34 protein-coding genes and 4 pseudogenes (2 of these 38 running past the window's edge) are annotated in these 57,671 nt (G+C 69.3%); 19 read left to right on the top strand and 19 right to left on the bottom strand.

The window, feature by feature from the left end:
- The 9 genes from AS594_RS08860 to kynU all read left to right on the top strand — a co-directional run.
- A protein-coding gene (locus AS594_RS08860; protein ID WP_069933190.1) for an ABC transporter permease crosses the window boundary here: on the top strand, positions 1 to 596 show its 3' portion. 223 nt of this gene lie to the left of the window's left edge; 596 of the gene's 819 nt are visible here — the last part of the coding sequence; its start codon lies off the left edge, out of view; its stop codon occupies positions 594 to 596.
- A gap of 74 nt (positions 597 to 670) precedes the next feature.
- Positions 671 to 1,384, top strand: a complete 714-nt coding sequence (locus AS594_RS08855) for a class I SAM-dependent methyltransferase (protein ID WP_167368007.1) — start codon at positions 671 to 673, stop codon at positions 1,382 to 1,384.
- A 40-nt stretch (positions 1,385 to 1,424) separates the two neighbouring features.
- Positions 1,425 to 2,807 (top strand): hypothetical protein, encoded by a 1,383-nt coding sequence (locus AS594_RS08850; RefSeq protein ID WP_079144717.1) that lies wholly within the window; start codon positions 1,425 to 1,427, stop codon positions 2,805 to 2,807.
- A 65-nt stretch (positions 2,808 to 2,872) separates the two neighbouring features.
- Positions 2,873 to 4,258, top strand: a complete 1,386-nt coding sequence (locus tag AS594_RS08845) for an FAD-binding oxidoreductase (protein ID WP_069926448.1) — start codon at positions 2,873 to 2,875, stop codon at positions 4,256 to 4,258.
- Positions 4,259 to 4,386: 128 nt separating this feature from the next.
- The gene (locus AS594_RS08840; RefSeq protein WP_079148247.1) at positions 4,387 to 6,156 is read left to right on the top strand and encodes a non-ribosomal peptide synthetase; all 1,770 of its coding nucleotides are present in this window, start codon (positions 4,387 to 4,389) and stop codon (positions 6,154 to 6,156) included.
- A 199-nt stretch (positions 6,157 to 6,355) separates the two neighbouring features.
- Positions 6,356 to 7,279, top strand: a complete 924-nt coding sequence (locus AS594_RS08835; RefSeq protein WP_240508971.1) for a tryptophan 2,3-dioxygenase — start codon at positions 6,356 to 6,358, stop codon at positions 7,277 to 7,279.
- 31 nt (positions 7,280 to 7,310) lie between these two features.
- Positions 7,311 to 8,240: an alpha/beta hydrolase gene (locus AS594_RS08830; RefSeq protein ID WP_069926447.1), complete on the top strand. Its 930-nt coding sequence runs from the start codon at positions 7,311 to 7,313 to the stop codon at positions 8,238 to 8,240.
- Entirely contained in the window at positions 8,237 to 9,829 is a 1,593-nt protein-coding gene (locus tag AS594_RS08825) for a tryptophan halogenase family protein (RefSeq protein ID WP_069926446.1), read from the top strand. Before AS594_RS08830 ends, AS594_RS08825 begins: the two co-directional genes overlap by 4 nt.
- Positions 9,830 to 9,902: 73 nt before the next feature.
- The gene (kynU, locus tag AS594_RS08820) at positions 9,903 to 11,096 is read left to right on the top strand and encodes a kynureninase (RefSeq protein ID WP_069930374.1); all 1,194 of its coding nucleotides are present in this window, start codon (positions 9,903 to 9,905) and stop codon (positions 11,094 to 11,096) included.
- 164 nt (positions 11,097 to 11,260) lie between these two features.
- Here kynU and AS594_RS08815 read toward each other — a convergent pair whose 3' ends face one another.
- The 8 genes and pseudogenes from AS594_RS08815 to AS594_RS48370 form a co-directional block, all read right to left on the bottom strand.
- Positions 11,261 to 12,526, bottom strand: coding sequence for an IS701 family transposase (locus AS594_RS08815; RefSeq protein ID WP_069933191.1), 1,266 nt, complete (start codon positions 12,524 to 12,526; stop codon positions 11,261 to 11,263).
- Positions 12,527 to 12,591: 65 nt separating this feature from the next.
- The gene (locus AS594_RS08810) at positions 12,592 to 13,821 is read right to left on the bottom strand and encodes a cytochrome P450 (protein WP_107357958.1); all 1,230 of its coding nucleotides are present in this window, start codon (positions 13,819 to 13,821) and stop codon (positions 12,592 to 12,594) included.
- Entirely contained in the window at positions 13,814 to 14,563 is a 750-nt protein-coding gene (locus AS594_RS08805) for a hypothetical protein (protein WP_240508970.1), read from the bottom strand. The genes AS594_RS08810 and AS594_RS08805 overlap by 8 nt, the downstream gene beginning before the upstream one ends.
- A 1-nt stretch (position 14,564) precedes the next feature.
- The gene (locus AS594_RS08800; protein ID WP_206281709.1) at positions 14,565 to 15,311 is read right to left on the bottom strand and encodes a thioesterase II family protein; all 747 of its coding nucleotides are present in this window, start codon (positions 15,309 to 15,311) and stop codon (positions 14,565 to 14,567) included.
- Positions 15,308 to 20,733 (bottom strand): annotated as a pseudogene (locus AS594_RS46060) (non-ribosomal peptide synthetase); the annotation flags it as partial. The pseudogene AS594_RS46060 and the gene AS594_RS08800, both read right to left, overlap by 4 nt.
- Positions 20,670 to 22,630 (bottom strand): annotated as a pseudogene (locus AS594_RS48375) (condensation domain-containing protein); the annotation flags it as partial. The pseudogenes AS594_RS48375 and AS594_RS46060, both read right to left, overlap by 64 nt.
- Before the next feature lie 102 nt (positions 22,631 to 22,732).
- A pseudogene (locus AS594_RS47540) lies at positions 22,733 to 30,430 on the bottom strand (amino acid adenylation domain-containing protein); the annotation flags it as partial.
- A gap of 106 nt (positions 30,431 to 30,536) precedes the next feature.
- Positions 30,537 to 31,874, bottom strand: a pseudogene (locus AS594_RS48370) (condensation domain-containing protein); the annotation flags it as partial.
- Positions 31,875 to 32,202: 328 nt separating this feature from the next.
- Between AS594_RS48370 and AS594_RS08760 the strand changes: the two are divergent.
- On the top strand, positions 32,203 to 33,462 hold the full coding sequence (locus AS594_RS08760) for a lysine N(6)-hydroxylase/L-ornithine N(5)-oxygenase family protein (RefSeq protein ID WP_069926438.1): 1,260 nt from the start codon (positions 32,203 to 32,205) through the stop codon (positions 33,460 to 33,462).
- Positions 33,463 to 33,470: 8 nt separating this feature from the next.
- On the opposite strand, the gene AS594_RS08755 is transcribed toward AS594_RS08760, so the two are convergent.
- Both AS594_RS08755 and AS594_RS08750 read right to left on the bottom strand, forming a co-directional pair.
- Positions 33,471 to 34,136 carry an FMN-binding negative transcriptional regulator gene (locus tag AS594_RS08755; RefSeq protein WP_069930371.1) on the bottom strand — a complete coding sequence of 222 codons (666 nt, stop codon included), beginning with the start codon at positions 34,134 to 34,136 and terminating at the stop codon, positions 33,471 to 33,473.
- Positions 34,137 to 34,183: 47 nt separating this feature from the next.
- Entirely contained in the window at positions 34,184 to 35,761 is a 1,578-nt protein-coding gene (locus tag AS594_RS08750; RefSeq protein WP_069930370.1) for a (2,3-dihydroxybenzoyl)adenylate synthase, read from the bottom strand.
- Between the two features lie 238 nt (positions 35,762 to 35,999).
- On the opposite strand from AS594_RS08750, the gene AS594_RS08745 reads away from it, so the two are divergent.
- Entirely contained in the window at positions 36,000 to 42,215 is a 6,216-nt protein-coding gene (locus AS594_RS08745) for a non-ribosomal peptide synthetase (RefSeq protein ID WP_069935059.1), read from the top strand.
- A gap of 149 nt (positions 42,216 to 42,364) precedes the next feature.
- On the opposite strand, the gene AS594_RS08740 is transcribed toward AS594_RS08745, so the two are convergent.
- Genes AS594_RS08740 through AS594_RS08730 form a run of 3 tightly spaced genes read right to left on the bottom strand, consistent with a single transcriptional unit; the run spans position 42,365 to position 44,974 of the window.
- The gene (locus AS594_RS08740; protein WP_069926436.1) at positions 42,365 to 43,096 is read right to left on the bottom strand and encodes a PIG-L deacetylase family protein; all 732 of its coding nucleotides are present in this window, start codon (positions 43,094 to 43,096) and stop codon (positions 42,365 to 42,367) included.
- The gene (locus tag AS594_RS08735; RefSeq protein ID WP_069933196.1) at positions 43,089 to 43,628 is read right to left on the bottom strand and encodes a DUF6879 family protein; all 540 of its coding nucleotides are present in this window, start codon (positions 43,626 to 43,628) and stop codon (positions 43,089 to 43,091) included. Before AS594_RS08735 ends, AS594_RS08740 begins: the two co-directional genes overlap by 8 nt.
- A 59-nt stretch (positions 43,629 to 43,687) precedes the next feature.
- Positions 43,688 to 44,974, bottom strand: a complete 1,287-nt coding sequence (locus AS594_RS08730) for an MFS transporter (protein ID WP_069926434.1) — start codon at positions 44,972 to 44,974, stop codon at positions 43,688 to 43,690.
- Positions 44,975 to 45,066: 92 nt separating this feature from the next.
- Between AS594_RS08730 and AS594_RS08725 the strand changes: the two genes are divergently transcribed.
- Positions 45,067 to 45,519: an SAM-dependent methyltransferase gene (locus tag AS594_RS08725; protein ID WP_240508969.1), complete on the top strand. Its 453-nt coding sequence runs from the start codon at positions 45,067 to 45,069 to the stop codon at positions 45,517 to 45,519.
- Positions 45,520 to 45,548: 29 nt separating this feature from the next.
- Here the strand turns inward: AS594_RS08725 and AS594_RS08720 are convergent, their stop codons facing one another.
- The 6 genes from AS594_RS08720 to AS594_RS08695 form a co-directional block, all read right to left on the bottom strand.
- Entirely contained in the window at positions 45,549 to 47,312 is a 1,764-nt protein-coding gene (locus tag AS594_RS08720; RefSeq protein WP_069926432.1) for an FAD-dependent monooxygenase, read from the bottom strand.
- Complete coding sequence (locus tag AS594_RS08715; protein ID WP_069926431.1) at positions 47,309 to 47,833, bottom strand: truncated hemoglobin; 525 nt, start codon at positions 47,831 to 47,833, stop codon at positions 47,309 to 47,311. The genes AS594_RS08720 and AS594_RS08715 overlap by 4 nt, the downstream gene beginning before the upstream one ends.
- Positions 47,834 to 47,846: 13 nt before the next feature.
- On the bottom strand, positions 47,847 to 48,944 hold the full coding sequence (locus AS594_RS08710; protein WP_069926430.1) for a GNAT family N-acetyltransferase: 1,098 nt from the start codon (positions 48,942 to 48,944) through the stop codon (positions 47,847 to 47,849).
- Positions 48,945 to 49,050: 106 nt separating this feature from the next.
- Entirely contained in the window at positions 49,051 to 49,410 is a 360-nt protein-coding gene (locus tag AS594_RS08705; RefSeq protein ID WP_069933198.1) for a hypothetical protein, read from the bottom strand.
- A gap of 342 nt (positions 49,411 to 49,752) precedes the next feature.
- Positions 49,753 to 50,379 carry a hypothetical protein gene (locus tag AS594_RS08700; protein WP_069926428.1) on the bottom strand — a complete coding sequence of 209 codons (627 nt, stop codon included), beginning with the start codon at positions 50,377 to 50,379 and terminating at the stop codon, positions 49,753 to 49,755.
- Between the two features lie 102 nt (positions 50,380 to 50,481).
- Complete coding sequence (locus tag AS594_RS08695) at positions 50,482 to 51,678, bottom strand: MFS transporter (RefSeq protein WP_069926427.1); 1,197 nt, start codon at positions 51,676 to 51,678, stop codon at positions 50,482 to 50,484.
- Positions 51,679 to 51,735: 57 nt separating this feature from the next.
- Between AS594_RS08695 and AS594_RS08690 the strand changes: the two genes are divergently transcribed.
- The 7 genes from AS594_RS08690 to mmuM all read left to right on the top strand — a co-directional run.
- Entirely contained in the window at positions 51,736 to 52,728 is a 993-nt protein-coding gene (locus AS594_RS08690) for an ArsR/SmtB family transcription factor (RefSeq protein ID WP_069926426.1), read from the top strand.
- A gap of 322 nt (positions 52,729 to 53,050) precedes the next feature.
- Positions 53,051 to 53,440, top strand: a complete 390-nt coding sequence (locus tag AS594_RS08685; protein ID WP_069926425.1) for a cell division protein SepF — start codon at positions 53,051 to 53,053, stop codon at positions 53,438 to 53,440.
- Between the two features lie 56 nt (positions 53,441 to 53,496).
- A complete protein-coding gene (locus AS594_RS08680; protein WP_069933199.1) occupies positions 53,497 to 54,663 on the top strand; it encodes an AAA family ATPase in 1,167 nt (388 codons plus the stop codon).
- A complete protein-coding gene (locus AS594_RS08675; protein ID WP_069926423.1) occupies positions 54,660 to 55,010 on the top strand; it encodes a nucleotide pyrophosphohydrolase in 351 nt (116 codons plus the stop codon). Before AS594_RS08680 ends, AS594_RS08675 begins: the two co-directional genes overlap by 4 nt.
- A gap of 139 nt (positions 55,011 to 55,149) precedes the next feature.
- A complete protein-coding gene (locus AS594_RS08670; RefSeq protein ID WP_069926422.1) occupies positions 55,150 to 55,662 on the top strand; it encodes a DUF6099 family protein in 513 nt (170 codons plus the stop codon).
- Between the two features lie 154 nt (positions 55,663 to 55,816).
- Positions 55,817 to 56,740, top strand: a complete 924-nt coding sequence (locus tag AS594_RS08665; RefSeq protein ID WP_069935058.1) for an LLM class F420-dependent oxidoreductase — start codon at positions 55,817 to 55,819, stop codon at positions 56,738 to 56,740.
- A 31-nt stretch (positions 56,741 to 56,771) separates the two neighbouring features.
- On the top strand, positions 56,772 to 57,671 hold the 5' portion of the coding sequence (gene mmuM / locus AS594_RS08660) for a homocysteine S-methyltransferase (RefSeq protein WP_069926420.1). It continues 18 nt past the right edge of the window; the window shows 900 of its 918 coding nt (coding positions 1–900); the start codon lies at positions 56,772 to 56,774; its stop codon lies off the right edge, out of view.

The raw sequence follows: 57,671 nt of genomic DNA, 5'->3' as shown, positions 1-57,671 counted from the left end.
ACGCCCAGTTCCTGCTGCCGGGCGTCCTCGTCCAGATGGCGCTCTACGGCTCCGCCGCCGGCACGACCATCGGGGTCGCCGCCGAGATGCGCGAGGGCCTCATGGACCGCTTCCGCTCGATGCCGATGAGCCGTACCGCCGTGCTCATCGGACGCACGCTGTCGGAGATCTTCCGCAACGTCGGCGTGGCCTGTGTGACCGTGGGAGTCGGCGTGCTGGTCGGCTTCCGGTTCCACAACGGCCTCCTGCCCGCGCTGGCCGGCCTGCTGCTGTTGCTGCTGTTCGGCTACGCGGTGTCGTGGTTCGCCGCCTACCTCGGGCTGTCGGTGCGCAACGCGGAAGCCGCCCAGGCGGTCGGCGGCGTGTGGATCTTCCCGTTCACCCTGATCTCCTCGGCGTTCGTACCGACCGACACGATGCCGGGCTGGCTCCAGGCGTACGCTGCCCACAGCCCCATGACGGTGGCCGTGAACGCCCTGCGCGCACTGTTCACCGGGGGCCCGGCGACGAGCTACGTCCTCCAGACCGTGGCCTGGTCGATCGGCCTGATCGCGGTGTTCGCCCCGCTCGCGGTCCGCAAGTACGGCTCACGCTGACGGCGGGGTGCCTCCCTGACAGAAGTCCGCAAGAGACCGGGGACGCACCGGGGGGCGACGCAATCATGGCAGCCATGACTGAACCTGTCGCCGCCCCCGACGGACCCGCCCCGATGACCGAAGTGTTCGACGCCGTCTACCGCGGGGAGAGCCCCTTCGGCAAACGCCCGCCGTGGGACATCGGGGCGCCCCAGCCCGCCTACGTCGCCCTGGAGGAAGCGGGACTCATCGGTGGCGCGGTCCTCGACGCGGGCTGCGGCACCGGTGAGGACGCCCTCCACCTGGCGGGCAAGGGGTACGCGGTGACAGGGCTGGACCTGTCCCCGACGGCGATCTCCCTCGCCCGCGACAAGGCCGGGGCACGCGGACTCGACGCCGTCTTCGAAGTCGCCGACGCCCTCGACCTCAAGGGCTGGGAAGGGTGCTTCGACACTGTGATCGACTCCGGCCTCGCCCACACCTTCGAGGGCGACACTCTGCGTTCCTACGCGGCGGCCCTGCACCGGGCCTGCCGCCCGGGGGCGGTGGCGCACATCCTCTCGATCAGCGACCGGGGGTCCGCGGAGATGCAGGCGCGGCTCGCCGAGGCCATCGAGGAAATACCGGCGCCGCTTCCGGACAACGACGAGCCGCCCTGCCTCAAGCGCTCCGCCGACCACTTGCGCCACGGCTTCGCCGAGGGCTGGACGGTGGAGTCGATCGACGAGACCCACATACGCGGCATCATCCCGACCACGTCCGAACTCCTCGACGTACACGCCTGGCTCGGACGTTTCCGCCGTAGCTGACCGCGACCACCGAAGACGGCCCTTGCGAAGGTGATGAACGATGAAGGTGCGAGTAGGCAAGTGGCTGCGGACCGTCGCGTCCTCACCGGCCGGCCGGGCGGCCCGACGGGTGGTCCCGTCGGCCGGCGCCTCCCCGGCCCCGCCTCCCCGGACCGGGGCCGCCCGCGCCGCCTACCGGTTCGGTTTCGCCTACGCCGGCCTGTACTGCCTGACCTCCCCTCAGGTCTATCTGGCTCTGCGCGGGGGCGGCATGGGACGTCTCCAGGAAGCGGCCGACTCCTGGGCGAAGCTCTGGGAGGTACGCCCGGTGCGGAACTGGATGTCCGTCCGGGTCCTCGGCAAGGAGCTGGGTGACCGCTTCGACGGCGGCGACGACCCGCACACCTGGGCGGGGCAGCTCTGCTGGCTCGCGGGCGCCGCCGCGGCCACCCCGGTCTGGTCCGTGCTGGACCGGAACCGGACGGACCGCGCGGCGCTGGACAAGTGGGTCCGCCTGGCCGCCCGTTTCTGCCTCGCGGGGCAGATGTTCTCCTACGGCGCGGCCAAGGCCGTCCCGCTCCAGTTCCAGCTGCCGCCGTCCAAGCTCGTCGAGCCGCTCGGCGACCTCAGCCCGATGGGCCTGCTGTGGGCGCAGACGGGGTCCTCGAAGCCGTACCAGATGCTGCTCGGCTGCGCGGAGATCGCGGGCGGGCTGCTGCTCATCGTTCCGCGCACGGCGTCGCTGGGCGCGCTGGTGTCGGCCGCGGAGATGGCCCAGGTGCTCCTCCTCAACATGACCTTCGACGTCCCCGTCAAGGTCCACTCCTTCCACCTCCTCCTGCTCAGCCTGCTTCTGCTGGCCCCGCACACGCCTCGCCTGGCCGGAGCCCTGCTCACGGACCGCCCGGTCCCCGCGGCCGTCCCCACGGACCTCTTCCGCTCCCGCCGGGCGAACCGGATCGCCACCGCCCTACAGGCCGGGGCGGGGCTCTGGCTGCTCGGCGCACAGCTGCGCAACGACTGGTCGTTCTGGAAGAACCACGGGGGCGGACGGGAAAAGCCCGAGTTGTACGGCGTCTGGGACGTCACCGACTTCTCCATCGACGGCGAGCGGCACCCGCCCATGACGACCGACGGCCAGCGCTGGCGCCGAGTCGTCGTGGACTCCGTCGACGCCGTGGCCATCCAGCACATGGACGACTCGCTCGACCCCTGCATGGCGGCGATCGACATGAACGCCCGTTCGGTCGCGCTGACCAAGATGGCCGACCCCAAGTGGCAGGTGACGTTCACCTTCGAGCGCCCGGCCGACGACCGCCTGATCCTGGAGGGCGACGCCGACGGCTACCACCTCCGCCTGCATCTGCGCCGCCGCGACCTCGGCACCTTCCCGCTGGTCGGCCGTGGCTTCCACTGGGTGCAGGACAACTCGTACCTGAGGTAGCGGACCAGTCGACCGAGCGGCACACACGGGACGGCGGCCCGCCGTCCACGGGAGGAGAACAACGGATGAGCGCGGACGTGGAGACGCTGGCCGCGGAGGTGCGAGGACCCGTCCTGCTGCCCGGCAGCGGAGGGTACGACGAGGAACGGACCGGATTCCAGACCGGCTTCCGGCACCGGCCCGCCGTCGTCGTCGGCGCCACCCGCCCCGAGGACGTGCGCGCCGCGGTCCGCTTCGCCGCCGAGCGGAGGCTGCCCGTCGCCGTGCAGTCCACCGGACACGGCATCGTCACGGCCCTGGACGGTGAGGGCGTACTCATCACCACCCGCCGGATGAAGGCCGTCCTGGTGGACGCGGAGGGCGGAACCGCCAGCGCCCAGGCCGGCGTGCTGTGGGGAGAGGTCATCGAGCGGGCCGCCCCGCACGGTCTGGCCCCCGTCAACGGCTCAGCTCCGCACATCGGCGTCGTCGGCTACCTCCTCGGCGGCGGCGTCGGCCTGCTCGGCCGCCGGACCGGTTACGCCAGCGACTACGTCCGCGCCATCGACATCGTCACCGCCGACGGCGCGCTGCGCCACGTCACGGCCGGCTCCGACCCCGACCTGTTCTGGGCGCTGCGCGGTGGCGGCGGCAACTTCGGCGCCGTCACCGCCATCGAGACCGCCCTCGTGCCGGTGACCAGGCTCTACGGCGGCGGCCTCCACTTCGCCGCGGACCATCCCGTCGACCTGCTGCACGCCTACCGCGCGTGGACCCTCACGCTGCCCGAGGAACTCACCTCCTCGATCGGCCTCATGACCTTCCCATCGTTGCCGTCCGTCCCCGAGCCGCTGCGCGGACGCTACGTCGCACACGTCCGGATCGCCTTCACGGGCTCCGCCGAGGAGGGCGAACGGCTCGTGGCGCCCCTGCGCGCGCTCGGCCCGCGTCTGATCGACACCGTCCGGGAGATGCCGTACACGGAGGTCGGCACCATCTACCAGGACCCGCACGTCCCGCACGCCTACTTCGGCGGGAACGTCCTGCTGAGCGAGCTCGATCCCACGGCCCTGCGGACCGTCGTGGACGTGGCCGGACCCGATGCGGCCGTCCCCTGCATCGTCGACATCCGTCACCTCGGCGGGGCCTTCGCCCGCCGGCCCACCGACCCGGGCGCGGTCGGGGGCCGTGACGCCGCGTACATGCTGCGAGTGATGACCGGCGGTACGGCCGCGCCGTCCACCGCAGCCCGGCCGGTCCACCAGCGCGTCTACGACGCCCTGAAGCAGTGGACCGTCGGCCGCAGCCTCAACTCCGTCTACAACGACGGCGCCCCGGTCCGCCAGGAGCAGGTGCGGGAACTCTTCGCGGCCGAGGACTTCGAGCGGCTGCGACGCGTAAAGACGCTGCACGATCCGCACAACCTGTTCCGGTTCAACCACAACATCCGACCGACAGCGGCGACTGACTGAGCTTTCGCGCTCTCCTGGTCTCCGGCCGGCCCGGTGGCGGCCGTCACCAAGAAGGGGCCCGCCGGCTGCCTCCCCGCCCGCGCCGGCCAGCGTCTCGCGGAGTACGTCGTACGAGAAAGGGATTCTGGATGTCCGGCACAGCGGCATCTGTCGTCGAGGTCTTCGAGCAGCAGGCGGCGAAGCGTCCGGAGGCGATCGCGGTCCGCGGCGCCGGCGGCGAGCTCACCTATGCCGAGCTGGACCGCCGGGCGAATCAGCTGGCTCACGAACTGCGCGCCCGAGGGGTGGACGTCGAGGTCCCGGTGGCGCTGCTGATGCGCCGCTCGACCGATCTGATCGTCACCCTGGTGGCCGTTCTCAAGGCGGGCGGTGTCTACCTGGCGCTGGACCACCGCCTGCCGGCGGAGCGCCGGGCGACAGTTCTACTCGACGCCCGTCCGGCGCTGGTCATCACCGACGAGAGGGAGCCGTCCGCCACGGACGGGGGTCCGCCGTGGTGTCCGCTGCCGGAACTGTCGGCGTGCGCTTCGCTCCGGCCGACGACGCGCCCGGTGACCCGTACTTCACCGGAGAGCACGGCCTACATCGCGTACACCTCCGGATCGGCCGGGAAGCCGAAGGGCGTCATGGTGCCGCACCGGGCTATCGAACGGCTGGTCGTCGGAGCCGGCTATCTGCCGATCGGGCCCGACGACGTCTTCCTGCAACTGGCCCCCGTCGCCTTCGACGCCTCGACCCTGGAGATCTGGGGGCCCCTGCTCAACGGCGGCAAGATGGTGGTCGCGCCGGAAGGCCAACTCCCCCTGGGAGCACTTGCCGACCTGGTGCGCGGCGAGGGCGTGACGATCCTGTGGCTGACCGCCGGGTTGTTCCACCACCTGGTCGCGTCAGGGCTCGTGGCGCGGCTTCGCGGCCTCAGGTTCCTGCTCGCCGGCGGCGACGTGCTGTCGGTGGAGTCGGTCAACGCCGCCATGGCGGAACTCACCGGCACGACGCTGATCAACGGCTACGGCCCCACCGAGAACACCACGTTCACCTGCTGCGCACCCCTGACCGAACCGGTCACGGCGCCGCGAGTGCCGATCGGACCGGCGATCGACGGCACCTCGGTCTACGTGCTCGACGACGCCGTCGGGACAGCGCCGGACGGGCAGGCGGGCCGCATCCACGCGGCCGGCGCCGGTCTGGCGCACGGCTATCTCAACGATCCGGCGCTGACCGCTCAGCGGTTCGTGGCGAACCCGTTCTCCGGGGTACCGGGGGATCGCATGTACCGCACCGGGGATCTCGGATCTCGCGGCGAGGACGGTGCGCTCGACTTCCACGGACGGGAGGACGGGCAGGTCAAGATCCGCGGTTTCCGGATCGAACCGGGCGACGTGGAACACGCGCTGCGCGCGCACCCGGACGTGGCGGACGCCGCGATCGTCGCCACGTCGTCGGGAGACGAGCGCTCCCTCGTCGGGTTCTACGTCGCCGACGAACCGCTGGTCTCCGAGCACCTGCGCAAGCACATGGAAACCCTTGTCCCCCCGTACATGATCCCGGCTGTCCTGGTGTGGCTCGATGCCCTGCCCCTGACCGCCAACGGCAAGGTCGACCGGGACGCGCTGACCGCGTACGCGCCGCCGGGCCGGGGGGACCTGAGCTCGGACTACCGTGGCCCCGGCAGTCCCCTGGAACAGTGGCTCGCCGAGATGTGGGGCGATCTCACCCAGACGTCCCCCGTCGGCGTCGACGACGACTTCTTCGAGCTCGGCGGTCATTCGCTGATGGCCGTCCGGATCATCGTGGAGATCAGCGACCGCACGGGCGTCGAGATCGACCCGCAGGATTTCTACGCTTGTCCGACGATCTCCGAGCTTGCCGCGCTGATAGCCGCCGGCGCCCCCGAATAGGCGGTAAGAGGCGTGGGAAAGACCGGTAGTTCGCCCATGCATCAGCCCATGAATGAGAACCGAAAGATTGCTGATCAGTATCCGCGTCAGCGTGCGATGCTCCGGCCATGGCCCTCGGATGCCGTCCGCGTTCAGTTCCTGCTGCGGCCTTGTCCCTCTCGCCTGCCCTTCGAGCTCCGGCACTGCCGGGTGCCACCTGATGGGAGTTGATGTCGCAATGGAGCTGGAGCGTACGGCCCCGCTCTCCTACACCCCGCTGACCGAGGAAGAACGACGGCGGCGGGCGGAGAGCACCGGCGGCGAGCCGATGCTCGATTTCGATGTCACGAACGGCTCCGAGAGCACGGCCTACATCGGGTACCACCACGTGGACGTCCTGCTCGGTCTCCAGCACCCGCGCACCGACGAACCCGCCGAGCTGTCGTTCTACATCACCGGCCAGATCCAGGAACTGCTCTTCAAACTGCTGTTCACCGAGGTCAACCGGATACGAGACCTGTTGTTCGCGGACGACCTCGACGAGGCTCTTCGGTATCTACGACGCGCCGGGCACGTCCAGCGGGTGCTCACGACGACGTGGGAGCCGGTGAGCACCATCACGCCGGCGGAGTTCGCGGCCTTCCGCGACGAGCTGGGTTCGGCGTCGGGCATGCAGTCCTACATGTACCGGCAACTCGAGTTCGCGCTCGGCAACAAGGCTCCCCGGATGGCAGAACCGTACCGGCCGGTGGGCTGGGTGTACGAGCAGGTCATGGCCGCGCTGCGGGCACCGAGCCTGTACGACGCGGCGCTCGGTGTGCTCCGGCGCCGCGGCCTGGGCGTCCCGGCCCACTGCGTCGAGCGGGACTTCGCCGAGCCGTACCAGCCGCACGCCGCGGTTGAACAGGCATGGGCGCGGGTCTACCGGTCGCACCGCGAGCATCCGGACGTTCACGCCCTGGCCGAAGCACTGTGTGACCTCAACCATCAGCACGCGCAATGGCGCTACACCCATCTGCTGACCGTGGAACGCATACTCGGCCACAAGCCAGGCACCGGCGGAACCTCCGGCGTCAGCTGGCTGCGCAAGGTGGCCGAACACCGTTTCTTCCCGGAGCTGTTGGGCGCCCGCACCGCCATCTGATGCCTATCTCCCGGTGATATGGGGACGATCATTGAGTTTCCTCGTTTACGGCCGGTACAACCAGACCGAGCTTGACCGTCAGTATTCTCCGAGCTCCTGTGTGGACGACCTGTCCGCCTTCCTCACCTCGTACACGACGCGGAGCGCGCGAACGAGGACCGAGCTGCCGGTGAAGGCCGACATCCCGTACGGCTCACTTCCCTGCGAAAGCCTCGACTTCTTTCCGGCGCGCGGCCCACAGGCGCCGCTACTGGTGTTCGTGCACGGCGGCTACTGGCGGGAACTCGGCAAGGAGGACTCCTCCTTTCCCGCGCGCCGGCTCGTGCCGGCGGGCGCCGCGTTCGCGGCCATCGGCTACGGGCTGGCTCCGCGGTACCGGCTCGACGAGATCGTCGATCAGGTACGACGGGCCGTCTGGTGGCTCGTGGAGCACGCCCGGGACCTCGGGGTCGACAGCGAGCGGATCGTGCTCGCCGGAAGCAGCGCCGGCGCTCATCTGGCGCTGATGGCGCTGCTCGACGGCTGGATGCCCGAAGGCACCCGTCCGGCGGACGTGATCGCTGGAGCGGTCCTGCTCAGCGGCGTGTACGACCTCGAGCCGGTCCGCCTCACCTACGTCAACGAACCGCTGGGGCTCGACGCCGAGGCGGCGGCCCGGCTCAGCCCGATCCGCCGCCTCCCGGACCGGCTGCCGCCGCTGGTCGTGGCGCGCGGCGGCGCCGAGACCGCCGAGTTCGCGCGTCAGCACCGCGAGCTCGTCGAGGCCGCCACGCCCCGTTCGGCCGCCGTCCACGATCTGGTGATCACGCACCGGAACCACTTCGACATCACCTTCGATCTCGACGATCCCGCCAGTGACCTGGGCGCCGCGGTGCTCCGTCAGCTGGGGCTGCCCCGGCGGGCATCCAGCAGAACGGCAGGCGACTCCGTTCGATCCCACCGAGACATTGGACGCACATGAGCGACAACCTGATCAAGAAGATACTCGTGCTCGGAGGCGGCACTGCAGGCTGGATGACTGCTTCCTACCTCGGCAAAGCGCTCGGCTCGACCGTCCGGATCACCGTGCTGGAAGCGCCGGCCATCCCGAAGATCGGCGTCGGCGAGGCCACGATCCCCAATCTCCAGCGGGTGTTCTTCGACTACCTAGGCCTGACCGAAGAGGAGTGGATGCCGGAGTGCAACGCCAGTTACAAGATGGGCATCAGATTCATCAACTGGCGCACTCCGGGCACCGGTACGGCCCGCCCACGGCCCTACGGGCAGTACGGGGATCAGTTCGACCACCTCTTCGGCCTGCTTCCCAACCACGACAACCTGCCGCTGTCGCACTACTGGACGTACCAGAAGCTCAACGGACTGACCGATGAGCCGTTCGACCGCGCCTGCTACCCGCAGCCGGCGCTCTTCGACCGGAAGCTGTCCCCCCGCTTCCCGGACGGCCGCCGCGTGGCGAGTTACGCCTGGCATTTCGACGCCGACCTCGTCGCGGACTTCCTGCGCAGGTTCGCCACCGCCAGGCAGGGGGCGACACACATCGAGGACAAGTTCATCGCGGCTGAGACCGACCAGCGCGGCCACCTCGTCGCCGTCACCACCGAATCAGGACGAAGGCTGGAGGCGGATCTGTTCATCGACTGCTCCGGTTTCCGCAGCCTCCTGATCAACCAGGTGATGAAGGAGCCGTTCCTGGACATGAGCGACCACCTGCTCAACGACCGGGCCGTGGCGACCAGGCTGGAACATGACGACGAAGAGCACGGCGTCGAGCCGTACACCTCCGCGATAGCGATGAGCTCCGGCTGGGCCTGGAAGATACCGATGCTCGGCCGTTTCGGCACCGGGTATGTGTACTCCAGCCGGTTCACCTCGCAGGAGGAGGCCACCCGGGAGTTCTGCCAGATGTGGGGCATCTCCCCGGACACGCATCCGATGAACCACGTCCGGTTCCGCGTCGGCCGGAACCGGCGGGCATGGGTGAAGAACTGTGTGGGAATCGGTCTTTCGTCGTGCTTCCTGGAACCGCTGGAGTCCACCGGGATCTACTTCACCTACGCCGCTCTCTACCAGCTGGTGAAGCACTTCCCGGACAAGCGCTTCGACCCGATGCTGACGAAAAGCTTCAACAGCGAGATCGAGGCGATGTTCGACGACACGAGAGACTTCATCCAGGGCCATTTCAGCTTCGCGCCGCGCGACGACACGCCGTTCTGGCGGGCGTGCAAGGAGCTAGAGCTGGCGCCGGAGTTCGTCCGCAAGGTCGAGATGTACAAGGCCGGCCTCGGGGTGGACCTACCGGTGACCGACGAGAGCACCTACTACGGGAACTTCGAGGCCGAGTTCCGGAACTTCTGGAGCAACGCCAACTACTACTGCGTGTTCGCGGGGCTCGGCATGATGCCGGAACACGACCCCACGCCGCTCGACTACCGGCCGGAGTCCGTCAAATCCGCCGAAGCGGTGTTCGCGCAGGTCCAAAGGCGACGGGACGAGCTGCTCGACACCCTGCCCCCGATGCACACGTACCTGCGTCGGCTACACGGGAAGTGACCGCTTCCCGGCGACGCCGGGACAGTGCCCGGACACCGGGAGACCCGTCACGGAGACTTGGATGGAGACAGCCATGCCCACCCCCAGCCGGGAAACCGCCGAACGGCTCGACCGGACCGATCCCCTGGCCGCGGTGCGTACGAGGTATTCATTGCCGGAGGGCGTGGTGTACCTGGACGGCAATTCCCTCGGCGCCCTGTCCGTGGGCGTGCCGGCGGCGGTCCAGACGGCCGTCGTCGAGAACTGGGGCCGGCACCTCATCAACGTCTGGACCGACGACGGCTGGTGGGACGCGCCGCTGCGGGTCGGCGACCGCGTCGGGCGCCTGCTCGGTGCGCGGGCCGGCCAGACCCTCGTGGGTGATTCGACCTCGGTACATCTGTTCAACGTGCTGACGGCCGCCGCCCGGTTGCGTCCGGATCGCCGACTGCTCCTGGTCGAAGAAGGCGGTTTCCCCACCAACCACTACCTGGCCACTTCGGTCGCCCGCATTCTCGGACTGGAGGTCCGCCGGGTACCCATGCCCGACATGGCATCCACCCTCCGCCGGCTGGGTGAGCGGGTCGCGGTCGCCACAGCGGGGGCCGTCGACTTCCGCACCGGCGAACTCTGGGACGTCCGTGCGGTCACGGACGCGGCGCACGACGTCGGCGCGCTCGTCGTCTGGGACCTCTGTCACGCCGTCGGCGCCCTCCCACTGACCCTCGACGCGGACGGCGTGGACTTCGCGGTGGGGTGCTCCTACAAATTCCTGTCGGGCGGCCCCGGCGCCCCGGGGTTCGTCTACGCCGCCCGCCGCCATCACGGTGACATCGATCAGCCACTGTGCGGCTGGCACGGACACGCCGAACCGTTCGCGATGGTCCCCGACTACGAGCCCACGACCGGAATCGGACGGCTGCGGGTCGGCTCTCCGAACATCTTGTCCATGCTGGCACTGGACGCGGCACTCGACGTCTTCGACGACGTGGAGATGGCAGCGGTCCGCGAGAAGAACGTGGCGCTCGGGGACTTCTTCATCGAGGCGGTCGACGCCCACCTGGCCGGGCGCGGCTTCGAACTGGTCACGCCGCGCCGTGGCGATCAGCGCGGAAGCCAGGTGACGCTGTGCCATCCGGAGGCGGAGCGGATCATGCGGGCCTTGAACAAGCACGGGATCATCGGCGACGTGCGTCCTCCGGAGCTGCTGCGGTTCGGGTTCAACAGCCTCTACATCTCCTACACCGACATCTTCGCAGTCGTAGAGGCACTGCGTTCGTGCACGTGATGCACGTGATGCACGTGAAGCGCCGTCCGAGGACCTTGTTCACGCGCCACTAGTAGGGCTTGGTCAGGTTGGGGTGGGTGTGGGTATGCCGCGGTGACAGGTTGGGCAGGCGCCGGCCCAGGTGGCGAGGAGGGTCTGTAGCTCGCGGACGATCCGGTAGAGGCTCAGGCCGGCGCCGTGTCTTTTGGGGCTCTGGCCAGTCGTTGCAGGGTGCAGAAGGCGTGTGCCACGGAGACGAGGGTGACGTGGTGGTGCCACCCGTTCCAGGTGCGGCCCTCGAAGTGGGCCAGGCCCAGGGCCTGTTTCATCTCGCGGTAGTCGTGTTCGATGCGCCAGCGGAGCTTGGCCAGGCGGACCAGGGTGGTCAGCGGGGTGTCGGCGGGCAGGTCGGACAGCCAGAACTGGACGGGTTCGGCCTGGTCGGCGGGCCACTCGGCGATGAGCCAGCACTCGGGCAGTTCCGGACTGTCGGCCGCTTGGCGGACCTCGCGTCCGGCGGGCCGGATCCGTAACGTCATGAACCGCGAGTACATCCGTTTGAAGCCGCTGCGGCCGGTGCCGGGCCGGGAGCCCTCACGCCACTGGACCGGCTTCGCCGCCTTCCGGCCTGCCGCGATGACCAGCTGTTTCACCGACTGCGGCTTGTCGGGGTACTTCGCCACCGGCCGGCGTCCGGTTCCGGAGTACGGCTCGGTCACGGGCACGGCTTCGCCGGGCTGAGCCGACAAGGTCGTGGAGATCCCCACGACGTAGTTCAGGCCGCGGGCTTGGAGGCCGTGCCGGAAGGCCGCCGCGTCGCCGTATCCGGCGTCCGCGACGGCCACCGGCACCTCGATGCCCCACGAGCGGGTCTCATCGAGCATGTCGAGTGCGAGCTGCCACTTCTCCACATGCCCCATGTCCTCGGGAATGCCGCAGGCGGTGCGGCGGGTGACCTTGGCAGGATCGGCCTTCGCGGACCCGGGCGCCCAGGTCTCGGGCAGGAACAGCCTCCAGTTGACCGCCGCCGACGCGTGGTCGGACGCCAGGTGCAGGGATACACCGACCTGGCAGTTGGTGACCTTGCCGGCGGTGCCGGTGTACTGCCGCGACACACACGCCGAGGCATTGCCGTCTTTGAGGAACCCGGTGTCGTCGAAGACCAGCACGGTGGGCCGGACCGCCTTTTCCATCCTCCACGCCAGCCGGGCCCGCACATGCGCGGGGTCCCACGGGCTGGTGGTGATGAAGTGGGCCAGGGCCTGCCGGTTCCCGTCCTCCCCGAGCCGGGCGGCCATCGGCTCGACCGACTTGCGCTGCCCGTCCGTGAGCAGGCCCCGGAGATAGACCTGCCCCCACCGACGCTGGTCGTTCCTCGCGAACGGCTCGAAAACCTCCGCCGCGAAATCCTCCAACTCACCACGCACAGCAGCAATCTCGTCCGGAGTCACACCCTCTCAACGCAACGCCGGTCCCGAAGGACACGCTCAACCACAACCAACCTGACCAAGCCCTACTAGGTGGTGCGCAACTTCGTGACCACCGGCATGTGCTTGATGCCGGCCGCGAAGTCGGACGCCAGATGCTCCACCGGGCCGGCGAGGTCGAATCGCTCCACCGAGCCGGCGATCTCGGCGAACAGCGCGTTCAGCGCCATCCGCGCCAAGGCGGCCCCGACGCAGTGGTGCGGCCCGAAACCGAACGCGACGTGCGGGTTCGGTGACCGGGTCACGTGGAACCGGAAGGGCTCGGAGAAGACCTCCTCGTCCCGGTTCGCCGAACCCAGCCACGTCACCACCGCGTCGCCCTCACGCACCCGTCGGCCGCGCAACGTCGTGTCCCGGGTCGCGTGGCGCAGGAAGTGATTGGCCGGCGAGGACCAGCGCAGGCCCTCCTCCACCGCGCCGGGCACCAATCGCGGATCGTCGACCAGTTTGCGGTACTCCGCGGGGTTCTCGATGAACGCCAGCACCGTTTGCGTGACGGCGTGCGGTGTGGTGACGTTGGCGCCCAGCAGCAGGCTGTAGCAGTTGTAGACCAGCTCGTCGTGACGCAGTCTGCGCCCGCCCGCCTCCAGGCCGAGCAGCGCGCCGATCAGGCCGTCTTCCCGGGAAGTGCGGCGAGTCCGGCGGGAGAAGTACGAGAACAGCTCGTGATGCGCCGTCGCCAGGGTGTTGAGCCCGCTCCCCAGCCGGAAATCGGGATCTTCCGGTGCGATGGCCGCGGTGGTGAGCACGGTCAGCCGCGCCCAGTCCTGCTCCGGAATGCCCATCAACGTGCCGGTGAACGCCATCGGGAAACCCGCCGCGAGTTCGGCCAGATCCCGGGGGCCGTCGGCCAGTCGCTCAAGCAGGCGGTGGGCCACCCGCCTGACTTCCGGGACGAACGGCTCCAGCGCCCTCCGGGACAGCAGCTTGGCGATCGGCTCGTGCAGCATCGTGTGCACCGGCGGGTCGCTGGCCGCCATCATCTTGCCGCCGGCCGGGTCGCGACTGCCGAGGACCGACAGCAAGGTCCCCCGGCTCGAGGTGAACCTGGTGTGGTCCCGCAGCACTTCGCGGACGTCGTGGTACTTGGTGACCGACCAGAACCGGCGGCCGTCCGGCAACGACTGGAGGTGCAACGGGGCGCGCTCACGCAGCGCGGTCCAGATCGGGTGCGGGTCACCGGAGCCGTACAGGCGCGGATCCATGAGATCCAGCGAGTCCAGATCCGTGGAAGCCGCCGGCGCGGTTCGCTCACTCATCCTCATCGAGGTCTCCCTGCTCTCGGCCGTCAACCGGTTCCTGGACGCCGACAGCGGTCCACATGGCCGTCGCCTTGGCCACCAGCTCGCCACGGTCGTCGTACAAGGCGGTGCCGACCGACGCGGTGCGGCCTTGCCGACGCCATCGGCGCGCGACCACGACATGGGGTTCCAGCGGGCGGGGCGGCCTGCGCAGGACCGCGGTCATGCGGGTGAGCACCATCGGCTCCCGGACCGGGTCCGTGGTCCACCCGCCGGGGCAGTCCAGGACACTCCACACCAGCTCGGGCTGCTCGGACGCCGCCGCCGTCGGCGTCCAGGGACACGCCACGGTGCCGGGGGCACCGGGGACCTCGCCCGGCGCCACCGGGAAGCCGTCCGCCGGTTCACGGTCCACTCCACAGACGAAGCAGGTCGGAAACGGATGACCCGCACGCCCCCGGAAACGTCCGCTCGCATCGGCCGCCGCCTGGAGCGACACCGCTTCCACGGCGGGGAACTCCGCAGAGGCCGTGGTCATGGTCGCGATCAGCCGGTCGCCGTCCCAGATCTGGGAGCGCCGCGTTCCGGGACGGAACTCCAGGGCGTGGTCGAGCCGTGGCGCCACAAGCAGCGCCACGGCGACCGGTGGGCGTTGCTGGTCCGCGGCCGGCTCCGCGAACGTGCCGCAGGCATAGCCGCCGTTCGCCGTGCCGGGCGGGCCGTTGTACCTGGCGGGAATGCGCACCGTCCGAACCGCCATGTCACAGCGCCCGCGTATCGGCTTCGACACCGGCTTGAAGAGCGTCGAGAAGGTGGCCGGGCGCCTTCACGAACGCCTGGTGATCGCCGTCCAGCACGAGCGAGGTGCAGCGTCCCCAGCGTGCCCACCCGTCCATCAGCCCGTGCGGGATCTCCACGTCGGCGGACCATCCGATCGCCCGGATCTCGAAGGAATCCGTCGTGGACCGGTCCGGACGGTAGACCTTGTTCGCCGCCAGGTCGTCCACCAGTACTTTGACGAAGAAGTCGACCAAGCGCTTCGTCGGCGTAACCAGTCCCAGCAGGTTCACGACCACGACCCTGAGCTCGTCCTCGCTCATGTCGAGGAACCGGCCGTACGGCCCGTCGTCCGGCGCCACTTGAGAGGACACGAAACACGTGGTCGGTGACCTGGTGTCGTCGGACGCCATGCGCCGCGCGAATTCGAAGGCCGCCAGCGCCGCCCCGCAATGCCCGAACACACTGAAGTCGCGGTCCAGGACCGGGCCCAGCTCGGCGGTCATCTGCTCGGCCAGGTTCTCGTACGTTCCGTAGTGGGCTTCGCCCATCCGCGTTTCCCGGCCGGGCAGTTGCAGCGGTACCACGGCCGTGTCCCCGATGCGGTCGGGCCACTGGCGGTACATGGAGGCGCCGCAGCCGGAATAGGGAAAGCACAGCAGCAGATGGTCGCAGTCGTCCGGCGGCACAGTGGCGAACCAGCGGTTGTGGTTCTGTTCTTTCCCGATCACGCGTCCCCTCCGGCGGTCCGGTTGCGGAAAGTCTGTTTCAGTACGTTGCCCACCACCTGCATGGATTCCGGCCTGTCCATGTCCTGATGGCTGGTCGGAACGGCGTGGACCGTCATGGGGCCGTGGATGTGGCCCCGCCACGCCCCTGCGGGATCGAGCCGCGAGGAGTCCTCCCCGTCCACCGTGACCGCGCCCGCCTTGAAGAAGACCGCGGCCCCGTCGAATTCCGGCGGCAGGTATCCGGTCAGCATCGCGATGTGCTCCACGCTGATCCCCGTCACGAGGTCGGAGATCGCGTCCACGTCGAGCGAATCGGCATCGGCGTACCTGTGGCGCAGGAACTGGTCGAACCCCTCGCGGATCTCCTGGCCGTCGAGGTTCCCCGCTTCGACGGCGGTGTCCGGATAGCAGTCCATCATCGCCAGCAGCTCGACCTCCTCGCCACGGGCCCGGAGCTCGGCGGCGATGGCGTGCGCGGCGAAGCCGCCGAACGACCAGCCGAGCAGGTTGTACGGCCCGTGCGGCTGGACCGACCGGATCCTGGCCAGGTAGGTCTGGACGAGCTCGGCCATCGACGTCGGCATGGGGTCGGGGCCGGTGGGATCGAGACCGGGCGCCTGTAGCGCGTAGATCGGCCGGTCGTCGATGTAGCGGGCCAGGCTGAGATAGAACCAGCCGACGCCGCTCACCGGGTGCAGGCAGAAAAGGGGCCGTTCGGCGCCGCCGGAGCGGATGGTCATGAGCGGCGCGTAGGTCTCGTCGCGGCCGTCCGGGGCCATGCCGAGCAGCCGTGGCGCCAGGTCGGCCACGGTGGGGCACTCGAACACCGTCCGGATCGGGACGTCGATCCGGAGAACGGTGCGGATGCGGGACAGCAGCCTCGTGGCGAGCAGCGAGTGGCCGCCCAGTTCGAAGAAGCCGTCGTCGATCCCGACGTCGGGCACGCCCAGCACCTCGGAGAAGAGGCCGGTGAGCACTTCCTCGTGCGCGTTCCGTGCCCGCCGCGACGAGCCGCCCGTGATCTCCGGCGCCGGCAGCGCCTCCCTATTCAGCTTTCCGTTGGCGGTCAGCGGCAGACTGTCGAGGAAGATCACCGTCGAGGGGACCATGTACGCGGGCAACTGGCTGCTCACGAAGGCACGGAGGTCCACCGCCTGGTCGGCGACCGGAACGTTGCCGTACACGGTCAGCGGTCCGGCCTGTGCGAAACCGGGCACGTACACATCGGTGCGGACAGTGTCGCCACCGTCGGGTGCCGAAAGTACGACGTCCAGGTGTCCTGCGACCTGCGACCACGTCACCGCCGTCGCGTACCCCAGCCGCTCCCCGAGCGTGTAGAGCTCGTCGCGCAGCTCGCCGTCGGAGGCCGGCGCGTTGTGCTCGGCGTGGAGAAGGCCGGTGGCGCGCACGGCGGTCACCAGGGCCTGGTGAGGCACACCGACGACCCGGACGGTCTCGGGCCGCCGCGTCCGGAGGTGCTGTTCCAGCTCCTGGAGGCCGCCCACTTCGCTCCACCGCAGGCGGGGGACGGCACCGAGGGATCGTGCCCGAACCGGCGCCTTGCGCACCGTCACGTCGTACCGGTACTGACTCAGTTCGTTGTCGTACCAACCGCGTTTGACCTGCACGTCGACCGCGCCGATCGCGGGCAGCTTGTCCCCCAGTGCCGCGAAGAAGTCCGGATGCAGGACGAGCTCGGTCTCCATGGCGATCGCCGTGGCGATGGTGCTGCGGATTCTGCCTCGCTCGGCTTCGTCGAGGTCGGCTGCGTCCTCGTGACCGAGTCGGCTGATCTGAACCGTGGTGGCGAATTCCCGCAGCAGTGCCTTGTTCCGGATGTCGCCGATGAACAGCGCGCCGCCGGGCGCCAGCAGTCCCATCGCCTTCTCGATGACGTCCACCAGGTACTGCACGCTCGGGAAGTACTGGACGACGGAGTTCAGCACGATGGTGTCGAAATCGCGCTCCGGCAGGAGATCCACTTGATCGGCCGGCTGGACGACCAGTTCGACCCGGTCCGCCCAGTCCGCCGGCACCTCGGCGAGGTGCTGCCGGAGCCCGTCGATCACCGACTCGGAGAAGTCCGTGCCGTAGTACGTTTCGCATTCCGGGGCCAGGCGGGCCAGGAGGAGCCCGGTGCCCACTCCGATCTCCAGCACCTTGGACGGCCGCAGGGACCGGATCCTCGCGACGGTCGCGTCGCGCCACTCCCGCATCTCGGCTAACGGAATCGGCGTCTCGGTGTAGCTGCTGTTCCACCCGCGGAAGTCGTCACCGAAGCCGGCGTCGGCAGGGTCACCGGCGTGGTGTTCTCCGCGATACAGATCGTCATACGTGTCCCGCCATTGCTCCACCAGCTCGATCTCCCGGCTCTCATGCCGGTCGGCGGATACCACCTGGTTCCGGACGACATAGGCGACAAGTTGCTTGACGCCCTGCCCGGTGATGTCGCGAGCGACGACCGCGGCCTGCGCCACCTGGGGGTGCGCCAGCAGGACCGCCTCGATCTCACCGGGCTCGACCCGGAACCCGCTGATCTTCGTCTGGTCGTCGACCCGGCCCACGAACACCAGCACGCCCTCGCGCGTCCAGCGCGCGAGGTCGCCGGTGCGGAACATCCGCGAACCGGCCGGACCGTAGGGGTCCGCCACGAAACGCTCCGTGGTCGGGCCGGGGCGGCCCGAATACCCGCGAGCCAGGCCCGCGCCGGCGATCCACAGCTCACCGACGACACCGGTGGCGACCGGATCCAGCTCAGCGCTCAGAACGTAGACCCGGGCATTGCGGATCGGGACGCCGATGGGGACCACCGGATCGTCGAACCGCTGACGGGTGGCGGCACTGACCACATGAGTCGTCGCATTCACCGTGGTCTCGGTCGGGCCGTAGATGTTGATGACCCGGATGGCGCTGTTCGCCCGCAGAACCCGGTCGACCGCCGCGGTCGGCACCTTGTCGCCGCCGGTCGCCAGGTAGCGCAGCGTCCGCAGGCCCGACAGCTCGTCCAGCTCCTCCGACGACATGAGATCGAACAGACCGGCGGTGGCCCACAGCGTGTCGATCTCGTTCGCCGCGATGAACCGGAGACGTTGCGCCGGTGACTCCCTGTCAGCCGGCAGCGGGACGAGGGTCCTGCCGCGCAGGAGCGCCGGCCAGATCTCGTACACCGACGCGTCGAAGGCGATCGACGACTGGACCAGAATCCGGTCGCCCGGTCCCTCCGGCCAGCCGTGCCAGGCATCGTTCAGGACACTGCGATGGGAGACCGCGACTCCCTTGGGGCGTCCGGCTGATCCGGACGTGAACATGACGTACGCCAGATGGGCCGGGCGCAGTCGGTCATGGGACGGGTTGGTGCGCTCGCCGCCGACGATGTCCGCCACGTACAGCCTGGGGATTCCTTCGACGGGCAGCACATCGGGCGTGTCGACGGCGCTGCTCGTCAGGATCAGAGCCGGCTGCCCGTCGGCCAGGATGGAACCGTTGCGCAGACTGGGATAGGCGGGGTCGATGGGCAGGTAGGCGGCGCCGGCTTTCAGGATTCCGAGGATGGCGGCGATCAGTTCCGGCGAGCGGGGGAGTGCGACCGCGACCACTGATTCGAGGTGCACGCCGCGCGTGAGCAGCGCGTGCGCGATCTGGTTGGCGCGCACATTGAGCTCGTCATACGTGATGTCCTCGCCGCCGCTGGAGATCGCGATCGCGTCCGGAGTCCGCGCGACCTGCTGTTCGAACAGGACGGGGATGGAGCCCTCCGGAATCGCGGCGTCCTCGGTGGCCGGGTCCGACGTCCCGAGGAGTTGGCGGCGCTCGTCGGGAAGGAGTACGTCGATGGTGCGAAGGGGTGTGTCCGGGGTGGCGACCACCGTGCGCAGAACTGTTTTGAACCGGGTGATCAGCTGCTCGATGGTCTCCCGGTCGAAGACGTCGGTGGCGTATTCGACGTACCCGACATAGCCGAGAGGATGGTCTCCGTCGCGGGGCAGTTCCGAGATGTTGAAGAGCAGTTCGAACTTGGCTGTGCCGGTCGATATCGGCTCGAAGTCGATCTTTATGTCGCCCAGGGCGAAGGTCGGATAGATGTTGTTTTGGAAGGCGAGGGAGGTTTGGAAGAGGGGGTGGTGGGCGGTGGTGCGGGTGGGGTTGAGGAGTTCTACGAGTTGTTCGAAGGGTGCGTCTTGGTTGGCGTAGGCGGCGAGTGCTTTTTCGCGGACTTGGTTGAGGATGTCGGTGAAGGTGTCGGTGTTTTGGAGGTTGACGCGTAGGACCCAGGTGTTGACGAAGAATCCGATGAGGTTGTTGAGGGCGTCGTCGGTGCGGCCGGCGATGGGGGAGCCGATGGGGATGTCGTTGCCGGCTCCGAGTTTGTTGAGGAGGATGGCGAGTGCGGCTTGGGTGATCATTGCGGGGGTGACGCCGTGTTGGTGGGCGAGGTGTTCGATGGCGTTGCGGGTGTCGGGTTCGATGTGGAGGGGTTGTATGTCGCCGTGGTAGGTGGCGGTGGGGGTCGGGGTCGGTCGAAGGGGAGTGGGGTTTGTTCGGGGAGGTTGGCCAGTTCGTTGCGCCAGTAGTCGAATTGGTGTGAGAGGACGGAGTCGGGGTCGTTTTCGGTGCCGAGGATTTCGCGTTGCCAGAGTGTGTAGTCGGCGTATTGGACGGTGAGTGGTTGCCAGTTGGGTTCGTTTCCGTCGCAGCGTGCGGCGTAGGCGTCGGAGAGGTCCCGCATCAGCGGGACGAGTGACCATCCGTCGGCGGCGATGTGATGGACTACCATTATCAGGGTGCACCCATCGGGGGTGTTGATGATTCGGGCGCGTATCGGTATTTGTGTGTGCAGGTCGAATTCGTATCGGGCGACTTGGTCGACCAGTGTTTCCAGCTGTGCTGGTGTGGTGGCTTGTTCGACCCCGACGGGGATGTCGACCGTTTCGGCGGGAAGTATGTGCTGCACTGGTGTGCCGTCGATTTCGGTGAATACGGTGCGCAGGCTTTCGTGCCGCCGCACGACGTCGCCGATCGCGGACACCAGCGCTTCTGTGTCGGGTTGAGTCCGGAGCCGGAGCCGCATGGGCACGTTGTATGTCGCCGAGGGGCCCTCGAAGCGGTGCAGGAACCACAGTCGGCGCTGCGCGAATGACAAGGGCAGCCGTTCCGGACGAGGCCCCGCCACCACCGGAATCTGCACCGGCCGCCCGTCCAGCTGCGGTGCCAGCTGCGCCACCGTCGGGTACTCGAAGAACAGTCGTATCGGCACCTCGACGCCCAGCACGGTCCGGATGCGGGACAGCAACCAGGTGGCCAGCAGCGAGTGGCCGCCCAGACCGAAGAAGCTGTCGTCGATCCCGACCCTGGTGACGTTCAGCACCTCCGCGAACAGCCCGGCCAGCACTTCTTCCTGAACGTCGCGCGGCTTCCGATACTCCGGAACGACTTGCTCCGCCGCCTTTTCGTCGATGCGTTGCACCAACTCCAGTCGGCCATCTCGGGTCCACCGGGCCGGCTGACCGGCGCGGTAGAGACCGGATCCGGGCGGGCCGTAGGGGTTCGTCTCGAAGTGCTCGGCGGCCGATCGGTCCTGATCCGACGGCACGCCCGATACGTACAGGTCGCCCACCACACCGATGGGCACCAGTTGCAACTCGCCGTCCAGCACGTGGACCCCGGCGTCCTGGACTCCTTCGACCAGTGACCGGACCGCTTCGTGACGAAGGGCCTCGGTCTGCCGACTCCAGGTTTCGAGGAGTTGGTGGCGTTCGTGGGGGAGGAGTACGTCGATGGTTTGGAGGGGGTGTCGGGGTGGGTGACGGCTGTTTTGAGCAGGTTGAGATAGCGGGTGATGAGCTGTTCGATGGTTTCGCGGTCGAAGAGGTCGGTGGCGTATTCGACTATTCCTTTGTAGCCGGTGTTGCCGTTTTCGTCGTCTGGTGGTTCGACGATGTTGAAGAGGAGGTCGAATCGTGAGGTGCCGGTTGAGGTGGGTTCGAAGGTGGTGTTGATGTTGCCCAGGGTGAGGTGGGGGAGGCTGTTGTTTTGGAAGGCGAGGGAGGTTTGGAAGAGGGGTGGTGGGCGGTGGTGCGGGTGGGGTTGAGGAGTTCTACGAGTTGTTCGAAGGGTGCGTCTTGGTTGGCGTAGGCGGCGAGTGCTTTTTCGCGGACTTGGTTGAGGATGTCGGTGAAGGTGTCGGTGTTTTGGAGGTTGACGCGTAGGACCCAGGTGTTGACGAAGAATCCGATGAGGTTGTTGAGGGCGTCGTCGGTGCGGCCGGCGATGGGGAGCCGATGGGGATGTCGTTGCCGGCTCCGAGTTTGTTGAGGAGGATGGCGAGTGCGGCTTGGGTGATCATTGCGGGGTGACGCCGTGTTGGTGGGCGAGGTGTTCGATGGCGTTGCGGGTGTCGGGTTCGATGTGGAGGGGTTGTATGTCGCCGTGGTAGGTGGCGGTGGGGGTCGGGGTCGGTCGAAGGGGAGTGGGGTTTGTTCGGGGAGGTTGGCCAGTTCGTTGCGCCAGTAGTCGAATTGGTGTGAGAGGACGGAGTCGGGGTCGTTTTCGGTGCCGAGGATTTCGCGTTGCCAGAGTGTGTAGTCGGCGTATTGGACGGTGAGTGGTTGCCAGTTGGGTTCGTTTCCGTCGCAGCGTGCGGCGTAGGCGTCGGAGAGGTCCCGCATCAGCGGGACGAGTGACCATCCGTCGGCGGCGATGTGGTGGACGACCAGTATCAGGGTGCATTGGTGGTCGTCGGTGTTGATGATCCGGGCGCGTATCGGGATCTGAGTTTGCAGGTCGAATTCGTATCGGGCGACTTGGTCGACCAGTGTTTCCAGCTGTGCTGGTGTGGTGGCGTGCTGGACTTCGACGGGGATGTCGACCGTTTCGGCGGGCAATACGCGCTGAATGGGTGTGCCGTCGATTTCGGTGAATACGGTGCGCAGGCTTTCGTGCCGCCGTACGACGTCACCGATCGCGGAGACCAGCGCGTCTGTGTCGGGTTGAGTCTGGAGCCGGAGCCGCATGGGCACGTTGTATGTCGCTGAGGGGCCCTCGAAGCGGTGCAGGAACCACAGCCGACGCTGAGCAAATGACAACGGCAGTTGTTTCGGGCGAGGCCCTGCCACGACCGGAATTTGCACCGGCCGGTTGTGAGCCAGCCATGGTGTCAGGCCGGCTACTGTCGGGTTTTCGAACACTGCGCGGATCGGGACTTCGATGCCGAGGACCGACCTGATGCGTGAGGTCAGCCTGGTGGCCAGCAGTGAGTGGCCGCCCAGGGTGAAGAAGCCGTCGTCGATGCCGACCTGGTCGAGGTCGAGGACCTCGGCGAACAGTCCGGCCAGGATCTCTTCGTGCAGGTTGCGGGGTGCGCGGTAGGTGTCGCCGGAGAATTCCGGCTCGGGCAGTGCCCGCCGGTCCAGCTTGCCGTTCACCGTCAGCGGCAACGCGTCAAGGACCATCACTGCCGCCGGCACCATGAACTCCGGCAGCTGGGAGGCCAGGAACTCCCGTAACCGCTCCCGGTCGGGCAGCCCACCGCCGATCCCGGCGGCGTATGCCACCAGTTGCTTACCGCCGACACCCTCACGAGCCACCACCACGGCCCGCGACACCTCGGGGTGGGAGCCCAGGACGGCTTCGACTTCGCCGGGCTCGACCCGGAATCCCCGGATCTTCACCTGGTCGTCCGCCCGGCCCACGAATACCAACTCGCCATCGCGTGTCCACCGGACCAGATCCCCGGTCCGGTACATCCGCGAACCGGCCCCACCAAACGGATCCGCGACAAACCGTGGTGCGGTGAGACCGGGCAGAGCGTGGTAGCCGCGGCCGATGTTCGGCCCCGCGACGTAGAGCTCGCCGGCTACTCCTCGTGGGACGAGATGGAGATCGGTGTCCAGGACGTAGACGTGGACGCCTCCGAGCGGGGTGCCGATCGGAGCGTTGCTCCGCTCTTCCATGGTGGACAGCGGCCGGGATGTCGTTGCGTAGAAGGATTCCGTTTGTCCGTAGGCGTTGAAGATCCGGGTTTCCGGTAGCGCCTGGCGGAGGCGACGGACCAACTCTGCGGGAAGTGCCTCGCCGGCGAGTACCGCGGTGTCGATGGTGACGGCTTCCGGCAGGTCGTCCAGCAGCTCGGCGAACGCCGACGGGACCGTGCTGACAACGCTTCCGGCCCACGTGTCGCGCCTGCCGAGCTCCAGCACGTCTTGAACCATGTCGATGGTGCCGCCGGAGGCCAACGTCGCGACAATCTCAAAAACTGACACGTCGAAACTGACCGACGTGCTCGCCAGGGTGATTCCACCAGGCTTCATGGCGAACCGGGTGGCCAGTTCCCGCGCGCAGAGCGTGACGCTCGCGTGGGTGATCCCGACGCCCTTCGGTACGCCGGAGGAGCCGGAGGTGTACATGAGATAGGCGAGATTGTCCGGCAGCAGTGCGGGACACGGGTGCGCACCGGCCGCGGTGACCTTGTCAACAAGGAGATGACGTAGACCGTTGCCGACGACGGATCCGGCCGTGGCGCTGTCGGTGACGACGACCGCCGGTGCCGCGTCGCTCAGCACGAACTCCAGTCGGTCCGCCGGATAGGCGGGATCGATGGGCAGGTAGGTGGCGCCGGCTTTCAGGATTCCGAGGATGGCGGCGATCAGTTCCGGCGAGCGGGGGAGTGCGACCGCGACCACTGATTCGCGGTGTACGCCGTGCGCGAGCAGCGCGTGCGCGATCTGGTCGGCGCGTTCGTCGAGCTCCCGGTAGGTCAGTTGGCCGGCAGCGGAAGTGACCGCGATCGCGTCCGGCATCTGTGCCGTCCGCTTCTCGATCAGCCGTGGAACGGTGGTGACCGTCGCGGCTGTCGAAGTGCGGCCCCAGCTTTCGAGGAGTTGGTGGCGCTCGTCGGGGAGGAGTACGTCGATGGCGCGGAGGGGTGTGTCCGGGGTGGCGACCACCGTGCGCAGAACTGTTTTGAACCGGGTGATCAGCTGCTCGATGGTCTCCCGGTCGAACAGGTCGGTGGCGTACTCGACATGTCCGGCGTATCCCGGCCGGTCCGCGCTGTCGCGTGGTGGTTCGACGATGTTGAAGAGGAGGTCGAATCGTGAGGTCCCGGTTGAGGTGGGTTCGAAGATGGTGTTGATGTTGCCCAGGGTGAGGTGGGGGAGGCTGTTGTTTTGGAAGGCGAGGGAGGTTTGGAAGAGGGGGTGGTGGGCGGTGGTGCGGGTGGGGTTGAGGAGTTCTACGAGTTGTTCGAAGGGTGCGTCTTGGTTGGCGTAGGCGGCGAGTGCTTTTTCGCGGACTTGGTTGAGGATGTCGGTGAAGGTGTCGGTGTTTTGGAGGTTGACGCGTAGGACCCAGGTGTTGACGAAGAATCCGATGAGGTTGTTGAGGGCGTCGTCGGTGCGGCCGGCGATGGGGGAGCCGATGGGGATGTCGTTGCCGGCTCCGAGTTTGTTGAGGAGGATGGCGAGTGCGGCTTGGGTGATCATTGCGGGGGTGACGCCGTGTTGGTGGGCGAGGTGTTCGATGGCGTTGCGGGTGTCGGGTTCGATGTGGAGGGGTTGTATGTCGCCGTGGTAGGTGGCGGTGGGGGGTCGGGGTCGGTCGAAGGGGAGTGGGGTTTGTTCGGGGAGGTTGGCCAGTTCGTTGCGCCAGTAGTCGAATTGGTGTGAGAGGACGGAGTCGGGGTCGTTTTCGGTGCCGAGGATTTCGCGTTGCCAGAGTGTGTAGTCGGCGTATTGGACGGTGAGTGGTTGCCAGTTGGGTTCGTTTCCGTCGCAGCGTGCGGCGTAGGCGTCGGAGAGGTCCCGCATCAGCGGGACGAGTGACCATCCGTCGGCGGCGATGTGATGGACGACCATTATCAGGGTGCACCCATCGGGGGTGTTGATGATTCGGGCGCGTATCGGTATTTGTGTGTGCAGGTCGAATTCGTATCGGGCGACTTGGTCGACCAGTGTTTCCAGCTGTGCTGGTGTGGTGGCGTGCTGGACCTCGACGGGCATATCGACCGTTTCGGCGGGCAATACACGCTGAATGGGTGTGCCGTCGATTTCAGTGAAGATCGTGCGCAGGCTTTCGTGCCGCCGCACGACATCACCGATCGCGGACACCAGCGCGTCTGTGTCGGGTTGTGTCTGGAGCCGAAGCCGCATCGGGACGTTGTAAGTCGCTGAGGGGCCCTCGAAGCGGTGGAGGAACCACAGCCGGCGCTGTGCGAATGACAAGGGCAGTTGTTCCGGGCGAGGCCCGGCTGTCACCGGTATCTGCACCGGTCGCACTTTGGTCAGTTGCGGCGCGAGACCGGCTACTGTCGGGTTTTCGAACACTGCGCGGATCGGGACTTCGATGCCGAGGACCGACCTGGTGCGTGAGGTCAGCCTGGTGGCCAGCAGTGAGTGGCCGCCCAGGGTGAAGAAGCCGTCGTCGATGCCGACCTGGTCGAGGTCGAGGACCTCGGCGAACAGTCCGGCCAGGATCTCTTCGTGCAGGTTGCGGGGTGCGCGGTAGGTGTCGCCGGAGAATTCCGGCTCGGGCAGTGCCCGCCGGTCCAGCTTGCCGTTCACCGTCAGCGGCAACGCGTCAAGGACCATCACTGCCGCCGGCACCATGAACTCCGGCAGCTGGGAGGCCAGGAACTCCCGTAACCGCTCCCGGTCGGGCAGCCCACCGCCGATCCCGGCGGCGTATGCCACCAGTTGCTTACCGCCAGCACCGTCACGGGCGACCACCACGGCCCGTGACACGTCGGGGTGGGAGCCCAGGACGGCTTCGACTTCGCCGGGCTCGACCCGGAATCCCCGGATCTTCACCTGGTCGTCCGCCCGGCCCACGAAGACCAACTCGCCATCGCGTGTCCACCGGACCAGATCCCCGGTCCGGTACATCCGCGAACCGGCCCCACCAAAGGGATCCGCGACGAACCGGCCGGCCGTCAATCCGGGACACCCGAGATAGCCACGTGCCAACTGCACCCCGGACACGTACAACTCACCCACCACACCGACCGGAACCAGACCCAAACCGGAGTCCAGCACATGCATGCGGGTGTTCGAGATCGGGCTGCCGATGGGAACGACGGTCGGCCATTCGGTATCCCGGTCGTCTAAAGAGTGGCTGGTGACGACGTGTGTTTCGGCCGGGCCGTAGTTGTTCCGCAGCCGGGTCCCGGAATCGAGGAAGAACCTTCCGAGGCGGGCGTCCAGGGTGAGCGCTTCGCCCGCCTGGCACACCTCACGCAGGTCAGGCAGGTCGAACCCGTCTTCCAGGGCTGCTTCGCACACCGCTTTGATCACCGGTGTCGGTGCGAACAGTTCGTTGATCCGTTCTTGACGCAGCCATGCCGCGAGGGCGCGCGGATCAGCCCGGGTCTCGTCGTCCGGAATGATCAGCGACTTGCCTGTTGCCAGGCTGGACAGGATCTCCTGGACCGAGACGTCGAAGCCCAACGCGGTGAACTGGGCGACCCGTGAACCCATGCCACCTTCGGCAACGCCGATGTGCCAGCGCAACAGGTTCGCCAGAGCGCCGGACGTCATGGCGACGCCCTTGGGGACGCCGGTGGAGCCGGAGGTATAGATCAAGTAGGCGAGATGATCCGGGCGCAGTGCTGGTCGGGGGTTCGCTCGCGCCGTAGTGATCTCTTCGATAAGAAGGCACCGCACACCCGTCCCGGCGACGGACTCGACTGTGGCCCTGTCGGTGACGACGACCACCGGGGCCGAGTCGTCGAGCATAGATTCCAGCCGGTCCGCCGGATAGACGGGATCCATGGGCAGATAGACACCACCGGCCTTCAAGAGCCCCAGCAGTGTCGCGACCAGATCCGGCGAACGAGGCAGTGCTACCGCCACCACGGCGTCCGGCCCCACACCCGCGGCGGAGAGGGCGGCAGCGATGTCGCCGGCCCACGCCTCAAGTTGCCGGTAGGTCAGCTCGGCCTCCCCGAAGACCACAGCGGTCGCGTCTGGACTCCGCCGTATCTGCTCCTCGATCACCTGGTAGACCGTCGTCGACGCGGCGGTCGACGCGGCGGTCATTGCTGTGTCGTTCCAGGTTTCGAGGAGTTGGTGGCGTTCGTGGGGGAGGAGTACGTCGATGGTTTGGAGGGGGGTGTCGGGGTGGGTGACGGCTGTTTTCAGCAGGTTGAGATAGCGGGTGATGAGCTGTTCGATGGTTTCGCGGTCGAAGAGGTCGGTGGCGTATTCGACTATTCCTTTGTAGCCGGTGTTGCCGTTTTCGTCGTCTGGTGGTTCGACGATGTTGAAGAGGAGGTCGAATCGTGAGGTGCCGGTTGAGGTGGGTTCGAAGGTGGTGTTGATGTTGCCCAGGGTGAGGTGGGGGAGGCTGTTGTTTTGGAAGGCGAGGGAGGTTTGGAAGAGGGGGTGGTGGGCGGTGGTGCGGGTGGGGTTGAGGAGTTCTACGAGTTGTTCGAAGGGTGCGTCTTGGTTGGCGTAGGCGGCGAGTGCTTTTTCGCGGACTTGGTTGAGGATGTCGGTGAAGGTGTCGGTGTTTTGGAGGTTGACGCGTAGGACCCAGGTGTTGACGAAGAATCCGATGAGGTTGTTGAGGGCGTCGTCGGTGCGGCCGGCGATGGGGGAGCCGATGGGGATGTCGTTGCCGGCTCCGAGTTTGTTGAGGAGGATGGCGAGTGCGGCTTGGGTGATCATTGCGGGGGTGACGCCGTGTTGGTGGGCGAGGTGTTCGATGGCGTTGCGGGTGTCGGGTTCGATGTGGAGGGGTTGTATGTCGCCGTGGTAGGTGGCGGTGGGGGGTCGGGGTCGGTCGAAGGGGAGTGGGGTTTGTTCGGGGAGGTTGGCCAGTTCGTTGCGCCAGTAGTCGAATTGGTGTGAGAGGACGGAGTCGGGGCCGTTTTCGGTGCCGAGGATTTCGCGTTGCCAGAGTGTGTAGTCGGCGTATTGGACGGTGAGTGGTTGCCAGTTGGGTTCGTTTCCGTCGCAGCGTGCGGCGTAGGCGTCGGAGAGGTCCCGCATCAGCGGGACGAGTGACCATCCGTCGGCGGCGATGTGGTGGACGACCAGTATCAGGGTGCATTGGTGGTCGTCGGTGTTGATGATCCGGGCGCGTATCGGGATCTGAGTTTGCAGGTCGAATTCGTATCGGGCGACTGGCGACCAGTGTTTCCAAGTCTGTTGCTGTCGTGGCGTGCTGGACTTCGACGGGGATGTCGACCGTTTCGGCGGGCAATACGCGCTGAATGGGTGTGCCGTCGATTTCGGTGAATACGGTGCGCAGGCTTTCGTGCCGCCGTACGACGTCACCGATCGCGGAGACCAGCGCGTCTGTGTCGGGTTGAGTCTGGAGCCGGAGCCGCATGGGCACGTTGTATGTCGCTGAGGGGCCCTCGAAGCGGTGCAGGAACCACAGCCGACGCTGAGCAAATGACAACGGCAGTTGTTTCGGGCGAGGCCCTGCCACGACCGGAATTTGCACCGGCCGGTTGTGAGCCAGCCATGGTGTCAGGCCGGCTACTGTCGGGTTTTCGAACACTGCGCGGATCGGGACTTCGATGCCGAGGACCGACCTGATGCGTGAGGTCAGCCTGGTGGCCAGCAGTGAGTGGCCGCCCAGGGTGAAGAAGCCGTCGTCGATGCCGACCTGGTCGAGGTCGAGGACCTCGGCGAACAGTCCGGCCAGGATCTCTTCGTGCAGGTTGCGGGGTGCGCGGTAGGTGTCGCCGGAGAATTCCGGCTCGGGCAGTGCCCGCCGGTCCAGCTTGCCGTTCACCGTCAGCGGCAACGCGTCAAGGACCATCACTGCCGCCGGCACCATGAACTCCGGCAGCTGGGAGGCCAGGAACTCCCGTAACCGCTCCCGGTCGGGCAGCCCACCGCCGATCCCGGCGGCGTATGCCACCAGTTGCTTACCGCCGACACCCTCACGAGCCACCACCACGGCCCGCGACACCTCGGGGTGGGAGCCCAGGACGGCTTCGACTTCGCCGGGCTCGACCCGGAATCCCCGGATCTTCACCTGGTCGTCCGCCCGGCCCACGAATACCAACTCGCCATCGCGTGTCCACCGGACCAGATCCCCGGTCCGGTACATCCGCGAACCGGCCCCACCAAAGGGATCCGCGACGAACCGGCCGGCCGTCAATCCGGGACACCCGAGATAGCCACGTGCCAACTGCACCCCGGACACGTACAACTCACCGACCACACCGACCGGAACCAGACGCAAACCGGAGTCCAGCACGCGCGCGTGCATGTTCGGGACCGGAGTGCCGATCACGCTGCCGACCGTGGTCGTGTCGAGAGGCCGGTAGGTGACGTGCACGGTCGTCTCGGTGATCCCGTACATGTTCACCAGCAGCGGTGACCGGTCGCCGTGGCGTTCGTACCACCCGCTGAGCGTCCGCGGATCGAGCGCCTCCCCACCGAAGATCACGAACCGCAGCGCGAGATCGTCCGGGAAATCCGCGTCCGCCTCGGCCAGTTGCTGGAACGCCGACGGTGTCTGGTTGAGCACGGTGACGCCTTCGGCGGCCAGCAGCCGCCGGAATTCCCGGGGGGAGCGGCTGGTCTGTCGGGACACGACGACGAGCCGCCCGCCGTGCAGCAGCGGGCCCCAGATCTCCCAGACGGAGAAGTCGAAGGAGGGCGAGTGGAACAACGTCCAGACGTCATCCGGACCGAAGTGGAAACACGATTCGGTGGCGGCGAACAGGCGCGTCACGTTCGCGTGCGGAACGACTACGCCTTTGGGAGTCCCGGTCGACCCCGAGGTGTAGATGAGATACGCGGGCTGGTCGCCGTGCCGGGGCGGGACCGCGACCCCTCCGCCGCGTTCGTCGGGCGAAATCCGGGGGTGCCCGGTCGCGGGCAGGTCGACGTCCGGGCGTGTGATCACCAGGACCGGGTCGGCGTCGTCGAGCATGAGGGCGATCCGGTCCGCCGGATAGCCCGGGTCTACGGGTACGTACGCTGCCCCCGTCTTCAGCACCGCCAGCACCGAGACCACGAGGTCGATCGACCGTGGCAGCGCCACGGCCACGAACCGCTCCTCGCCCGCACCCTTTGCGGCCAGCGCCTGCGCGAGGCCGCTTGAGCGCCGGTCCAGTTCCGCGTACGAGACGGTGACGCCGTCGCACACCAGCGCCGTCGCATCGGGCGTCGCGCCGGCCTGCTCTGCGAACAACGACACGAGGGTGGCGTCAGGGACCGGTGCCGTCGTGTCCTCACGCGCGGCCAGCCAGGACAGTTCCGCCGGGCTCAGGGTCTGTGCCACGTCCACCGGCGCGTGCGGGTCTGCCATCACCGACCGCAGGCATTCGATCAGCCGGGAACACAGCGCCGCGAGGTCGTCCCGGTCGTAGAGCGCTTCCGGGGCGTCGAACCGGACACACAGGTCGCCCGTGGCACTGGTGCCGTCGACATAGACGGAGATCATCAGCTCGTCGGTGACACCGAACGAGCTGCCGGACAGGCGTGCTGGGCTGCCGTCGAAGTCGACCGGCTCAAGGAACGGGATGAGGTTGAGAATCGCGCCGAACGGACTGCGCGGTTCGTGGCTCGAGCCGGCGTCACGCCGGATGCTGGATATCTGTAGCGACGAGTGTCGGTAGATACTCCGGGTTTCGGTCGTGACCACCTCGGCCAGCTCCGCCAGCGAGATGCCGGGCCGGAACGCGATCCGTATCGGAAGGACGTTCTGGACCATCCCCGGAGTCGCCCTCGTCTCGCCGAACCGGTTGTTCACGCTGAGCGAGAACAGTGGTTCGGACTGCCGGCACATCCGCCGGAAGAACACCGCGACCGCGGCGGTGGTCAGCGATGTCATGGCGACGCCCAGGGACGCCGCGACCTCCTGCCATTTCGCGTATTCCGCGGCCGGAACGCATGCTTCGAATTCGCACATCCCGAGCCGCGCGGCCGTCGAGAGCCGGGGCGGTTCCAGTTCGGCGACGTCGGTCTTCGAGACGCCTTTCGGCAGCCGGACGACTTCGCCGGCGTCCGCTGTGTAATCGCGCCAGAACGCCGCATCGGCCGCGGCGCGGGCCGAGTCGCGATACCGCCGATCGGCCCGGTGGAAAGCTTCGGGTGAGGCGAAGGTACTCGGCGGGATCGGCAGGTCCTTGCGCAGTGCCGTGTACATGTCGGCGATCCGCCCGGCCAGGAGGTTCAAGATCCCGAAGCCGTCGGAGATCAGGTGCGGGCACACCACCACCAGGTGCAGCCGGTCGTCGGCGAGGACGATCACACCCGCGCGCAGCAGGAGGTCCGACCCGAAGTCGAACGGTCGTCCCACCAGGTCCGAGACGATCTCGCCCGCAGCGGTGTGCGGATCGGCGTGCCCGGAGACGTCGATCGAGAAGGGCTGCCAGTCGCCGAGTTCCCGGAACACCTGCCGGAGGCCGTCGTCCTCTTCGCGGAAGTTGACCAACAGCGTGCGCGCTTCCGCCACCGTCCTGCGAATCGCGGAGATGAGCTCCGTGCGGGACACCTCGCCGTCGATCTGCCACAAAGCCAGACCGTTGTTCGGCACGTCGGGCGATATGGCGTGAGCGAACCACATCCGTTCCTGCGCGGCCGAGAGGGCTAGCGACGGCATTTCCATTCACCTCGATGTGTGCTCATGGAGCATCAGACAGCACGACAGCACGACAGCACGACAGCACGACAGCACGACAGCACGACAGCACGTGCCGGCTGAGGACGCCGAGGCCAGCCGCCTCTTTTCGTCGACGCTCGGTGGGTGGTCGCAACAGGGTTTCGGGCGAGATGCCGAGCGGCGGTACGGGATTCGCGTCCCCATAGCCGGAGTTCACCACATACCGGCCGCTCACAGGATCACTCTTTCCTGCTTCTTTCCGCCCGCGTTCCACTAACGGGCCGGGTGCGTAGGCTCCCCCGCAGGAATTCGGTAACGAGGAGGACGGGTGCCAGAGAACGTGGTGTATGACGTCGTCGGCGTCGGTTTCGGGCCGGCCAACCTGTCGCTCGCCGTCGCGCTGACCGAGCACGCCGATGATCTGACGTCCCTTTTCCTCGACCGGGCGCCGTCGATGAGCTGGCATGGCGGAATGCTGTTGCCGGGCGCGAAGATGCAGGTCGCGTTCCTCAAGGACCTCGCGACATTCCGCAATCCGGTCTCCCGGTTCAGCTTCGTGGCGTACCTGCATGACACCGGACGGCTGGCGCAGTTCGTCAACAACCGGGACTTCTTCACCACCCGCCGTGATTTCCACGCCTATCTCGACTGGGCCGAAGCCGGTCTCGCCGACCAGGTGCGGCGAGGGGTGACCGTGACCGGCATCGAACCGACCGGGAACGGCGACAGCATGCGGGTGCTGATGGAGGGGGCGAACGGTACCGACTCGACAGAGGCGCGCAACGTCGTCATCTCGACCGGGCTGGTGCCGAAGATGCCGCCCGGCATCGCGGAGGACCAGTACGTCTGGCACAGCTCGCGATTCCTGGACAACTACCGTGCGGTGCGCGGACCGCTGCGCCGCGTCGGTGTGGCCGGTGCCGGGCAGAGCGCGGCGGAGCTCGTGCGCTACCTCTACGACCACCTGCCCGATGCGGAGATCTTCGCGTTCGTGCCGTCGTACGGGTACTCCGTGGCGGACAGCACGCCGTTCGCCAACCGGGTGTTCGACCCGCAGGGGATGGACGACTTCTACTCCGCACCGGCGCAGACCAAGTCGGCCATCTGGCAGTACCACAAGAACACGAACTACTCGGTGGTCGACGACGGCGTCATCCGGGATCTGTACCAGCGCGCCTACGACGAGGAGACGTCCGGCCGCGACCGCCTGCACTTCCACACGATGGCGAGGGTGGAAAGCGCGAAGCGGATGGCGGACGACACCCGCGTCACCGTTTACTCGATGCTGTCGGACAGCTCCTACGAACTCGACCTGGACGTCCTGATCTGCGCCACCGGCTACGACCCCATGGATCCTGCGAAGCTGCTCGGCGGGATGGACGGGTGCCTCGCCCGCGACGAGGAGGGCAGGTACCGCGTCCGCCGCGACCACCGGCTGGTCACCGCCTCGGAGTCGGCCTGCGGCGTCTACCTGCAAGGCGGCACTGAGCACACACACGGCCTCAGTGCGTCGCTGCTGTCGAACATCGCGATCCGCAGCGGCGAGATCGCCGACTCGGTCGCGGCGGCGAAACGAGCGCGGCGCTGAGGAGTCCGTCACCGCGCGGCCGGCCCCGGTTCCCGCTGCCAGCGGCACATCAGGTCGGCGACCTCCCCGCGGCGGCCGGTCGGGTCGCCGCCGAAGGACTCCCGTACGCGTTCCCTGACCTCGGGTGGCTGCTCCTGGCTGAGCTTGAACATCGCCTCCGTGCGTCGGCCGTGGATGCGGAAGGCCCCGACCGCGGGCAGGATCTTGCGGAAGTAGCCCACCGACTCGGACATGTCCCAGCCCGTGCCGAACTCGGCCTCGTAGGCCCGCACGGTCGCCTGCACGACGGCCAGCGTGGGCTCGCCCTCGTCGAGTAGCTGCACCGGGCCGCGCACGTGCACGGAGGTGAAGTCCCAGGTCGGCGCTGCGGGCGTGGTCTGGTAGACCGTGGGGGAGACGTACGAATCCGGCCCGGTGAACACCACCAGCGCCTCGCCCGCGTCCACCGCCGCCCAATGCGGGTTCGCGCGGTTCATGTGGCCGAGCAGGACGATCTCCGCCGGATCGCCGGCTGTCGGATCGCCCGCCGCCGGGTCGAGGATGACCGGTACGTGAGTGGCGTGCACGCCCGGCCCCAGGGGGTCGGCGGTGACCAGCAGCGCCAGCGGGTTCGACCTGATCATGTCGATGGTCCAGCTCTGATCCGGCTGACGGTAGGTTGCGGGGACGAACACGTCCACCCCTTCCGGGTCTGTCGACGTTCGACGGGTGTCGGCACGCCTCACGAGCTGCGCGCCCGGGCGCGCAGCGCTTCCTTGTCGGTCTTGCCCATCGCGGTCCGCGGCAGGTCGGCCAGCGTGACGATCCGGTCAGGGATCTTGTACGTGGCGAGGCCGCGCTCGCGCAGGTGGGTCTTGACGGCGGCTGACGTGACGTCGGTCCGCAGCAGGAGGAAGGCGTATGTCCGCTCACCCAAGGTGCGGTCCGGGACGCCGACCACGGCCGCGTCCCGCACCGCGGGATGCGCGCACAGATGCCGCTCCACTTCCTCCGGGGAGACCTTCTCGCCCGCCCGGTTGATGACGTCCTTGATCCTTCCGAGGATCACGAGGTTTCCGTCAGGACGCCGGCAGGCCAGGTCGCCGGTGCGGTAGAACCCGTCGGGCGTGAATGATCGCGCGTTCTGTTCCGGCGCCCGGTAGTACCCGCGGATGGTGTACGGACCGCGCACAAGCAGCTCGCCGGCCTCCCCGTCGGGCAGTGGCTCTCCGGACGGTCCCACCACCAGCATCTCGTCGGCCTCGGAGAGCGGCCGGCCCTCGGTGTTCTCGATCACTTCCTCCGGGTCGTCCAGCCTGGTGTGGGCGAGGAACCCCTCGGTGGTGCCGAACCACCGGGTCAGCCCGCACGCCAGTACTTTGCGTGCCCGTGTCGCCAGGGCGGAGTCGAGCGGGGCGCTGCCGATCTGGAGCACCAGCCGGGAGAGGTCGTGGTGCTGCCGGCCGGAGTCGGCCCACAGCCGCAGCACCGCGGGCACGAGCGAGGTGACGGTGACCTTCTCCCGCTCGATCAGCGGAAACACCTCGTCGGGCCGCACACTCGACGTGAGCACGGCCTTGCCGCCGAGCAGCAGGCTCCCCAGCACCCCCGGACAGGCGAGGGCCGCCGTGTGCGACACCGGATTCACCGCGAGGTAGACCAGGTCCGATCCCGCCCCCATCGCCCGGGCGGTGGCCCGCATCAGGTAAGCGAGTTCGTCATGGGTGCGTGGGATCAGCTTGGGCAGCCCCGTCGTCCCGCTGGACAGCAGGAACAATGCCGGATCGGACGGATTGACCGACGGCAGCTCCCGCGGGGCACCCGCGAGCGCGTCGAGAGCGACGAATTCCTGGGCGTCGCCGCTGACGAGCACATGCCCGGCGAAGGAGACCTCACGGGCGAGCCGCCGGAAGTCGAAACCGCCGAACTCGTCCTTGACCGCGTACGCGACGGCGCCGCTGTGCGCGCCGACATGCGCCATCTCGACGCGCCGGTACCCGGGCAGGGCCAGGACGGGAATGGCGCCGACGCGCAGCAGCGCCAGGATCAGCACGACGAACTCCGGGATGTTCGGCATCTGCACCACGACCCGGTCCGACGGCCTGACGCCCAGCTCCAGCAGCCCGTACGCCAGCCGTTGCGCGCTGTCCCCCAGCTCGGCGTAGGTCAGTTCGCGTTCACCGCAGACGACGGCCACGCGATCGGCGTGCCGCGCGCAGGACTCCTGGAAGAGATCGCCGAGCGGGCGACCGAGCCAGTAGCCGTCCCGGCGGTACTCCTGGGCGAGTCCGTCGGGCCACGGGACGAAGCCATCGATCATGATCACTTCCCTCGTCGCCGGGACCGGTCGGCGGTCTTGCCCCGGACCCTCCTCACCCGCATCGTCGCCGCGCTGTACCGCGCGCGGGCTGATGTCTTGCCAAGATCTTTCCTCGGCGGACAGGGGACTACGGCCGACTGGCACGGTGAAGCCACTCCGACCCCTGGCTCGCCTTCTGGCACGGACCACTGTGGCCGCGTCCGGCGGACGCTGGGCCGACCATCGACAGGAGCGTCCAGTGACCGATGTCACCGCTGCGGTCCACAGCGGCACCGTCGTCGACATGTTGCGGGCCAACGCGGTTCGCGATCCGGACGCGGTCGCCTTCACCCACCTGACGTTCCCGGCCGGCGGCCCCGAGCACGGGCTGCGCGTCTCGCTCAGCCGTGCCGAGCTGGACACCCGGTGCTGCGCGCTGGCCGCCGCGCTGGCCGCGCACGAGCTCGCGCGACACCGCGTGCTGATACTCGCGCCGCCGGGCCTGGACTTCATCGTCGGTCTGTTCGGCACGCTCTACGCCGGCGCGATCGCCGTGACCTGCCCGCCACCCGTGAGCGACGAGAGCGATCCGCGCACCGAGCGGGCGGTCCGGATCGCCTCCGACGCGCAGGTCTCGGCGGTGGTGACGACCCGTGAGGTCCGGGACCGGCTCGGCGAGCTCCGCCACCGGTTCGGCGACGTGCCGTGGATCGCGGTGGACGACGTGGAACCCGCGGCGAGCGGGCATCTCGCGGTCCCCGCCACCGACCGGGGCGATCTGGCCTTGCTGCAATACACCTCCGGGGCCACCGGAGGACCGAAGGGCGTGATGATCAGCCACGACAACCTGGTGCACCAGCTGCCGCAGGCGGCGGCGATCTTCCAACTCCCGCCCGGCAGCAACGTGGTCAGCTGGATATCGCCCTACCACGCGCTCGGAATCGTCGTGCACCTCATGCTGTCGCAGTACCTCGGCGGCCAGGCGGTGTTCCTGGTGCCGGAGGACTTCGTAGGACACCCGCTGCGCTGGTTGCGCGCCATCTCCGACACGCCGGGGCCCGTGCTGTCCTGCGCGCCGAACTTCGCCTTCGGCCTCTGCGCCGATCAGATCAGCGAGCGGGAGCGCACGGGGCTCGATCTGTCCGGCTGGCGCACCACGCTCAACACCGCCGAGCGCGTCCAGGCGCACACCATGGCCCGGTTCATCGAGGCGTACCAGCCGCACGGCTTCCGGACGGCCGCCATGTGCCCCGGCTTCGGCATGACCGAGGCCATGGTGCTGACCGGGCAGCGCCGGGGCAGGCCGCTGGTGCTGGACGTGGACGCGGCCGAGCTGGAACGGGGCAGAGCGGTGGTACTGGGCGAGCCGGAGGCGGTCCCGGACGTGGCCCCGGACGGAGGCGCCGCCGAGGGCGAACGCAGGCTGCGCCTGGTCGGGGTCGGCCAGCCGGGTCCGTACTCCGAAGTGATCGTGGTGGACCCGGAGAGCAGGCGGCGGCTCGGCGAGCACGAGGTCGGCGAAGTGTGGATCCGCGGCCCCGTGGTGTGCCAGGGCTACTGGAAGCGCGCGGAACTGACCGAGGAGACGTTCGGCGCGCGGCTGCACGACGGCGAGGGCCCTTACCTCCGTTCCGGCGACATGGCCTTCCTGCACAACGGTGAGCTGGTGCTGTGCGGCCGACGCAAGGAGATGATCATCGTGCGGGGGCGCAATCTCTACCCCCACGACATCGAGTCGGACAGTGAGCGGGTGCATCCCGCGCTGCGCGGAGCGCCGGCGGCGGCGTTCTCCGTGAACCGCGATGCCGGCGAGGAGCTGGTGCTTGTCCAGTCCGTGCCGGACGCGGACGCGCTCCCCGTCCCGTTGCCGGAGCTGGCCCGGCGTATCCGCTCCGCGGTGACCGCGGCGCACGAGGTGGACGTGTACCACCTGCTGTTGGTGCCGCCCGACCAGATCCCCAAGACGATCAGCGGCAAGATCCAACGCGGCGAGTGCCGACGCCGCTATCTCGCGGGCGAGCTCGAAACGCTGCTCGAACCACTCCGTGCCGGCCCGCCGTCCGCGTCGGCACCGCTTCGACCGGTGAACGGCCGGTCCAGCGGCGAAAGTGCCGTCCTGCCCGGTCTGCTCGCGGCCCTGGACCCGTCCCTGCGGGCCGGTGTGATATCCGCTGACCTGCGGCGGCGTCTCGGCGATCTGCTCGGCGTTCCCACCGACGACGTTCCCACCGCCGTGCCGCTGGTCGCTCTGGGGCTCGAATCGATACGCGCCATGGAACTGCGTGCCGTGCTGGAACGGGACGTTCAGGTGGATCTTCCGCTGGCCACCTTCTTGCGCTCGACCGTGGATCAACTCACCGAGCTCATGGTCCACCGGCTCGACGGTCGCCACGCGTCGGCGGCGGCGGTGACGTCCGAGCCGTCCGAGCCGTTCCACGCCGCCCCGGAGCACCGGCTCGAGCCCTTTCGGCTGACCGGTCTCCAGCAGGCATACCTCGCCGGCAGGTGCGCCGGCGAGGAACGGGGCGATGTCGCGACCCACCTGTACCTGGAGATCGAGGCGGGCGACCTGGATCTGCGCCGGTTGGAGACGGCGCTGACCGCACTGGTCTCCCGGCACGACATGTTGCGCGCGGTGGTGGCGGAGGACGGCACCCAGCGGGTGCTCCCGGAATCGGACGCCACACCGGTCCCGTTCTCGGTCACCGACTGCTCCACGGAGTCCGGGCCGCGGACCGCCGCCGCCGTACGGGAGGAACTGTCCCACGAGATCAGGCCGATCGGTCAGTGGCCGATGTGGGAAGTGCGGGCGCTGATCCTGCCGGGCGACCGTATCCGTCTGGCCATCAGCATGGACCTGCTGATAGCCGACGTGGCCAGCATCAGGCTGTTCTTCGACGACTGGCGGAGGCTCTACGCCGGCGAGCGGCTGCCACCGCTGCGGACCACCTTTCGCGACTGCGTCAACGCCCACGCCGTCGATCCGGAAGACCCGGAATACGCCGCCGCCCGCGACTACTGGCTGCGACGGGTGCCCGAACTCCCCGAGGGGCCGCAACTGCCGTGGCGGCGCGGCGCGACCGCGCCCGCACGGTGGGACAGAAGGGCTTACAGGCTGCCGGCCCGGTCCTGGTCACGCATCAGACAACTGGCGCTCCAGCACGAACTCACCCCGACGTCGGTGTTGCTCGCGGCCTTCGCCACGGTGCTCGGGCGCTGGTCCACGACCGACCGGTTCCTGCTGAACCTGCCGCTGTTCAGCCGACGCCGGGTGCATCCGGACGTCGACGCCCTGATCGGCGACTTCACCAGCGTGGTCCTGCTCGAAGTGGACCTCCGCGGCCGCCCCGGCATCGCCGAACTGGCCGACCGGCTGCACCGGCAGCTGTGGCGCGACCTGGAACACCGCGCGTTCGACGGGGTGGCGGTGCAGCGCGAGCTGGCCAAGGCGCGCCCGGCCACGGGTGTCCCGCACTGCCCGGTGGTGTTCGCCAGCGCCCGCGACCAGGGCTGGGACCAGCACGGCGGGGACACCGGGACGTTGGGCCAGAGCTGGCTCGGTGAGACCACGCTGAGCATTTCGCAGACCCCTCAGGTCCTGCTGGACCACCAGGTGTACGAGAACGCCGGGGCGCTGGAGTTCAACTGGGACTCGCCGGTCGACGCGTTCCTGCCCGGCGTGCGGGACGAGATGTTCGACGCCTACTGCCGCTTGCTCGACAGCCTGGTCGACGCCGAGGCGTGGTCGGGCGGCGTGGACGTGTGCGGTGCCGGCCCGGACGAGTTCGTGGCCCGGGTGGACGCGACGGACGGCGCGGTGCCGTCGGCGTCGTTGGCCGACGGGGTGATGGGCTGGGCAGCGCGCGAACCGGACCGGGTGGCGGTGGTGACGGCCGACGGCGGCTTGCTGCGGTACGGGGAACTGGGGTGGTGGGCGTCCGGGGTCGCGGAAACCCTCCTGGGCCCGGACGCCGACCCGGGCGCCTTGATCGCGGTGGGGATGTCGAAGTCGGCGGAGCAAGTGGTGGCTGCGCTGGGCGTCCATCTGGCCGGCCGGGCCTATCTGCCGGTGGATGTGGATCTGCCTCCGCGTCGGCGTGCCGAACTGCTCGCGGCCGCGGGCTGTTCGGTGGTCCTCGTCCGCGCCGGCGACGACCACCAGCAGTGGCCCGACACGGTTCGGGTCGTGGCCGTGGAGGACTGCCGGGACCGGGCCCGACGGCTCGCCGAATCGCCGGCGAAGCCCACGGACGTGGCTTACGTGCTCTACACCTCCGGCTCCACCGGTGCGCCCAAGGGCGTGACGGTCTCGCATCAGGCGGCGCTGGGCACCTGTACGGACGTCTGCGACCGGTTCGGGATCGGGGCCGACGACGCGGTGCTGGGTCTGTCGTCGCTGAGTTTCGACCTGAGCGTGTTCGATGTGTTCGGGGTGCTGGGGGCGGGCGGCCGGCTGGTGTTGCCGCGGCCCGGTTCGCAGCGAGATCCGGAACACTGGCTGGAGTTGGTGGCCGAGCACGGGGTGACGGTGTGGAACAGCGTGCCCGCGGTCGCGGAAATGGTCGTCTCTCACTTGGGTGCCGGTGCCGGTGCCGGTGCCGGGGCCCGTGCCGGAGACGGCACCGGTGACGGACACGGTGCCGGTGGGCGGCAGGGCGCCGCGTTGGCCGGCATCCGGGTGGCGTTGTGGTCCGGCGACTGGATCCCCGTCGGCCTGCCCGACCGCTGGCGCGAGTGGTCGCCCGCGTGCCGGCTGATCTCGCTGGGCGGGGCCACCGAGGCCGCCATCTGGTCCATCTCTTACGAAATCGGCGAGGTCGACCCCGAATGGGACTCCATCCCGTACGGCCGGCCACTGACGAATCAGAGCTTCCACGTCCTCGATGACCGGTTGGACCCCTGCCCGGTCTGGGTGGTGGGCGAGCTGTACATCGGCGGCCTGGGGCTGGCCGAGGGGTACTGGGGTGACCCGGTGCGCACCGCGGAGCGGTTCATCACCCACCCGGTGTCCGGAGAGCGGCTGTATCGCACCGGGGATCTGGGCCGGTGGCGGCCGGACGGCATGATCGAGTTCCTGGGACGGACGGACGGCCAGGTCAAGATCGGTGGCTTCCGCATCGAGCTCGGCGAGATCGACGCCGCGCTCGCCCAGCACCCGGCGGTCGCGAGGGCGGTCACCACTGCCACCGGGACCCGCCACCACCCGTACCTCACGACGTTCGTCGTACCGGACCGTGCGCGACGGCCGGCCCCGGCCCCGGAAGCCGATGGCGACGGCGCCGAGTACGAGAGCCTGCTCGGCGCCGTGATCACGGATTCCGCCCACCGCGCGGCCGTCACCGCGGCCCAGCGTGGCCGGCGTGCCGACCTGACCTCGCAGGCGGTCGGACTGCCCGACTTCCTCGACCCGGAGCGGACCGGCCGCCGGTGGAACCGGCGGCGCAGCCATCGGGGGTTCGCGGAGGCCGAGGTTCCGTTGGCCGAACTCGCCCGGCTGCTCAACTGCCTGCGGGCCGTCGGCGCCGCACACCGCCCGGTCCCGAAGTACCGGTACGGTTCGGCCGGATCGCTGTACCCGGTGCGGACCTACGTCTACGTCCACCCCGGGCGAGTTGGCGGGCTGCCGGGCGGCTCCTACTACTACGACCCGCTGGCGCACCGGTTGTGCACCGTACGCAGTGGTGTCGAGATGCCGGCGTCCGTACACCTCTCGATGAACCAGGACGCCTTCTCCTCGGCCGCGTTCCACCTGCTCCTGGTCGGCCCGATGGCCGAGGTCGAGCCGATGTACGGGCGGCGCGCCCACGACTTCTGCCTCATCGAGGCGGGCGCGATGAGTCAGCTGCTGGCCGAGTCGGCCACCGAGGGCCCGCTCGGGCTGTGCCAGATCGGACTGCTGCGGGACGAGGAGCCGTTAAGGACGCTCTTCGCCCTCGGCGAGGACGAAGTGCTGCTGCACAGCCTGCTCGGCGGAATGGGGCTTGCGGAACCGGGCGAGGCCATGGACGCCGGCGCCCCCTCGCCCCGGGCGGCCCGTGCGGCCGGACCGGACGGACCGGCCCAGCTGGTCGGTCAGGTACGCGCGCTCGCGATGAACGTGCTGCCCGCGCATATGGTGCCGAGCAGGATCCGGGTGATCGACGAGCTGCCGCTGACCGACCAGGGCAAAGTGGACCGTCGCCGGCTGGAGGAACTGGCCGGCGCACCCGAGACCGGCGTCGAGGCGGTCGAGCCGCGATCCGATACGGAGGCACGGATCGCGGCGATCGTCGCCGAGACGCTCGGGTGTGACCGCGTCAGCGTCACGGAGAACCTTTTCGGCCTCGGAGCCGACTCTGTGCAGCTCATCGCCATCCGGCAGCGGCTGTCCGAGGAGTTCGGCCACGAGCTGCCCCTGGCGCGGATGTTCGAGAACGCCTCGGTCCGTACGGTGGCCGCCGCTCTCGCGGCCGTGCCCCGGGTCCCGCCGTACTAGACGCAACGGTTCGGACGGACAGCCGCACATCGGCCACGACTGGCGCGGAAGCGTCGTGCTCGACGGGTGCGCCCGGTCTTCGCCCCGGTTGTGGGACGTCACCCGGTCGCAGGCCGTCGAGCACGAGTGGTGGCGGAGGCCGTAATGGTTCAGACTCCGATGAGTTCGAAGGCGATCGCCGGCTTTCCGCCGAACCGCTCGCCGAACGTGCGGACCTTTCGTTCCAGGAAGCCGCGGGCGTCCGCCATCGGGTGGTCCGGGCCCAGGTAGTCCAGGTACGACCGGTGGGCCTCCAGCGCCGCGACTCCCTGGTCCAGCGTGCCGGTGACGTCCACGGCGTGGGCGGCGAAGGGGGAGCCGCCGACCGCGACGTAGCGGACGCCCTTCCACGGTTGCAGGCCCTCGGCCGCGAGCTCCGGGAAGATCCAGCGGTTGCCGGCGTCGCCCGCCGCGTCCAGCAGGGCGCGGCCGACGTGGCGGTGGTCCGGTGAGTTCCAGTCGCCGCCCCGCCACCGCTCGTGGAAGTTCAGCGTGATCAGGATCTCCGGGCGGTGCCTGCGGATCGCGGCGGTGATGTCGCGGCGCAGGGGCAGGCCGTACTCGACGACGCCGTCGGGGTGGTCGAGGAACTCGACCTTCTTGACGCCCACGACGGCGGCCGCCTCCCACTCCTCCCGCTCCCGCACCTGCGCGGCCTCCGCCGGTTCCATGGTGTCCATGCCGGCCTGACCCCGCGTCACCATCAGGTACGTGACCTCGCGGCCGGCCGCCGTCCAGGCGGCGACCGCGCACGCGGGACCGTACTCCAGGTCGTCCGGGTGCGCGACGACGGCGAGCGCGCGCTCCCAGTCGTCCGGCATGGGGGCGTACGGGTCAGCCATGGTTGGTGTTCGCCGGGGTCCACTCCGGCTCGTAGTCCTGGTGGTCGATGCCGCGCTCCCACGCGGCCTCGAAGGACTCGGAGCACATCTTCGCCAAGGCAGGGTCCTCGGTCAGCTCGTGCGGTCCCCAGGAGCCGTCACCGGCGAAGTGGGTGAAGCGGACCAGCTTGCCGTCGAACACCCAGAAGTCGTTGCCCGGCAGCAGCAGGTCGGAGGCGTTGCGGCGGGGCAGCCAGCGCACCTTCTCGCCCGCCGGCACGTTCACGATGGTGGTGGTCTCCCACTCGTAGCGGATGAAGTCCGTGACGGGCTCGGAGATGATGCGCAGCCGCCGCCAGTCGACGCCGCGGTTCACCGTCTCCTGCACCAGGTCGACCCAGTCCTGGTGCCGGTCGAACTCGATCGGCTTGCCGGCCTGCCAGTCCACGAACACCGGGCCCTTGGGGGTGTACATGTCGCGGGTTTCCAGGTGGATCGCGGAATGCTTTGCCTGGGAGATGAGTTCCTTGAATGCCGGAAGATTGCTGGACATCGCTGACCTCTGTCGTGAGTCGAATTCACGGATGGGGCGGGCGCTCATACTCGCGGCACTCAGGCCGTTTCGGCATCTTGCAGATTGCTCTCTTCTGATTCGGTGACACGGGTGCGTACCGCCCAGCGGACGGCCGGTCCGCTCAGTGCGAGCGAGCCCAGGAACAGCGCGGCCATCAACAGCCAGCCGAGCGTGCCGAGGCGGTCCGGCACCGTGGTCACCAGCAGCGGGCCCGCGATCACGGCCAGGGCGTCCCCGGTGGCGAAGACACCGCCGTACTGTCCCTGGGCGTGCTCGGGAGCCAGCTCGTAGCGGAGCCCCCAGCGGGCCGCCTCGCCCCAGATCTCGCCCAGCGTGAAGAGCACCGTGGCGGCGGCCAGGACCAGGCCCGCGGCCCAGCCGGGCATCCCCTGGGTGAAGCCCGCCACCGCGCTGGCCGCCGCGAGGACGAGGAACGTCCAGCGCTGGAGCCTGCTCGCGCCGGGCACGGTGTCCGCGTCCCGGGCGACGTACACCTGGAGGAACACGACCATCAGCGTGTTGATCAGCATCAGCCACGCCGCCAGGGCGCGCGGCGCCTCGGTATGGGTGACCAGCCACAGCGGCACCCCCAGCGCCAGTGCCGTCGGACCGATGCGGGCCAGCCCGGAGACCTGGGCGACCAGGATGTACGGCACGTCCCGGACGGCCGAGGCCGCTTTCTTCGCCCGTGACTGCGGCAGCTTGCGGGGGACGCGCGGCAGCCGCATGTAGAGACCGGAGACGATCACCATGGCCGCGGCGTTTCCCCAGAACAAGGACAGGTACACGGGGCGCGAGTCGATCGCGATGACGATGCCCGCCCCCAACGAGGCCAGTGCGAAACCGCCGTTGAACACCGACCGCATGTACGCCGACAGCTTCACCCGCCCCTCGCGGCCCATCACCCCGGACACCAGAGCGCCGCGGGCGACGTGGCCGGTCTGTTCCGCCGTCCCGAGCGCGGCGGCCATCAGCAGATAGGTGGTGAAGGACTGTACGAAGACCGCCGAGATCAGCATCGCCGCCTTGCACAGGGCGAGTACGGCGGTCGTACCGCGGGGGCCGAAGCGGTCCGCGAGATAGCCGACCGGCACGCCGAGCACCAGGGCCACCATGCCTGCCACCGACAGGCCGATGCCCACCTGCGCGGGGGACAGCCCCACGACGCGGACGAAGTAGACGGCGCCGCCGGTCACGTACAGCCCGTTGCCCAGGCTCGCGACGGCGGTGCAGAGCACCAGCAGCCGGCCCGGCCCGGGTTCGGGCAGCAGCCTCGACCGGAGAGGCGGGCGGGGGGCCGCGGTCCGCTGTTCGGTTCCGGTCATTCGAAAACTCCCGCACCAATAGTGGGTTGACGTCGCTTCAGGGGCTCGGCATGATCGGAATTCCTCGTGACGCCGCGTCGACAGGAAATTCTGTGCCGAATTCGATCGAGCCCGTTGGTGTGGTCCGCAGCCCACGATTGAACGGCCTCGACGACTGGGGGGATGTCGAATCCCGGATCGAGCTCGACCCGGAGGTTTACGAGCCCACAGCGACCGTCGGGCTGGAGGGCTATTCGCATGTCGAGGTGATCTTCTCGTTCCACCTCGCCCCGAAGACCTGCCGTGGCGCGCAGCATCCGCGCGGCAATCCTGACTGGCCCGAGGTGGGCATCCTCGCTCAGCGCGCGCCGAACCGGCCCAACCATCTCGGGGTCAGCGTCTGCGAGTTGCTGGCCGTCGACGGGCTGACGCTCACCGTCCGGGGCCTTGACGCGCTCGACGCCACCCCTGTGCTGGACGTGAAGCCCTACCTTCTCGACTTCGCGCCGCGGGGCGAGGTCCGGGAGCCCCAGTGGTCCCGCGATCTGATGCGCGACTACTTCTGACACCGCCGTCGCCTCCGGCGCCATCGCGCTCACCTCTTCTCGTCGCTCGGGCGGGAGACGCCGGGCGCGGCAGGGGCAGGGGTGACACCGGCGGCGCCGCAGAGCACCAGGTCGGCCCGCGAGGCCAGCACCAGGGTGTTGATCTCGTCCCGTGACAGGTCCTCCGGGCAGAGCAGCAGCACCGGCAGCCGTCCCGTGCGGACGAGTTCCTCCGACCGTTCGGACCGGGCGACGCGTCCTCCGCCCGGCCGGGACGGTACGACGAGGAAGTCGGCCGCACGGCCGCCGGGCAGCGGCTCCTCCCGGCGGTCCTGGTCACCGGGTCCCAGGTGCGCTGCCGGGTCGCGCGGTCCGTGGTCCTCGGCCCGGTCGCCCGGTTCCGGGTCCGGTACGAGCAGGCCCACCGCCGGGGCCCCGGCCGCCCGCAGCGCGGCCACGGCCGAGACGTCGTCCGTGATCGGGCAGAGCACCTCACCCGCTCCCGTCCGGAGCGACACGCCCATGGGCTGCCCGGCCGGCGCCCCGGCCGTGACGAGTGGGCCGGAGGGCGGCAGGCCGCCGACGCGTTCCACGACGGTCAGCTCCCCGACGGAGAGCGGAACGTCGACCGGTTCGGCGTCGGTGGGCCGTCCGGCGAGCTGTTCGACCGCCTTCGCGACGAACTCGGGATCCCTGTCCCGCAGCCGCTCGAACGTGTTCGCCTCCCGGCGGCTGCGCAGGGCGAACACCGTACGGTGACCGTCCACCCGCTCCCGGCGGCTGAGCGCCTCGAACCACGTCATGCTCTCCCGCGCCTCCGCCTGCGCCGCGCCGGCGACCGGCTGCCGCGTGCGCGCGTAGCTGTCGAGCGCGTCCGGCACCGACGCTTCGCCGGCCAGGGCTCCCGCCAGGCACAGCGCGTCGTCGATCGCCAGTGACGTACCCGACCCGGTGGAGAAGTGCACGGTGTGCGCCGCGTCGCCCAGGAGCACCGTCCGCCCGTCGTGCCAGCGGGCGTTGACCACCGTACGGAACGACTGCCAGCCCGCCGTCTGCGCGTGCAGCGGCGCCCCCCGCAACTCGTCGGTGAAGATGCCAGCCAGGTCCTTCTCGATCTCCGGGAGCGGCCTGTCGTCCAGCCGGTGCGCGGAGAGGGTGGCCGGATCAGCCTCCACGATGAACGTGCTCTCACTGTCGCTGTGCGGATAGGAGTGCACGATGAGCAGACCGGGCCCCAGGTCCTTGAGAACGAACGACGGCTCCAGCGCGACGGGCGCGCTCAGCCACAGGAACCGGGTCCGCCCGCTGCTGACGGTGGTACCGAACAGCTCCTCGTTGTCCCGGCGGAGCCGGCTGCCCGCTCCGTCCGCGAGTACGACGACGTCCGGCGTGCCGCGCCCGTCGGCTGCGTCCGGCTCTCCGTGGCCGTACGGCAGCGAGGTGACGGTCCGCCGGATCAGACGCACCTGGGGGCACGCGGCGGCCAGCTCCCGCACGTGGGAGTGGAACGCCCGCCGCCGCAGCCCGAACGTACCGAACGCGCCCGACCAGATGCTTTCGTCGCCGATCAGCGTCACGATCCGGTCCCAGGTGGCCATGTCGGCCGGCGCGACGGCGAAGGCCCGGGGAAAGGCGGCCTGGATCCGGTCGGTGAAGGCGGTGGACATGACGATGCCGGCACCGGGACCGCGGCTGCTCCGGTCGTACAGATCGATGGTCACGTCCGGCCGGAGCCGGGACAGTTCGAGGGTGAAGAACGCCCCCGCCGCCCCGGCTCCGACGACCGCCACGTGCTTCAGCGGCCGGTGGGTCATCGGGGCGAACCGTCCCAGTGGAACCGCTCGCCACGGGCCAGCGCGGCGCCGCGCGAAGCGGCCGTCATCTCGCCGCTGGCGACCTTCATGATGGTCAGGAACTCCCCGAACTGCGGCTGGGGTGCCGACAGCCGGGTGCCCGCCTCGGTCATCAGCGCCAGCCACCGAAGCCGGTGCTCGCGGGTGATGAGGAAGTGGCTGTGGGCCTGGTGCAGCCGTGGGTCCCAGGCCGCCGTCAGGTCGTTGTCGCCGTAGAGCTGGACGAAGTGCGCGGTGAGCCGCCGCGCGTGCAGGGGCCAGTCGGGTACGGCGAACAGCGGCGCCAGCAGGTCGTCCTCGGCGACCAGTGCGTAGAACTGCTCCGTCAGCGCGCGGAAGAACGGCTCACCCCCGATCCCGGTGTAGAAGTCGTCGACCTTCCGGTCGACGTCCGTGGCGCTCATCTCGTCGCCGGACTTCAGTCCCTGGTCGGCGACGAGCAGGATCTTGCCGTCGTGCTTCGGTACGGCGTTCGGTTGCACGTCCTTCTCCCCTTCAATTCAGCAGCAGCGCGGCGGCGGACAGTGAGTTGACCGTGCAGCCGCGGAGCTTCTTCGCCTGGAGCGTCCCGAGCCCGTACGCCATCGACGTGATGCCCTGCTGCGGAGCGAGCTCCGCGGGCCGGTAGAACATGGTGGCGAAATACGTGAACGAGGCGTCCGGCCGCTCGTAGTCGGTGGCGCTCATCAGCACGGTCCACTGGGCTCCGTCCCGGATGAGGATGCTGAAGGACAGCAGGTGACCGTCCTGGCGGGCCTCGACCACGACCACGTTCTCCGCGCCGAAGTGCTCGCGCAGATGCCGCAGCGAACCGGCCTCGCGCTCCGCGTCCGGAACACCGCCGTACTTGGTCACGATCTGCGCGCGCAGCCGGACCAGTTCCGGCTCCTCCTCGCGGACGGTGCGCTCACTGATCACCACACCCCGCGCCGCGATGTCCCGCAGTTCGCGGCGTACGGCAAAACGTCGCTTGCGCGGCAGGCCGGCCAGGTAGCCGTCGAAGTCCTGCCAGGTCACGTCCATGTCGCAGCGTTCGACCATCGGTACGACGGCGAAGCCTGCGTCGCCCAGGGCGGCGAGGAACTCGGGGTAGTCCGGCCGCAGGAACAGTCCCGCGATGCTGCGCATGCCGTTGTCGCGGCACCAGGTCACGAGCGCGTCGACGTAGGCGCGCACCGCGACGGGGTCGTGCGCGTCGGGGCCGACCGGAGCGGTCTCGTAGTTGGGGAACATCAACAGGCAGCAGGGGAAGACGTCTTCGGGGTCGAGTCCCTGCCACGGGTGCGGACCGTTCTCGACGACACCCTCGTCCACCGAGCCGCCGGACAGCACGCGGAACGGATCGAACCGTACGTGTCCGGTCGGTGCCTCGACCGGGCCGCCGACCAGTGCGACGGAGAGCCCGTTCTCCCCGGAGAGCGCCAGCGTGCGTGCGCCGCCGGGTATGCGGCCCTCGGCGAGCGTGATCCAGCGGCGGCTGAGCGTCGCCGGAGCGGAGCCGAGATGCCGGTCCCAGTCCTCCGCCACGCCGGGCCGCACGTCGAAGGTGGTGGTCTGCCCGGTCTCGGCCGCCAGGCCGGCCCGCTGCGTCATGACGGTGTTCCTTCCGAATGTTCCCGGACCGCCCGGGTGTACCGGCGCAGGACCGGTCGCGCCGGTCCTGCGCCGGACCCGCTCAGGCGGTCAGCCTGCGGAGTGACTAGTCCTGGAGCCGGTCCCAGACCTTGAGCTCGTCCCAGACGGTGAGCTGGTCCCAGACTTTCAGTTCGTCCCAGACCTTGAGCTCGTCCCAGACGGTGAGCTGGTCCCAGACTTTCAGTTCGTCCCAGACCTTGAGCTCGTCCCAGACGGTGAGCTGGTCCCAGACTTTCAGTTCGTCCCAGACCTTGAGCTCGTCCCAGACGGTGAGCTGGTCCCAGACCTTCAGTTCGTCCCAGACCTTGAGCTCGTCCCAGACGGTGAGCTCGTCCCAGACCTTGAGCTCGTCCCAGACGGTGAGCTCGTCCCAGACCTTCAGCTGGTCCCAGACCGGACGTTCGATGACGTGCGTATCATGCATGTCTCATCCTTCCGAAGAGTGCTGTCGTCCGATCCACTCCCGGAGCGCCCCTCCGGGGAGTGGGGGGACTTGCCGCAGGCGCGTGTGCGGTGGAAGCCGCTCTTGAGGAGGGGAAATCGCCTCTGTCAGTGGACCGCCGAGGGCAGTCTCGTCCCGCCCCCGTTTCCCGAGAGTTGCAGACGGGCCCCCCGCCCGTCGTCTCCCAGGTTGCTCGGATGAGGGGTCATCGACGAGGACGGAGGCGGCGACGACGCCGTGGTCGGCCGGCCCGAGGACGAGTCGAGCCCCGGGACGCAGCCTGCGTTCCCGGGGAGGGACCGGTATCACCGCCCGCGGCGGCTTTCAGTACCGCTGTGCCTTGGCGACCCTCGGCGTCAGTACCGGGTCGGCGGGCTTGCGGCTGATGGCCAGGGGCTGGGCCTTCGCACCGGGCGCGAGATCCTCCGCACCGACGAACCTGCTCTCGACCACCTTGCCGGAGGGGTCGGTGAAGTCCACCTGGATGGCGTACGACGCCTCTTGGTCCGTACGGTTGGTGATGGTGACCACGACGGCGAGCAGTCCGCCCGTCTGCGCCCTGGGCTTCCCTGTCAGCGAGACGTCGGCCTTGGCGTTGCCGCCGCCGGACACCTTCTTCAGCTGAGCGGCGGCCGCCTGGTTCGCGCGGGCGGTTTCCGCCGAGACCGACGCCTCGAAGGAGGAGGCGGCAGCCGACGCGGACGACGCCGCGGCGGACGCCGAGGCGCGGGCCGAAGCGTCCGCGGAGGCCAGGGCGGAGGGCGGCGTGCCGGAGAAGGAGGACGTGTCGGGCGGCGTCGGGCGTGGGCTGAACGGTGTTCTGGTCGCGCCGTCGCCGTCTCCGGTGTCGCACGAAGCGAGAGTGGTGACACACGCTGCCGCCGTGACCAGCACCAGGGCGGCCGCGGCCAGCCGTCGCCCGCCCGTGCGGGTTGTCGCGTGTACGGGCATGAGCCAGTCCTGTTCCGGAGCTCCTGAGCCGCTGGGAATGATGTGACGGCGGCAGGGGCTTCGTCGTAGCCGATAACGATCAGTACGCCCATATTCTGCACCTTACGTACGGGATCGGCGCGGCAGCGGAGGAGTCCGGGTTCCGCGTCCTCGGAGCCCGGGGGCCAGAGCCAGCGTGACCGCGAGGGAAGCCGCCGCCATGACGGCCATCGCCGTCGACGGCGAGGTGTACTGGGCCGCACCGCCCGCCAGAGCGGCGCCCGCGCCCTGCATGGTGAGCATCCCGGAGGAGTGCAGCCCGAGGGCGTGACCACTCAGCGCGTCCGGTGTCAGGGCCATCAGGCGCTCCTGGAGCAGCAGGCCCGCCGAGTAGCCGACGGTGGCGAGCACGACCGCCGTCATCGCGAGGGGCAGCCCCGGACGTACGGCGAACACCAGGTACGGAGCGGCGAGCAGGAGGCACAGCGGGACCACGAGGCGGCCTCTGCGCTGCCGGGGGACGCATCTGCCGACCAGGATGTCGCCGGCCAGCATGCCCAGTGCGCCGCATGCGAAGAGGAGCCCGGCGTGCTCGGGTGCGTAGGGGACGTACAAGGACTCGCATCCGACGATCAGTCCGTTGGGTACCCAGAGAGCGAGGTAGACGTGGCGGCGGGGAGCCGAGGACCACAACAGGGCGTTGTTCCTCCAGGTCCCGGCAATGGACGGTCGCCCGGTGGCACGTGGCGGACGGCGGCTGAGCCCGAACCGGGCCACAGTCGCGGCCAGGAGGTGCAAGGCGGCGCCGGTGAGCAGGGCGCCGTGCGGTGACAGCGTGGTGACCAGGGCGCCGCCGGCCGCGAATCCGCAGATCTGCGTCGCGCCGGTGGCCATGCCGAACAGCGAGCGGCCCAGCAGGTATCCCTCCTTGGCGAGGATCTCGTGCAGCAGCCCGTAACGCACTCCGCCGCCGAGCGCGGAGACCGCGCCGAGGCCGAGAGCGAGAGCGAGGGGTGCCGGCACGGGCAGGCCGGGGACGGCCTGCGCGGCGGTGCCGAGAGCGAAGAGCAGGGACAGTCCGCTCAGCGCGGAGCGCGGCGGCAGTCGGTCGGCTGCCGCCAGCAGCGTCGACGCCCCGACCACCTGGGCCAGGGACGGGCCGAACATGGCAAGGGCGGAGAGCAGCGGAGAGCCTGTCACCCCGTAGACCAGCGTGCCCAGGGCCAGTCCGCTCACCGTCTGCGCCGCCACTTGCGCGGCGGAGGACAGGAACAGCGGAGTGAACTCCCGCAGGCGGAAGAGATCCCGGTAGGTGCGCATGACCGGAGTCTCAAGACCCCGGGGACGAGACGTTAATGTTTCGCGGGGAGGCGAAACATGGGCTGGTGGCAGGTCGGCGCGGACACGCTGGCGGGAAGCCGCTTCGTTCTCTCGCCCCTGGCGGAAGCCATCGCGAGTCTGAAGGTCCTGGAGCGGGGGACTGCCGCGCATCCGGGCGAGCGCGTATGGCTGGACGCCCATCTGCCCGCCTACCAGCGGCGCAAGGCTGACGACCCGGTCACCGCGCTGCTGCTGCGAGCCGCCCTGAGGCCCACCTGGAACGCGACCTTCCTCACGCCCACGCCCACATCGACACCGACACCGGCAGGTGAGGGGAAGGGCGGGCGGACGTTCGAGGACGAGCTGGCGCGGATACGGCAGACCCCTCCCGAGACCGCCCGCGCCGACCTAGCGGAGGCGTTGCGAGGGCCGCTCCCCGCCCCACTGCACCGGCCCGATCTCCCGGCGCTCGCAGCCGGCCTGGTGGAATGGGTCTGGACGCGGACGGTTCTCCCGGACTGGTCCCGGCGCCGGAGAATCATCGAGGCGGACGTCGTCGCCCGGACGAGGCAGCTGAGCCGGCACGGCTGGGCCGGGGCCCTGGACGACATGCGCGCCGGTATGCGCTGGCTGGGGCACAGCCGCCTCCAGATCACCGCGTGCGAACAGCCGCCGCGCGAAATCGCCGGAGCGCGGCTGATGTTCGTGCCCGTCACTCCTCAGCAGAGTTGGGTCTCCTGGGAGGCCGACCGGTACGCCGTGGTCTACCCGTGTTCGGGCGTCCTGACGGACAGCCGCGGGACCCCCGCGCCCGAGCCCCTGAGCGCGCTGCTCGGGCCGTCGCGCGCAAGCGTCTTCGTACTCCTCGGCAGCCCGAAGAGCACGACGCAGCTGGTGGCTCTGACCGGCCGGGGCCTCGGATCGGTCGGCCGTCACCTGAAAGTCCTGCTGGACGCCCACCTGATCCAGCGGCGACGGTCGGGACGCTCGGTCCTCTACTACTGGACGGCGGCCGGCGAGGCCCTGGCCGAGGCCCAGAGCGACGGGTGAACCCCTGCCGCCGGGGCGGGTGTTGCCCCGTGCCGCTGCCCGGGCGGCGAGCGGCCCACCGGGCGGTGGGGCGGCGCAGGCCCGCGTACAGGTAGGTTTGCGGGCAGGCGACGTGACGGAGATCCGTCCCCGAGCAGGGAACCGGCACGGGTCCGCACGGCATCGGCCGGACGGCCGGCCCGCGACCTGACCGGCGGATCTCCGCCTCGGAGGGCCACTTGTGCCTTCCACGGAGTATCCCGTCCGTGTCGCTGTTGGGCCGAACGGGTGAGGCGCGCGAAGATGGCCGGATGCAGACACAGCACGTGAGCGGGGTGGTCCGGTGAGCAGGTACGACGTCACCGATGAACAGTGGGCCGGGCTCGCTCAAGTAGTGCCCCTGCGCAGCAGGAACGAGTGGCCCTCCCGGGTGGACCACCGCACGATGCCGCAGGAGGAAGAAACCGCCGAACAACGGCGGATGATCGTGCTGCGCGTTCAGGTGTTCTCCGACGCGCGTGAGGTCGCGGAGTACCTGATCGGGCAGGTACCGGTGCTCCTCGACCTGACGGCGGCGGACAGCGATGTGGCCAAGCGCATCCTCGACTTCAGCAGCGGTGTGGTCTTCGGGCTCGGCAGCGGCATGCACCGAGTCGACCGCAATGTCTTCCTGCTCTCGCCGGCCGGCATGGAGGTCGAGGGGGCCGAGGCGGCCGCCGTCCCTCAAACGTAGGAAGGTCCGGCTGGCGTAACGGTTCGTCAGGTAAGGCGCTGCGTACCGTCCGGGCCATGACTGCCGTTTCGCCGGGAACACGCCCCGGACCCCAGGCCGACGACCGTGGTGCCCCCGTGGTCACCGAACTGCGGCTGTCGGCCTTCAGATCGCACCGGGGCGCCGTCTTCCCGCTTGGCCCCGTGACGCTGTTCACGGGCGCCAGCGGCACCGGCAAGTCGAGCGTCCTGGAGGTGTACGAGGCGCTGGCCCGCCTCGGCGGCGGCGCCGAGCTGGGCGCGGTGTTCCGTGACCCGGGCGCCTGCGTGCCGGAGCGGGCGGGGCCGGACGCCGAGGGCCGGCGGGGGTTCAGGATCGGCTGCACCGTCGAGGGGCCCGCCGGTCCCGTACGTCTCGATCTCGCCGTACAGGCCGAACCCGAACTGCGCGTCGTCGGTGAGCGGCTGACCTGCGACGGGCAGACGCTGCTGACCACGGCGCTGCGCGATCCGGGGCGCAGTACGGTCCAGGCGGCCTGGCACACGGCCGGTTCGGCCCCGGTGACGCGGGCACCGCTGCCGGACGACGTGCTCGGTACGGCGCTGCTGCCACTGCGGGTGGCGGGCAAGACGGCGGGCCAGGTCAAGGTGCTGGCAGCCGCGGAACAGGTGATCCTCGCGCTGCGTTCGGTGTTCGCGTGCGATCCCCGGCCGACGCGTATGCGGGAGCCGGTGGCGCTGGGCGACGCCCGGCTGCGGCGCGGCTGCGACAACCTCGCGGAGGTGCTGTGGCGCACCCACCACCAGTGCGCCAGGCGCCACGCGCGGCTGGGGGCGATGGCGCGGGCGGGGTGCGCGGGGCCGGTGGAGGCGCTGACCGTGGAGAAGCTCGCGGACGGGAGGGTACGGGCGCTGCTGGGCCGGGGCGGGGCGTGGGCCACGCCGGTGGGGCGGCTCGGGGACGGCGAGCTGCGGTACCTGGCGCTCGCGCTGGTCCTGCTGACCGGGCCGGGCGTACTGGCCATGGACACCGTCGCCGAAGTGCCGGACGCGATGCGGGCGCTGACGGTCCTCGCGGACGACCTCGACCGGTCCCTGGACGGGCGGCAGGCGCGGGAACTGGTCGCGCTGGCGGCGGCCGTCTGCGCCGAGCGGCACATCAGGCTGGTGGGGACGGTGGCGGAGACCTCCGCCTCGTACGCGCGCGGGGTGGACGGAGTGACGGTGGTAGACCTGGGGCCGTGACTGAACTCGATGTAGCGGGATTGCAGCGGCGGCTGGCCGCTTTCGCGGCGGCGCGGGGCTGGGAGCCGTACCACACACCGAAGAACCTGGCCGTGGCGCTGAGCGTGGAGGCGTCCGAACTGGTGGAGATCTTCCAGTGGCTGACGCCCGAGGAGTCGGCGCGAGTGATGGAGGACCCGGGGTCCGCGCACCGCGTGACGGACGAGGTGGCCGACGTCCTCGCGTACTTGTTGCAGTTCAGTGAGGTGCTCGGGATCGATGTGCTGGCGGCGCTGGCCGCGAAGATCGACCGGAACGAGCTGCGTTTTCCGGTGCCTGAAAACAAGGATCGTCACTCTTCGGAGTGATGAGATTATGCAAAATCGTATTTCTGTCCACAGATTTCGCCATAGCCCTGGCTTTCCGGGCCCCACGCCCTCACTCTGGGTAGTGGACGGGTGAACGGTACGCGAAAGAAGCGGGCCAGGTGAGGACGGGGGGCGGCACATGGACGCGGTGAGGCTCATCGGGCAGAGCCGGCACGCACTCGCGCGATGCCGGGCGGCACGGGACATACTCGTGGAGGCGTGGCAGGCGCAGGTGCTTGCACAGGCCATCGGCGGGCAGCTGGCGCTGACCGGTCCGGCGGAGCTGAGAGGTGAGGCGCGCGGGCTCAGCGAGACGGGCGGGCGGGGCTGCGGGGTGCTCGACGTGGCGGCGCTGTGGGCGGCAGGGGCGGACGATGCCGGGGGGCCGCCCCCGGACACCCGGCCGCGGGCGGCGCAGCTTTCCCAGGTGGCGGACGCGCGGGTGGCGTTGACCGGGCTGAGCGCGCTGCTCGGGGAGGTGGGAATCGCACTCGTCGGGGTCGCGTGCGCCACCGACGAGGAGGCTCTCTACTGGCAGTGCATCGAGGGCATCGACGCCGCCGACGAGTCGAGTGACCGGGTGCGCGGGATATTGAGGCGGCTGACGGTGCGGGAGGAGGACAGGCAGCGCACCGCCGCCAGGGACGCCTAGGCGCGGCTGGGGCACGACGGCACGGGTCTCGCCGCACGGGTCTCGCCGCACAGGTTCCCGCAGGGATTGACCGTCCTGGCTCACCCGGTCGGGCAGGCCGGGGCCGGCAGCGGGAGGCGGGGTTGACGGGAGTGCGACGGTGCAGGATGGAGGTATGGATCTTCGAATCTTCACGGAGCCCCAGCAAGGGGCCACCTACGACACCCTGCTCACCGTCGCCAAGGCCACCGAGGACCTCGGCTTCGACGCCTTCTACCGCTCGGACCACTATCTGCGCATGGGGTCGGGCGACGGTCTCCCGGGGCCGACCGACGCCTGGATCACGCTGGCCGGGCTCGCCCGCGAGACCAAGCGGATCCGGCTCGGCACGCTGATGACAGCGGGCACCTTCCGGCTGCCGGGTGTGCTGGCCATCCAGGTGGCGCAGGTCGACCAGATGTCGGGCGGCCGTGTCGAACTCGGCCTGGGGGCGGGCTGGTTCGAGGAGGAGCACCGGGCGTACGGTGTCCCGTTCCCCAAGGAGCGGTTCGGCCGGCTGGAGGAGCAGCTCGCCATCGTCACGGGGCTGTGGGCGACGGAGACCGGCCGGACGTTCAGCTACGACGGGACGTACTACCAGCTGACGGACTCGCCCGCGCTGCCCAAGCCCGCGCAGGCGAAGGTGCCGGTGCTGATCGGTGGGCACGGCGTGACCCGCACGCCGCGGCTGGCCGCGCGGTACGCCGACGAGTTCAACATGCCGTTCGCCTCGCTGGAGGACAGCGAGCGGCAGTTCGGGAGGGTCAGGGCGGCTGCCGAGAAGGCCGGGCGCACGGCGGACGACCTGGTGTACTCCAACGCCCTCGTGGCCTGTGTCGGAAAGGACGACGCGGAGGTGGCGCGCCGGGCCGCGGCCATCGGGAGGGACGTGGAGGAGCTCAAGGCGAACGGGCTGGCGGGCTCGCCCGCCGAAGTGGTCGACAAGATCGGCCAGTACGCCGCGATCGGCGCATCGCGGATCTATCTCCAGATGCTGGACCTGGACGATCTGGAACACCTGGAGCTGATCTCCTCCCAGGTCCAGTCCCAGCTGACCTGACCCCTGTCCGACGAACAGAAGGAGGGCCGCCGTGAAGCCCGACCGTCCGCTTGCCGCGGCGCTTGCCGCAGATGCCACCGCGCCAGTCGTCCTCGACGGCGGACTGTCCAACCAGCTGGAGGCGCAGGGCTGCGACCTGTCCGACGCGCTCTGGTCGGCGCGGCTGCTCGCCGACGGGCCGCAGCAGATCGCGGCGGCGCACGCGGCCTATGTGCGGGCGGGCGCGCAAGTGCTGATCACCGCCAGCTACCAGGCGACGTTCGAGGGCTTCGCGCGGCGGGGCGTCGATACCGGCGGGGCGGCGGAGCTGCTGGCGCGCAGCGTCGAACTGGCGCGGGAGGCGGGGGAGTCAGTGGACCGCGAGGTGTGGGTGGCGGCCTCGGTCGGGCCGTACGGGGCGATGCTCGCCGACGGCAGCGAGTACCGGGGGAGGTACGGGCTCCCCGTGCGGGAGCTGGAGCGCTTCCACCGGCCGCGTGTCGAGGCGCTCGTCGCGGCGGCGCCCGACGTGCTGGCCCTGGAGACGGTGCCCGACATCGACGAGGCCGAGGCGCTGCTGCGGGCCGTCGAGGGCACCGGGACGCCGGCCTGGCTCTCGTACAGCATCGCGGGCGGGCAGACCCGCGCCGGCCAGCCGCTGGACGCCGCCTTCGCCCTGGCGGCGGACAGCGACCAGGTGATCGCCGTGGGGATCAACTGCTGCGAGCCGCGCGACGCGGACGCGGCGGTGGAACTCGCGGCCTCGGTCACCGGGAAACCGGTCGTCGTCTATCCGAACAGCGGTGAGCGGTGGGACGCGGAGGGGAGGCGCTGGCGTGGCGGGGGCACGTACGACCCACGGCGGGTCCGCTCGTGGCGGGCGGCCGGGGCGCGGCTGGTGGGAGGCTGCTGCCGGGTCGGTCCGGAGCAGATCGCGGAGCTGGCACGGCTG

It is taken from the genome of Streptomyces agglomeratus (genome assembly GCF_001746415.1).
Classification (GTDB): domain Bacteria; phylum Actinomycetota; class Actinomycetes; order Streptomycetales; family Streptomycetaceae; genus Streptomyces; species Streptomyces agglomeratus.
The sequence above is the reverse complement of the archived record's forward strand: the minus strand, read 5'-3'. Positions and strand labels throughout refer to the sequence as shown.

Excerpts from the sequence above, each read along its gene's own strand:
- AS594_RS08855 (WP_167368007.1), top strand. The coding sequence starts at position 671 with ATGACTGAACCTGTCGCCGCCCCCGACGGACCCGCCCCGATGACCGAA.
- AS594_RS08850 (WP_079144717.1), top strand. The coding sequence starts at position 1,425 with ATGAAGGTGCGAGTAGGCAAGTGGCTGCGGACCGTCGCGTCCTCACCG.
- AS594_RS08845 (WP_069926448.1), top strand. The coding sequence starts at position 2,873 with ATGAGCGCGGACGTGGAGACGCTGGCCGCGGAGGTGCGAGGACCCGTC.
- AS594_RS08840 (WP_079148247.1), top strand. The coding sequence starts at position 4,387 with ATGTCCGGCACAGCGGCATCTGTCGTCGAGGTCTTCGAGCAGCAGGCG.
- AS594_RS08835 (WP_240508971.1), top strand. The coding sequence starts at position 6,356 with ATGGGAGTTGATGTCGCAATGGAGCTGGAGCGTACGGCCCCGCTCTCC.
- AS594_RS08825 (WP_069926446.1), top strand. The coding sequence starts at position 8,237 with ATGAGCGACAACCTGATCAAGAAGATACTCGTGCTCGGAGGCGGCACT.
- kynU (WP_069930374.1), top strand. The coding sequence starts at position 9,903 with ATGCCCACCCCCAGCCGGGAAACCGCCGAACGGCTCGACCGGACCGAT.
- AS594_RS08810 (WP_107357958.1), bottom strand. The coding sequence starts at position 13,821 with ATGAGTGAGCGAACCGCGCCGGCGGCTTCCACGGATCTGGACTCGCTG.
- AS594_RS08805 (WP_240508970.1), bottom strand. The coding sequence starts at position 14,563 with ATGGCGGTTCGGACGGTGCGCATTCCCGCCAGGTACAACGGCCCGCCC.
- AS594_RS08750 (WP_069930370.1), bottom strand. The coding sequence starts at position 35,761 with ATGATCGATGGCTTCGTCCCGTGGCCCGACGGACTCGCCCAGGAGTAC.
- AS594_RS08740 (WP_069926436.1), bottom strand. The coding sequence starts at position 43,096 with ATGGCTGACCCGTACGCCCCCATGCCGGACGACTGGGAGCGCGCGCTC.
- AS594_RS08735 (WP_069933196.1), bottom strand. The coding sequence starts at position 43,628 with ATGTCCAGCAATCTTCCGGCATTCAAGGAACTCATCTCCCAGGCAAAG.
- AS594_RS08730 (WP_069926434.1), bottom strand. The coding sequence starts at position 44,974 with ATGACCGGAACCGAACAGCGGACCGCGGCCCCCCGCCCGCCTCTCCGG.
- AS594_RS08720 (WP_069926432.1), bottom strand. The coding sequence starts at position 47,312 with ATGACCCACCGGCCGCTGAAGCACGTGGCGGTCGTCGGAGCCGGGGCG.
- AS594_RS08710 (WP_069926430.1), bottom strand. The coding sequence starts at position 48,944 with ATGACGCAGCGGGCCGGCCTGGCGGCCGAGACCGGGCAGACCACCACC.
- AS594_RS08705 (WP_069933198.1), bottom strand. The coding sequence starts at position 49,410 with ATGCATGATACGCACGTCATCGAACGTCCGGTCTGGGACCAGCTGAAG.
- AS594_RS08700 (WP_069926428.1), bottom strand. The coding sequence starts at position 50,379 with ATGCCCGTACACGCGACAACCCGCACGGGCGGGCGACGGCTGGCCGCG.
- AS594_RS08695 (WP_069926427.1), bottom strand. The coding sequence starts at position 51,678 with ATGCGCACCTACCGGGATCTCTTCCGCCTGCGGGAGTTCACTCCGCTG.
- AS594_RS08690 (WP_069926426.1), top strand. The coding sequence starts at position 51,736 with ATGGGCTGGTGGCAGGTCGGCGCGGACACGCTGGCGGGAAGCCGCTTC.
- AS594_RS08680 (WP_069933199.1), top strand. The coding sequence starts at position 53,497 with ATGACTGCCGTTTCGCCGGGAACACGCCCCGGACCCCAGGCCGACGAC.
- AS594_RS08670 (WP_069926422.1), top strand. The coding sequence starts at position 55,150 with ATGGACGCGGTGAGGCTCATCGGGCAGAGCCGGCACGCACTCGCGCGA.
- AS594_RS08665 (WP_069935058.1), top strand. The coding sequence starts at position 55,817 with ATGGATCTTCGAATCTTCACGGAGCCCCAGCAAGGGGCCACCTACGAC.